This window comes from Tateyamaria sp. (assembly GCF_039945315.1).
Classification (GTDB): Bacteria; Pseudomonadota; Alphaproteobacteria; order Rhodobacterales; family Rhodobacteraceae; genus Tateyamaria.
The window spans coordinates 1-56,445 of record NZ_JBDUXB010000045.1 but is presented as its reverse complement, the minus strand read 5'-3'; the positions used below and the strand labels follow the sequence as shown (position 1 = coordinate 56,445).

At 58.4% G+C, this 56,445-nt stretch carries 59 protein-coding genes and 1 pseudogene (1 of these 60 only partly in view); 32 read left to right on the top strand and 28 right to left on the bottom strand.

Translation table 11 applies throughout. The features are described from left to right. On the top strand, positions 1–394 hold the 3' portion of the coding sequence (locus tag ABJD00_RS14050) for an amidohydrolase family protein (protein ID WP_413828858.1). 1,523 nt of this gene lie to the left of the window's left edge; 394 of the gene's 1,917 nt are visible here — the last part of the coding sequence; its start codon lies off the left edge, out of view; it ends in the stop codon at positions 392–394. Between the two features lie 280 nt (positions 395–674). On the opposite strand, the gene ABJD00_RS14045 is transcribed toward ABJD00_RS14050, so the two are convergent. Next, positions 675–1,361, bottom strand: a complete 687-nt coding sequence (locus ABJD00_RS14045; RefSeq protein WP_413828857.1) for a response regulator transcription factor — start codon at positions 1,359–1,361, stop codon at positions 675–677. A gap of 161 nt (positions 1,362–1,522) precedes the next feature. Between ABJD00_RS14045 and ribA the strand changes: the two genes are divergently transcribed. The 3 genes from ribA to ABJD00_RS14030 are packed head-to-tail and all read left to right on the top strand — an operon-like array spanning position 1,523 to position 3,530. After that, on the top strand, positions 1,523–2,611 hold the full coding sequence (ribA, locus tag ABJD00_RS14040; protein WP_413828866.1) for a GTP cyclohydrolase II: 1,089 nt from the start codon (positions 1,523–1,525) through the stop codon (positions 2,609–2,611). A gap of 14 nt (positions 2,612–2,625) precedes the next feature. Further along, positions 2,626–3,036 (top strand): GFA family protein, encoded by a 411-nt coding sequence (locus tag ABJD00_RS14035; protein WP_413828855.1) that lies wholly within the window; start codon positions 2,626–2,628, stop codon positions 3,034–3,036. Beyond that, positions 3,033–3,530, top strand: a complete 498-nt coding sequence (locus tag ABJD00_RS14030; protein ID WP_413828853.1) for a L,D-transpeptidase family protein — start codon at positions 3,033–3,035, stop codon at positions 3,528–3,530. The genes ABJD00_RS14035 and ABJD00_RS14030 overlap by 4 nt, the downstream gene beginning before the upstream one ends. A gap of 10 nt (positions 3,531–3,540) precedes the next feature. Here the strand turns inward: ABJD00_RS14030 and ABJD00_RS14025 are convergent, their stop codons facing one another. Then, positions 3,541–4,194 (bottom strand): YggS family pyridoxal phosphate-dependent enzyme, encoded by a 654-nt coding sequence (locus ABJD00_RS14025; protein ID WP_413828851.1) that lies wholly within the window; start codon positions 4,192–4,194, stop codon positions 3,541–3,543. A 108-nt stretch (positions 4,195–4,302) separates the two neighbouring features. Next, the gene (locus tag ABJD00_RS14020) at positions 4,303–5,340 is read right to left on the bottom strand and encodes a porin (RefSeq protein ID WP_413828849.1); all 1,038 of its coding nucleotides are present in this window, start codon (positions 5,338–5,340) and stop codon (positions 4,303–4,305) included. A 251-nt stretch (positions 5,341–5,591) separates the two neighbouring features. Between ABJD00_RS14020 and ABJD00_RS14015 the strand changes: the two genes are divergently transcribed. The 4 genes from ABJD00_RS14015 to holA all read left to right on the top strand — a co-directional run bounded on the left by ABJD00_RS14015 (position 5,592) and on the right by holA (position 10,198). Further along, positions 5,592–6,092 carry a DUF3576 domain-containing protein gene (locus ABJD00_RS14015; RefSeq protein ID WP_413828847.1) on the top strand — a complete coding sequence of 167 codons (501 nt, stop codon included), beginning with the start codon at positions 5,592–5,594 and terminating at the stop codon, positions 6,090–6,092. Between the two features lie 106 nt (positions 6,093–6,198). Next, positions 6,199–8,736, top strand: a complete 2,538-nt coding sequence (gene leuS / locus ABJD00_RS14010; protein ID WP_413828845.1) for a leucine--tRNA ligase — start codon at positions 6,199–6,201, stop codon at positions 8,734–8,736. Then, the gene (gene lptE / locus ABJD00_RS14005; protein ID WP_413828843.1) at positions 8,736–9,200 is read left to right on the top strand and encodes an LPS assembly lipoprotein LptE; all 465 of its coding nucleotides are present in this window, start codon (positions 8,736–8,738) and stop codon (positions 9,198–9,200) included. Before leuS ends, lptE begins: the two co-directional genes overlap by 1 nt. Further along, entirely contained in the window at positions 9,197–10,198 is a 1,002-nt protein-coding gene (gene holA / locus ABJD00_RS14000; protein ID WP_413828841.1) for a DNA polymerase III subunit delta, read from the top strand. Before lptE ends, holA begins: the two co-directional genes overlap by 4 nt. Before the next feature lie 93 nt (positions 10,199–10,291). On the opposite strand, the gene ABJD00_RS13995 is transcribed toward holA, so the two are convergent. Further along, positions 10,292–10,723 (bottom strand): GFA family protein, encoded by a 432-nt coding sequence (locus ABJD00_RS13995; protein ID WP_413828839.1) that lies wholly within the window; start codon positions 10,721–10,723, stop codon positions 10,292–10,294. A 136-nt stretch (positions 10,724–10,859) separates the two neighbouring features. On the opposite strand from ABJD00_RS13995, the gene ABJD00_RS13990 reads away from it, so the two are divergent. Next, complete coding sequence (locus ABJD00_RS13990; RefSeq protein ID WP_413828837.1) at positions 10,860–11,453, top strand: glutathione S-transferase family protein; 594 nt, start codon at positions 10,860–10,862, stop codon at positions 11,451–11,453. A 16-nt stretch (positions 11,454–11,469) separates the two neighbouring features. On the opposite strand, the gene ABJD00_RS13985 is transcribed toward ABJD00_RS13990, so the two are convergent. Continuing rightward, on the bottom strand, positions 11,470–12,648 hold the full coding sequence (locus ABJD00_RS13985; RefSeq protein WP_413828835.1) for a TIGR03862 family flavoprotein: 1,179 nt from the start codon (positions 12,646–12,648) through the stop codon (positions 11,470–11,472). Then, complete coding sequence (locus tag ABJD00_RS13980; protein ID WP_413828833.1) at positions 12,645–13,976, bottom strand: mechanosensitive ion channel family protein; 1,332 nt, start codon at positions 13,974–13,976, stop codon at positions 12,645–12,647. The genes ABJD00_RS13985 and ABJD00_RS13980 overlap by 4 nt, the downstream gene beginning before the upstream one ends. Positions 13,977–14,050: 74 nt before the next feature. Here ABJD00_RS13980 and ABJD00_RS13975 point away from each other — a divergent pair, with 74 nt between their 5' ends. After that, positions 14,051–14,344, top strand: coding sequence for an HNH endonuclease (locus ABJD00_RS13975; protein ID WP_108838191.1), 294 nt, complete (start codon positions 14,051–14,053; stop codon positions 14,342–14,344). A gap of 215 nt (positions 14,345–14,559) precedes the next feature. Here ABJD00_RS13975 and ABJD00_RS13970 read toward each other — a convergent pair whose 3' ends face one another. Together ABJD00_RS13970 and ABJD00_RS13965 are read right to left on the bottom strand one after the other, a co-directional pair. Continuing rightward, complete coding sequence (locus ABJD00_RS13970) at positions 14,560–15,183, bottom strand: enoyl-CoA hydratase/isomerase family protein (RefSeq protein ID WP_413828832.1); 624 nt, start codon at positions 15,181–15,183, stop codon at positions 14,560–14,562. Next, entirely contained in the window at positions 15,180–15,932 is a 753-nt protein-coding gene (locus ABJD00_RS13965) for an SDR family oxidoreductase (protein WP_413828830.1), read from the bottom strand. The genes ABJD00_RS13970 and ABJD00_RS13965 overlap by 4 nt, the downstream gene beginning before the upstream one ends. A gap of 133 nt (positions 15,933–16,065) precedes the next feature. Here ABJD00_RS13965 and ABJD00_RS13960 point away from each other — a divergent pair, with 133 nt between their 5' ends. The 6 genes from ABJD00_RS13960 (at position 16,066) to lpxK (ending at position 22,330) form a co-directional block, all read left to right on the top strand. After that, a complete protein-coding gene (locus ABJD00_RS13960; RefSeq protein WP_413828828.1) occupies positions 16,066–17,598 on the top strand; it encodes a DUF2125 domain-containing protein in 1,533 nt (510 codons plus the stop codon). 80 nt (positions 17,599–17,678) lie between these two features. Beyond that, a complete protein-coding gene (locus tag ABJD00_RS13955; RefSeq protein ID WP_413828826.1) occupies positions 17,679–19,028 on the top strand; it encodes a TldD/PmbA family protein in 1,350 nt (449 codons plus the stop codon). Next, positions 19,015–19,800, top strand: a complete 786-nt coding sequence (locus tag ABJD00_RS13950) for a 3'(2'),5'-bisphosphate nucleotidase CysQ (RefSeq protein WP_413828824.1) — start codon at positions 19,015–19,017, stop codon at positions 19,798–19,800. Before ABJD00_RS13955 ends, ABJD00_RS13950 begins: the two co-directional genes overlap by 14 nt. Positions 19,801–19,866: 66 nt before the next feature. Further along, positions 19,867–20,109: a DUF4170 domain-containing protein gene (locus tag ABJD00_RS13945; protein WP_108838652.1), complete on the top strand. Its 243-nt coding sequence runs from the start codon at positions 19,867–19,869 to the stop codon at positions 20,107–20,109. Between the two features lie 8 nt (positions 20,110–20,117). Beyond that, on the top strand, positions 20,118–21,338 hold the full coding sequence (locus ABJD00_RS13940; RefSeq protein WP_413828822.1) for a 3-deoxy-D-manno-octulosonic acid transferase: 1,221 nt from the start codon (positions 20,118–20,120) through the stop codon (positions 21,336–21,338). Continuing rightward, positions 21,338–22,330: a tetraacyldisaccharide 4'-kinase gene (gene lpxK / locus ABJD00_RS13935; RefSeq protein ID WP_413828820.1), complete on the top strand. Its 993-nt coding sequence runs from the start codon at positions 21,338–21,340 to the stop codon at positions 22,328–22,330. Before ABJD00_RS13940 ends, lpxK begins: the two co-directional genes overlap by 1 nt. A 41-nt stretch (positions 22,331–22,371) precedes the next feature. Here the strand turns inward: lpxK and ABJD00_RS13930 are convergent, their stop codons facing one another. The 3 genes from ABJD00_RS13930 to ABJD00_RS13920 are packed head-to-tail and all read right to left on the bottom strand — an operon-like array spanning position 22,372 to position 24,712. Then, positions 22,372–23,496: a CaiB/BaiF CoA transferase family protein gene (locus ABJD00_RS13930; protein WP_413828818.1), complete on the bottom strand. Its 1,125-nt coding sequence runs from the start codon at positions 23,494–23,496 to the stop codon at positions 22,372–22,374. After that, a complete protein-coding gene (locus ABJD00_RS13925; protein WP_413828816.1) occupies positions 23,496–24,194 on the bottom strand; it encodes a DsbA family protein in 699 nt (232 codons plus the stop codon). Before ABJD00_RS13925 ends, ABJD00_RS13930 begins: the two co-directional genes overlap by 1 nt. Continuing rightward, positions 24,191–24,712, bottom strand: a complete 522-nt coding sequence (locus tag ABJD00_RS13920; protein WP_413828814.1) for a DUF721 domain-containing protein — start codon at positions 24,710–24,712, stop codon at positions 24,191–24,193. The genes ABJD00_RS13925 and ABJD00_RS13920 overlap by 4 nt, the downstream gene beginning before the upstream one ends. 84 nt (positions 24,713–24,796) lie before the next feature. Between ABJD00_RS13920 and mutY the strand changes: the two genes are divergently transcribed. Next, on the top strand, positions 24,797–25,834 hold the full coding sequence (gene mutY, locus ABJD00_RS13915) for an A/G-specific adenine glycosylase (RefSeq protein WP_413828812.1): 1,038 nt from the start codon (positions 24,797–24,799) through the stop codon (positions 25,832–25,834). A 77-nt stretch (positions 25,835–25,911) separates the two neighbouring features. Continuing rightward, positions 25,912–27,048 (top strand): alkane 1-monooxygenase, encoded by a 1,137-nt coding sequence (locus ABJD00_RS13910; protein WP_413828810.1) that lies wholly within the window; start codon positions 25,912–25,914, stop codon positions 27,046–27,048. Between the two features lie 3 nt (positions 27,049–27,051). Here ABJD00_RS13910 and ABJD00_RS13905 read toward each other — a convergent pair whose 3' ends face one another. The 8 genes from ABJD00_RS13905 to ABJD00_RS13870 form a co-directional block, all read right to left on the bottom strand. After that, positions 27,052–27,450 carry a c-type cytochrome gene (locus ABJD00_RS13905; RefSeq protein WP_413828808.1) on the bottom strand — a complete coding sequence of 133 codons (399 nt, stop codon included), beginning with the start codon at positions 27,448–27,450 and terminating at the stop codon, positions 27,052–27,054. Positions 27,451–27,550: 100 nt separating this feature from the next. Next, the gene (locus ABJD00_RS13900) at positions 27,551–29,191 is read right to left on the bottom strand and encodes a GMC family oxidoreductase (RefSeq protein WP_413828806.1); all 1,641 of its coding nucleotides are present in this window, start codon (positions 29,189–29,191) and stop codon (positions 27,551–27,553) included. Beyond that, a complete protein-coding gene (locus ABJD00_RS13895) occupies positions 29,182–29,661 on the bottom strand; it encodes a gluconate 2-dehydrogenase subunit 3 family protein (protein ID WP_413828804.1) in 480 nt (159 codons plus the stop codon). Before ABJD00_RS13895 ends, ABJD00_RS13900 begins: the two co-directional genes overlap by 10 nt. 57 nt (positions 29,662–29,718) lie before the next feature. Then, positions 29,719–30,243, bottom strand: coding sequence for a hypothetical protein (locus ABJD00_RS13890; protein WP_413828802.1), 525 nt, complete (start codon positions 30,241–30,243; stop codon positions 29,719–29,721). A gap of 218 nt (positions 30,244–30,461) precedes the next feature. Beyond that, positions 30,462–31,814, bottom strand: a complete 1,353-nt coding sequence (locus ABJD00_RS13885) for an adenylate/guanylate cyclase domain-containing protein (protein WP_413828800.1) — start codon at positions 31,812–31,814, stop codon at positions 30,462–30,464. 148 nt (positions 31,815–31,962) lie between these two features. Then, positions 31,963–33,063 (bottom strand): site-specific DNA-methyltransferase, encoded by a 1,101-nt coding sequence (locus ABJD00_RS13880; RefSeq protein WP_413828798.1) that lies wholly within the window; start codon positions 33,061–33,063, stop codon positions 31,963–31,965. Between the two features lie 114 nt (positions 33,064–33,177). Then, positions 33,178–33,771: a ribonuclease HII gene (locus tag ABJD00_RS13875; protein WP_413828796.1), complete on the bottom strand. Its 594-nt coding sequence runs from the start codon at positions 33,769–33,771 to the stop codon at positions 33,178–33,180. A gap of 208 nt (positions 33,772–33,979) precedes the next feature. Further along, the gene (locus tag ABJD00_RS13870; protein ID WP_413828794.1) at positions 33,980–34,477 is read right to left on the bottom strand and encodes a hypothetical protein; all 498 of its coding nucleotides are present in this window, start codon (positions 34,475–34,477) and stop codon (positions 33,980–33,982) included. A 162-nt stretch (positions 34,478–34,639) separates the two neighbouring features. Between ABJD00_RS13870 and ABJD00_RS13865 the strand changes: the two genes are divergently transcribed. The 3 genes from ABJD00_RS13865 (at position 34,640) to ABJD00_RS13855 (ending at position 36,513) form a co-directional block, all read left to right on the top strand. Continuing rightward, complete coding sequence (locus ABJD00_RS13865) at positions 34,640–34,921, top strand: hypothetical protein (RefSeq protein WP_413828792.1); 282 nt, start codon at positions 34,640–34,642, stop codon at positions 34,919–34,921. A 1-nt stretch (position 34,922) separates the two neighbouring features. Next, positions 34,923–35,597, top strand: coding sequence for a winged helix-turn-helix domain-containing protein (locus tag ABJD00_RS13860; RefSeq protein ID WP_413828864.1), 675 nt, complete (start codon positions 34,923–34,925; stop codon positions 35,595–35,597). Between the two features lie 130 nt (positions 35,598–35,727). Next, on the top strand, positions 35,728–36,513 hold the full coding sequence (locus ABJD00_RS13855; RefSeq protein WP_413828790.1) for an HpcH/HpaI aldolase family protein: 786 nt from the start codon (positions 35,728–35,730) through the stop codon (positions 36,511–36,513). A 23-nt stretch (positions 36,514–36,536) separates the two neighbouring features. On the opposite strand, the pseudogene ABJD00_RS13850 reads toward ABJD00_RS13855, so the two are convergent. Then, positions 36,537–37,624, bottom strand: a pseudogene (locus tag ABJD00_RS13850) (DUF3095 domain-containing protein). 151 nt (positions 37,625–37,775) lie between these two features. Between ABJD00_RS13850 and ABJD00_RS13845 the strand changes: the two are divergent. From ABJD00_RS13845 to ABJD00_RS13835, 3 genes are all read left to right on the top strand, one after another. Beyond that, positions 37,776–38,948, top strand: coding sequence for an MFS transporter (locus ABJD00_RS13845; RefSeq protein ID WP_413828788.1), 1,173 nt, complete (start codon positions 37,776–37,778; stop codon positions 38,946–38,948). Between the two features lie 67 nt (positions 38,949–39,015). After that, complete coding sequence (locus ABJD00_RS13840) at positions 39,016–40,038, top strand: aspartate-semialdehyde dehydrogenase (protein ID WP_413828786.1); 1,023 nt, start codon at positions 39,016–39,018, stop codon at positions 40,036–40,038. Between the two features lie 115 nt (positions 40,039–40,153). Continuing rightward, complete coding sequence (locus ABJD00_RS13835) at positions 40,154–41,773, top strand: DUF4139 domain-containing protein (RefSeq protein WP_413828785.1); 1,620 nt, start codon at positions 40,154–40,156, stop codon at positions 41,771–41,773. Positions 41,774–42,486: 713 nt separating this feature from the next. On the opposite strand, the gene ABJD00_RS13830 is transcribed toward ABJD00_RS13835, so the two are convergent. From ABJD00_RS13830 to ABJD00_RS13820, 3 genes are read right to left on the bottom strand one after another with little or no spacing between them, the layout of a single operon-like run. After that, entirely contained in the window at positions 42,487–42,798 is a 312-nt protein-coding gene (locus ABJD00_RS13830; RefSeq protein ID WP_413828783.1) for a P-II family nitrogen regulator, read from the bottom strand. After that, a complete protein-coding gene (locus ABJD00_RS13825) occupies positions 42,798–43,781 on the bottom strand; it encodes a sodium-dependent bicarbonate transport family permease (RefSeq protein ID WP_413828781.1) in 984 nt (327 codons plus the stop codon). The genes ABJD00_RS13830 and ABJD00_RS13825 overlap by 1 nt, the downstream gene beginning before the upstream one ends. Positions 43,782–43,805: 24 nt before the next feature. Further along, positions 43,806–44,456 (bottom strand): carbonic anhydrase, encoded by a 651-nt coding sequence (locus tag ABJD00_RS13820; protein ID WP_413828779.1) that lies wholly within the window; start codon positions 44,454–44,456, stop codon positions 43,806–43,808. 171 nt (positions 44,457–44,627) lie between these two features. On the opposite strand from ABJD00_RS13820, the gene ABJD00_RS13815 reads away from it, so the two are divergent. The 3 genes from ABJD00_RS13815 to ABJD00_RS13805 all read left to right on the top strand — a co-directional run bounded on the left by ABJD00_RS13815 (position 44,628) and on the right by ABJD00_RS13805 (position 47,249). Then, positions 44,628–45,008, top strand: coding sequence for a hypothetical protein (locus ABJD00_RS13815; RefSeq protein WP_413828777.1), 381 nt, complete (start codon positions 44,628–44,630; stop codon positions 45,006–45,008). Between the two features lie 76 nt (positions 45,009–45,084). Beyond that, positions 45,085–46,464, top strand: coding sequence for a leucyl aminopeptidase family protein (locus ABJD00_RS13810; protein WP_413828775.1), 1,380 nt, complete (start codon positions 45,085–45,087; stop codon positions 46,462–46,464). Continuing rightward, a complete protein-coding gene (locus ABJD00_RS13805) occupies positions 46,461–47,249 on the top strand; it encodes an NlpC/P60 family protein (RefSeq protein ID WP_413828773.1) in 789 nt (262 codons plus the stop codon). The genes ABJD00_RS13810 and ABJD00_RS13805 overlap by 4 nt, the downstream gene beginning before the upstream one ends. Before the next feature lie 33 nt (positions 47,250–47,282). Here ABJD00_RS13805 and ABJD00_RS13800 read toward each other — a convergent pair whose 3' ends face one another. After that, positions 47,283–47,630 carry a DUF2794 domain-containing protein gene (locus ABJD00_RS13800; RefSeq protein WP_108838678.1) on the bottom strand — a complete coding sequence of 116 codons (348 nt, stop codon included), beginning with the start codon at positions 47,628–47,630 and terminating at the stop codon, positions 47,283–47,285. A gap of 115 nt (positions 47,631–47,745) precedes the next feature. On the opposite strand from ABJD00_RS13800, the gene paaI reads away from it, so the two are divergent. The 3 genes from paaI (at position 47,746) to ABJD00_RS13785 (ending at position 50,089) form a co-directional block, all read left to right on the top strand. Beyond that, positions 47,746–48,180, top strand: a complete 435-nt coding sequence (paaI, locus tag ABJD00_RS13795) for a hydroxyphenylacetyl-CoA thioesterase PaaI (protein ID WP_413828771.1) — start codon at positions 47,746–47,748, stop codon at positions 48,178–48,180. Then, entirely contained in the window at positions 48,177–49,454 is a 1,278-nt protein-coding gene (gene paaK, locus ABJD00_RS13790) for a phenylacetate--CoA ligase PaaK (protein WP_413828769.1), read from the top strand. Before paaI ends, paaK begins: the two co-directional genes overlap by 4 nt. Positions 49,455–49,663: 209 nt before the next feature. Further along, on the top strand, positions 49,664–50,089 hold the full coding sequence (locus ABJD00_RS13785; protein ID WP_413828767.1) for a nuclear transport factor 2 family protein: 426 nt from the start codon (positions 49,664–49,666) through the stop codon (positions 50,087–50,089). A 232-nt stretch (positions 50,090–50,321) separates the two neighbouring features. On the opposite strand, the gene ABJD00_RS13780 is transcribed toward ABJD00_RS13785, so the two are convergent. The 3 genes from ABJD00_RS13780 to ABJD00_RS13770 all read right to left on the bottom strand — a co-directional run bounded on the left by ABJD00_RS13780 (position 50,322) and on the right by ABJD00_RS13770 (position 55,178). Continuing rightward, positions 50,322–52,949, bottom strand: coding sequence for a response regulator (locus tag ABJD00_RS13780; protein ID WP_413828765.1), 2,628 nt, complete (start codon positions 52,947–52,949; stop codon positions 50,322–50,324). 349 nt (positions 52,950–53,298) lie between these two features. Next, on the bottom strand, positions 53,299–53,541 hold the full coding sequence (locus ABJD00_RS13775; protein WP_413828764.1) for a hypothetical protein: 243 nt from the start codon (positions 53,539–53,541) through the stop codon (positions 53,299–53,301). 683 nt (positions 53,542–54,224) lie between these two features. After that, positions 54,225–55,178: a LysR family transcriptional regulator gene (locus ABJD00_RS13770; RefSeq protein ID WP_413828762.1), complete on the bottom strand. Its 954-nt coding sequence runs from the start codon at positions 55,176–55,178 to the stop codon at positions 54,225–54,227. Between the two features lie 111 nt (positions 55,179–55,289). Here ABJD00_RS13770 and ABJD00_RS13765 point away from each other — a divergent pair, with 111 nt between their 5' ends. Continuing rightward, a complete protein-coding gene (locus ABJD00_RS13765) occupies positions 55,290–55,754 on the top strand; it encodes a cupin domain-containing protein (protein WP_413828760.1) in 465 nt (154 codons plus the stop codon). Between the two features lie 71 nt (positions 55,755–55,825). After that, the gene (locus ABJD00_RS13760) at positions 55,826–56,140 is read left to right on the top strand and encodes a hypothetical protein (RefSeq protein WP_413828758.1); all 315 of its coding nucleotides are present in this window, start codon (positions 55,826–55,828) and stop codon (positions 56,138–56,140) included. Positions 56,141–56,190: 50 nt separating this feature from the next. Here ABJD00_RS13760 and ABJD00_RS13755 read toward each other — a convergent pair. Further along, the coding region (locus ABJD00_RS13755) for a hypothetical protein (RefSeq protein ID WP_413849870.1) at positions 56,191–56,445 on the bottom strand (255 nt) is incomplete at its 5' end.

Sequence of the window (56,445 nt, the reverse complement as noted above, 5' to 3'; positions counted from 1 at the left end):
CAGTAACAGCGAACTGGTGGACGGAGTGTTTCCCGGTCAACCAATTCGATATCCTGTAGAGGACAAAGGACGCTGGGTTCCGCTCGAAAAGACCAGCTATCTCGACAATCTTCTTGGCGGCGAAATTCCAGGTGCGGTGCAAGACTATGGTACGGACCCAGAAGAACAGCGTGGCCAAAGCAGTGGAGAAGATGATGCGCGGTTGAATGTACCTCAGGAAACGAAGCCGACTCGGACAGCGTCGGCTGATTGGTTCAAAACCTATCCAAGTGAAAATGAGCTCGGTGTTGTGATGTGCCCAATTCACGGCGTGTTGGAGGATCGTCGATTGGTTCAGAGGGAATGGTCAGGCCGTCTGATGGCAGCCGCCAATTATGACCCGCTGGCAAACTAATGACATGAAATCGTTGAACCGCCTGTCGCGATAAAGTAGCGGTTTTGAAAGCCCACATTGGGCTCAGAACGGACCTTCGCAGCGTTGCTACAATGGAGCAAAGTGATTGAAGCGCCGTTTGGTCCGCGCGGAACGCGTTTGGCCCAAAAAAACCCGGGCACGCGGCCCGGGCAAGTCCAACAGGGAGGTGCATGTTTTGCCTCGGGAAGGCCCCGACATGTGCGGGTGCTCTGGTTTGGGTAGATCGGGGCAAACTGTGTTGCCTTGATCTGTGTCAATCTCAGGCGACCAATCGGTAGCCTCCGGATTCCGTCACCAGCAACCGCGCATTCGAGGGATCGGGTTCAATTTTCTGGCGCAGGCGGTAGATGTGAGTTTCCAGCGTGTGCGTCGTCACTCCGGCATTGTACCCCCAGACCTCGTGCAGCAGCACGTCACGCGCCACGACGCCGTCGGTTGAGCGGTAGAGGAATTTGAGGATATTCGTCTCTTTCTCTGTCAGCCGGATTTTCTTCTCATCTTCGGTGATCAGCATTTTGACCGAAGGTTTGAACGTGTATGGCCCGAGGGTGAACACGGCGTCTTCGCTCTGTTCGTGTTGGCGCAATTGCGCCCGAATGCGGGCCAGCAGGACGGGGAATTTGAAAGGTTTGCTGACGTAGTCATTGGCCCCGGCATCAAGGCCAAGGATGGTATCGGCGTCTGTGTCGTGACCAGTCAACATCAGGATGGGCGATTTCACACCCTGTTTGCGCATCACACGGCACAACTCGCGCCCATCCGTGTCGGGTAGACCGACGTCGAGGATGACGAGGTCATAAATCGCTTCCTTCGCCTTGATCAGCGCGTCGCTGCCATTGCCGGCTTCGAACACGTCAAAGTCCTCGGTCATGATCAACTGTTCGCTGAGCGCTTCACGCAGGTCTTCGTCGTCGTCGACAAGCAGGATTTTCTTGAGCTGTGCCATCTGTGATCTCCCGTTTCGTTGAGGCATAGATGTGGGCAAGTGGCGATTTCGGCAAGTTTTGTAGGTTTTGTCTCACGCCCATGTGTGGGTTGTGCGGCAATTGTTTCAATTCCGAGCCGTTTTGCTTATGTCAGGCGGACACTTGCTTGGGATTTTGTAACATGGGCCTTGGGCCGGACATCGTTGAAACGCTGGCACGGGCCCGAGCGGATTTGCGCATGGGCGTGCCGGTTGTACTGACGGGCGCGACGTCCGTGATCGCGGTGGCTGTAGAGACTGTGTCAGAGGAACGGTTGGCCGCGATCCGTACGCTGGGCGCCGAACCGGTGCTGGCGTTGACTGGCTGGCGCGCGCAGACTCTGAAGGCGCGCGCATATGACGGGGATATTGCGCGGATCGTCGTGCCCGATGCGGTTGCCTTGGGCTGGTTACAGGCGCTGGCCGACCCGGCGGACGATTTGTCGAGCCCGATGAAGGGGCCATTGGCCTCGGTCCGTGACGGTGACGCGAGCGCACATCGTGCCGCTGTGCAGTTGTGCAAGTCTGCCCGCCTCTTGCCAGCAGCACTGTGCGCGGATGTCGAGGACGGGTTAGGGTTTGCGGCCAAACAGGGTTTGACGGCAGTACCAATGGCCCTTGCCGCGCCGTTTCTAACCGCCAACAGCCAGTTGCACCCCGTCGTAGCCGCGCGCCTTCCGATGGTCGCGTCTGAAGCCGGGCGTGTGCATGTTTATCGCCCCGAGGATGGGGGCGAGGAGCACTACGCCATCGAAATCGGACGCCCGGATCGCAGCGCCCCAGTGCTGGCCCGTCTGCACTCGGCCTGTTTCACAGGTGACGTTCTGGGCAGTTTGAAATGTGATTGCGGACCGCAACTGCGCGCCGCCCTCGCTCAGATGGGTCAGGAAGGGGCTGGTGTGCTTCTTTATCTGAACCAGGAGGGACGGGGCATTGGACTCGCCAACAAAATGCGTGCCTACAGCTTACAAGATCAGGGCTTTGACACTGTCGAGGCAAATCACCGCCTTGGGTTCGAGGATGACGAACGGGATTTTCGTCTCGGCTCGGACATACTGAAGTCGTTGGGTTTTGGGGCAGTCCGCCTGATGACCAACAATCCGGCCAAGGTCGCGATGATGGAAGCCAGCGGTATTTCGGTGCCGGAACGTGTGCCACTGGTAGTGGGCGAGACTCAGTTCAATCGCGATTATCTGGCAACTAAGGCCGCGAAGTCTGGTCACCTGTTATAGCAAAAGGAAATCATATGAAGGGCAGATGCTACTGCGGAGAAATAACCTATGAGGTGACCGAAGACCCGGTTGTCAAACTGCAATGCCACTGCCGTGAGTGCCAATACATCAGCGGCGGTGGACCTAACTATGCAATGCTGGTGCCGGATGCCGGATTCACGATCACGCAAGGCACACCAAACACTTTCACCCGAAGCGATATTGAAAACCCACGCACGCGCCAGTTTTGCGGCAATTGTGGAACCCATCTGACCACGATCCTTCCCGGTCGCGGATTGACGGTGGTCAAAGTGGGCACGCTGGAAGATCCGGCGGGGGACTACGGTGGGCCAGATATGGCAATCTTTATGAAGGACAGCCAACCCTTCCATTTAGCGCCCGAAGACAAGCCGCAGTTTCAGGAATCGGTTCCGCAGCGAAAATGAAGACAACTGACCTCGTACTTTCCCGGCGCGGGTTGCGATTTGAGGGCAGGGTGTTTCCCTGCACGATCGGGCGTGGCGGGATCCGCGCCCGCAAACGCGAAGGGGATGGGGCCACGCCGGTGGGCGTGCACCGGATCGTCGGGATGCTCTACCGTCCAGACCGCATGACCCCTCCAACGGATTGGGCAATCCCAATCCGGCCGGGCGATCTTTGGTCGGACGATTCGCGAGATGAAGATTACAACACCATGGTCCGCGCCCCCTACCGGTTCAGCCACGAGGTGTTGCGGCGCGCCGATCCACTATACGATCTGGTCATCCTGACTGACTGGAACTGGCCCTATGCAGTGCCCGGGCGCGGGTCCGCTATCTTTATCCACCGCTGGCGCAGGCCCGGATACCCAACGGAAGGGTGCATCGGGCTGCGGCCTACGGACTTGCGTTGGATCGCACCACGCATCCGTTTTTCAACCCGGTTGATCGTCAATCAGTAGGCCTTGGGATTCATCCGGCAACTCGCGCACCGAAGATCGCAGATCCCACCCGCACATGGGTCGCCCCAAGTGCGATAGCAGATGCAAAATCACTGCTCATCCCCATCGAGAGGCCCGTCAGACCATTGCGCGCGGCCAGCTTTTGCAGAAGCGCAAAGTGCAAGCTGGGTTCTTCGTCAATCGGCGGGATGCACATGAGACCCAGCACCGGCAGATCAAGCCCGCGGCAAGTCTCAACGAAGTCGTCTGTTTCCGTGGGCATGACCCCAGCCTTTTGCGCCTCTTCACCGGTGTTGACCTGAATGAACAGGCCGGGGCAGTTTCCAGTTTCCTGCGCAAGCCGCGCAATGGTGTTAGCGAGTTTTGGGCGGTCGAGCGTGTGGATGGTGCCGAACAATGCCATGGCCTGCCGTGCCTTGTTGGTCTGGAGCGGGCCAATCAGGTGGACGTCTATGTCGCCATAGACTTCGCGAAAGGCGGGCCACTTGTCGCTGGCCTCTTGTACCCGATTTTCTCCAAAAAGCCGGTGGCCCTGATCCAGAACGGCAGCGACCCGTTCGTTGGGTTGCACTTTGCTAACTGCGATCAGCTTGACCGACCCTGCTGGACGCCCCGCCTTGGCCTCGGCCTTGCTGATCTGTTGGGTGATATCGGTGAGGGACATTAACGCAAACCTTTGTTCCTGTGGCGAGCAGAAGACAACAGGTCGTTCCAAATGAAAAGGGGCGCGCCATCAGGCGCGCCCCAATTCTGTCAGGTGTTTTTCAACAACTTAGAAGTTGAAGACCACACCCAAGTCAGCAACGGAGTTGCCGGCTATGTTTTGGCCGATACCACCGCGCAGGGAGACACCGCCACCCAGGCTGTGACGGAAGCCGATACCGTATGCTTCATCCGCGACGTCAAAGCCGTTGTCGGAGAATGCGAAACGGATGTCTGTGGCCGCGCTGATGTCATACTTGACCGAGAAACCATACGACGTGTCGTCTTGCAGGTCAGAGTCGCCAACCAGGATCGAGAATGCGAACGCACCGATGTCACCACCGAAGGTTGCCGCCCAGAAGTCGTTGTCGACAGATGTCGTAGCACGATCTTCGTCGGTCAGATCCACTGAACGGTTACCAAACGCGATACCTGCGGAGTAGTTACCGAAGTTGTAACCGACGCCCAACTGCCACTCTTCAGCTTCAGAGATGAAGGTTGGAGTTGTGTCACCGATGACAGTTTCAGCACCGTCTGTGTACGAACCAGAAACTGTCAGGTCGCCCATTGCGTAACGCAGTTTGATGGTTGGGTCGATGCGTGCATCGTCGCCAGATGTGCCGAAGCCGGATGCTGGCAGTGCCCAACCGGAGGACTGTTCAACAAACGATGTCAGACCAACGCCGTAACCGTAGTAGTTGATGACGTCGCCGGAGTCGATCACGTCAGATACGTGGCCTACGTCCAAACGGAAACCGCCAGACGTCACAGCAAAACCAGCTGCCGAACGTTGTGCGACGTTGGACGAACCATAGCCACCGCCGGTATAGATGTTACCAGCGCCTGCGCCACCAACTTGTACTGGGTTAGCACCGCTTTCGTCTGTCTGGAACCGGATACGACCTTCGAACTTCAGACCGTTGTCAGAAGTCGCGACGCCTGTGGCTGTCAGACGGAAACGCTGCTCGATGCGTGTCGAGCTGCCGATTTCGTTGTCGTTTTCTTGGTAGTACAAGCCGAAACGGCCAAATCCACCAAATGATACTTCCGCTGCGGCCATGCCAGCTGTGGCGACCAGTGCGGTTGTAGCAAAGAGAACTTTTTTCATGAGTTTTCCCTCGGGTTTCTATTCAAATACCCTAGCTGGCTTATCCAGCGAGGGGATGGATGCTGTTTCGTTCATTTGCCCTGCCTACTCAAGCCGAGCCTTCCAAACGGCCGCAATTCCGATATGGTTGGTGCAGCTTTGCCACAGTTCGATTTTTGCCTAGCTGTGACTCGCCCCAGAGACCAGCGCCTTGCGGGGTGGATTCAACTTGTCTATCAGGAGTGTGAAGTTGGTCTTGGTGGAACGGTAAAATGAGCATTTCTTTGTCTTCAGGGTGGTTTACGGCGCGTATTCTTATGCTGTGCTGTGTGATTGCCTTGGCGAGTTGCGGCCAACGCGTTGGCGTAAGTGCGCCCAATGAGACCGGTGTTGACAGTGACATTGCGCAAAGCCGTGATGGCGTTGGCGGAACCACACTCAGCGAGTCGCTGCGCGCAGGGCGTAATCAAGAATCGATTGTGCAGGTCAACCGGTATATCTGGATTGCCACGCTGCAAGTACTTGATTTTCTACCTATCCAATCGGTTGATCCATTCACTGGCGTGATTGTCACTGGCTTTGGCACGCCGCCCGGCGGAGGGCGATCCTATCGCGCCACCGTTCTGATCAGCGACCCGGCTCTTGACGCCCGTTCCCTGAATGTTGCTTTGCAAACCAACGGTGGGTCCGCAAGCGCGGCCACCGTGCGTGCTGTCGAAGACGCCATTCTGACCCGTGCGCGCCAGTTGCGCATTGCCGACAACCGTCGCTAAAGCCCTTTCGGGCGCTCTCATTCCCTACTAAACAAGCGTCGGGCCCTCACTTGCTGAGTTCTGGGCCCGCTGTTTTCATGTTCAAGACCAGGATCGCCCTCGCCTCATGCCCACTTACTCCCCTTCCGACATCGAAGCCCGCTGGCAGGCCGCCTGGGACGAGGCTAATCTGTTTCGTGCCACACACACGGCCGACAAGCCCAAATACTATGTGCTTGAGATGTTCCCCTACCCGAGTGGGCGAATCCACATGGGCCACGTGCGGAACTACACGATGGGTGACGTAATCGCGCGCTACAAGATGGCCACAGGTCACAACGTGCTGCATCCTATGGGCTGGGATGCCTTTGGAATGCCTGCGGAAAATGCGGCCATGGCCATTGGTGGCCACCCCAAGACGTGGACCTATGACAACATCGCGGACATGCGGTCACAGATGAAACCACTAGGCCTGTCCATCGACTGGTCGCGCGAATTTGCCACCTGCGACCCTGAATACTACGGACAGCAACAGGCCCTGTTCCTTGACTTCCTTGAGGCCGGTCTTGTCTACCGCAAAGAGGCGCAGGTGAACTGGGACCCAGTCGACATGACCGTGCTCGCCAACGAGCAGGTAATCGACGGCAAGGGCTGGCGCTCTGGCGCTGAGGTCGAACGGCGCGAGCTGACGCAGTGGTTCTTCAATATCTCGGATATGGCTGGTGAGCTGAAATCAGCCCTCGATGACCTTGAAAACTGGCCTGCCAAAGTCCGCCTGATGCAGGACAACTGGATTGGGGAATCGCGCGGCATCGACATTCCCTTTGTCCGCACCGATGGGGCTGGGACTATTCTGTGTTACTCTACGCGCCCCGACACGATGCGAGGCGCCTCCTTTATTGCCGTGTCCCCTGATCACCCTGTGGCCAAGGCGCTTGAGGCAGACAATCCTGATCTTGCCGCATTCATCGACGAATGCCGCAAGATGGACACGACCGAGGCGGCCATGGAGAAGGCCGAGAAGAAAGGCATTGATACTGGCGTACGGGTCAAGCACCCGGTTTACGCGGACGTCGAGCTGCCTGTCTGGATCGGCAACTTCGTGTTGATGGATTACGGCACCGGTGCCGTCTTTGGGTGCCCCGCACACGATCAGCGTGACCTTGATTTTGCTCGCAAATATGACCTGCCTGTGCGCAATGCGTTTTATATGCCCGGCGACGAATCTGAGGTAGGAACCGAGGCTCTTGTCCCCGCCAAGACCGAAAAGGTCGCCTTCATCGACCATTTCGCCGGGGTTGGAACCGTGTCCAGCCAAGAGGCCATCGATGCCACTATCGACTGGTTCGAGGCCAACGATCTCGGCAAGGGCCAAACGCAGTACCGCTTGCGCGACTGGGGTCTCAGCCGTCAACGCTATTGGGGTTGTCCGATCCCAGTGGTGCATTGTGACACTTGCGGCGTGGTTCCCGAGAAGAAAGAGAACCTGCCTGTCGAATTGCCCGATGATGTCAGTTTCGACATTCCGGGCAACCCACTGGATCGTCACCCAACTTGGCGTGATGTGCCCTGCCCATCGTGTGGCGCACCTGCGAAACGCGAAACAGACACGATGGACACTTTCGTCGATTCGTCATGGTATTTTGCCCGCTTCACCGCGCCTCGCGCCGACACTCCGACTGTGGCCGAAGATGCCGCATACTGGATGAACGTCGATCAGTATATCGGCGGGATTGAACACGCGATTCTGCACCTGCTCTACTCCCGCTTCTTTGCTCGGGCGATGCATATCACCGGGCACCTTCCCGAGAGCGCGATTGAACCGTTTGATGCCCTCTTTACCCAAGGCATGGTGACGCATGAGATTTACCAGACGCGAGACGCAAAGGGGCGGCCGGTTTATCACCTGCCGGAAGACGTATCGGACGGAAAACTAGCCGATGGAACCGCGGTCGAAATCATACCTTCTGCCAAGATGTCAAAGTCCAAGAAAAACGTGGTCGACCCACTGGGCATCATCGCAAGTTACGGCGCCGACACGGCACGTTGGTTTGTCCTGTCTGATTCCCCACCCGAGCGCGACGTCGAATGGACCGCTTCTGGGGCAGAGGCCGCATACAAGCACCTTGGACGCGTCTGGACGATCTGTGATCGCATTGCTGCGATGGACAAAGATGCGAGCGGATCGGGTGACTACGACCTGCTGCGCGCCATGCACAAGACCATCCATGATGTGACGATGGGCGTTGAGTCATTTGGCTTTAACGCCGCTATTGCCAAGCTCTATGGCTTCACCGCCACTCTGCAAAAGTCCAAGGCCGGATACGCAGCACAGCGCGAGGCAGTCATGACACTCGCGCAGTTGATGGCCCCGATGACTCCGCACCTGTCCGAAGACATCTGGGCCCATCAGGGCGGCGAAGGGTTGATCGCGACGGCGCCTTGGCCGGTTGCGGATGAGGCAATGCTGGTCTCTGACACTGTCACCCTTCCCATCCAGATCAACGGCAAGCGCCGGGGCGAGATCACTGTGCCCGCAGACATGGACAAGGCAGAGGTCGAAGCCCTGAGCCTTGCCAGCGAACCCGTACAAAAGGCGCTGGCCGGCGGTACACCCAAAAAGGTGATCGTGGTGCCGGGCCGCATTGTAAACGTGGTGGTGTGATGCGTGTTGCCGCCTTCATCGTGATCCTTGCCCTGGGTGCCTGCGGGTTTACTCCGGTCTACGGGCCGAACGGGGCGGGCACGGTGTTGCAAAACCGGGTGCTGGTCGACAAACCAGACGACCGCACCGGGTTCCTTCTGGTCCAAAGGCTCGAAGAACGGCTGGGCCGTTCCAGCGACCCAGCCTTCCGTCTGGCCGTCGATCTGGCCATGCGGGCAGAAAATCGTGCCATTGACCCGGACGGCGACATTCGGCGGTTCCATCTGATCGGAACAGCGGAATACACGTTGCTTGAGGCTGGGACAGATGTCGTGGTGCAAACCGACACTATCGAAAACTTTGTTGGCTATTCCGCCACTGGCACCACAGTCGCAACTTTGGCAGCCCGCCGTGATGCTCAGGAAAGGCTGATGACCATCCTCGCCGATCAGATTGTGTTGCAACTGCAAGGCAGCGACCTGTGAAACTTACGTCTGCGCAAACGGGCACCTATTTCACGAACCCCGACAAAGACGCCGCTGGCGTGCTGATCTACGGTGCTGACGCCATGCGCATTGCCCACAAACGTCAGCAGATTGTCGCTGCTTTGATAGGCCCTGCGGGTGAAGAAGAAATGCGCCTAACCCGGATTGCAGCGGCCGACCTGCGCCGCGAACCTGCGCTGGCGCTGGATGCGGTTAAAGCCATGGGCTTTTTTCCAGGAGCCCGCGTGGCTTTGATCGAGGACGCCAATGAAAACGTTGGACCAACCGTGATCGAGGCACTTGGCGCCTGGAATCCCGGCGACGCACAGATCATCGTGACCGCCGGTGCGCTCAAACCCACCTCAAAACTGCGCAAGGCGTTTGAAGCGCATGGGCAAGCCTATGCCGCCGGGATCTACGACACGCCCCCAACACGGGACGAGATCGAACGCGACCTCAAGGCCGCCGGTATCGACCAACCTCCGCAAGAGGCGATGCAGATGCTGCTGACCCTCGCGCGCGATCTGGAGCCGGGTGACTTTCGCCAGACCCTGACGAAAATCGGGCTATACAAACGGGGCGACTCCGAACCGCTGAGTGCAGACGACATAAGCGCATGCGCCCCCGCGTCGATCGAAGCCGCGGTGGATGACGTTTTGCTGGTGGTGGGTGACGGACAGGCAGCTGAAATCGGTCCGGTAATGCAACGCCTTTCGGCCCAAGGTGTGAACGCGGTCACACTATGCATCGGGGCCATGCGCCATTTTCGAACGCTGCACCGCGCCGCCGTTGACACCACGGGGCGCCCGCAGATCTGGGGGCCGAACCGGGACAAAATGGTGGCGCAAGCACGCAAGTGGGGCCCAGTCAAACTGGAACAGGCGCTTACCGAGCTCACTGACACAGACCTGCAATTGCGCTCCGCAGGCCAACACGCCCCCGCGCTGGCGCTGGTCGAACGGACGTTCATCCGACTGGCCATGCTCGCGCAACGCTAAGAACTGCCGGTCTTCTCTGACCCTGGTATGGTGGAGGTGTCCGAGGGACGAGTTACGCCAGAAACATGGCGACGCCACAAGGCGCCCACATTGTCACGCCTCGCCCGCAAACATCGCAGTCACTTCGGCGTCTGTCATCTGGTGGCGCCCTTCCCCGGCAAAGCTGTAGGCCTCGGGCTTGAGGTCGATGTATAGCTCGCCCGTGAACGGGATGTTGGACACGTCACTCAACGTGCCGAATCCCACATGCATCTCACCCTGCATGGGCCCCTCAGCGGTCACTCGATAAAACAGACTGCTGCCGCAGGTCTTGCAAAACGCCCGCTCTGCCCACGGCGACGAGGTATAGATGCCAATCTGGTCTTCGCCGGTGATCTTCATGCCATCCTTTGGCACGGCCACGGCTAGGTACACACCCCCTGACCACTTGCGGCACATGGCGCAATGACAGGCCCCAGTTTCTTTCACTTCGGATGTGATCTCATATGAAACTGCGCCGCAAAGGCAGGCTCCGCTGTGTGACATGTGATGGCTCTCCGGTTGCTACGTCCTGTTCATAATACCAAGTCTCCACTGCCACTTTCTGGCAGGATGTGCATTTGCCATTGCGCCCCCTGAGGTCCACTGCAATTCTTGCCGCTCAACAAAAGCAGGAGAGGCCATGTACCGCGTCATTGGAACCGTCAAAAGCCGCGCGTTTCGCGTCATGTGGATGCTCGAAGAACTGGGCCAACCTTATGAGGTTGTCGCGGCTGGCCCCCGCTCGGATGAGGCGCGCCAATACAATCCTCTGGGTAAGATCCCCGCTTTGGTCGATGGCGATGAGGTCATGACCGACAGCGTCGCGATCATGACCTATCTGGCGGACAAACATAATGGCCTGACCGCTACAGCGGGCACGCCCGCACGCGCACGGCAGGATGCCATGACCCTGTGGCTGATTGACGAATTGGACGCCGCACTTTGGGTCAACACCAAGCACACATTTGCCTTGCCAGAAAAACTGCGCGTGCCCGGCCTGACGCCGACGCTGCACAAGGAGTTCTCGCGCAATGCCGACACCTTTGCGGCGATGTTGGAAGCGGCAGGGGGAAAGTTCATCATGGGCGATCAGATCACACTGCCCGACCTTTTGGCGGTGCACTGTTTTCAATGGGCGTTTGGGGCAGAATTCCCCGCAATTCCAGAACCACTCAAGGCCTATACAAAACGACTGCGTGCCCGCCCGCAGTTCCGTGCCGCGCAGGATCACTAAACGACAAGGCCGGGGTTCACCCGGCCAGCCAGTCCACAACGCCTTGCCCCGCATGACGTCCTGTCGCAAGGCAGGCCGTCAGCAAATACCCCCCGGTCGGGGCCTCCCAGTCCAGCATCTCGCCTGCACAAAACACGCCGGGTTTGGCGTTTAGCATCAGACGCGCATCTAGGGCCGTCGCGGGCACGCCTCCAGCTGTTGAAATCGCTTCGTCCATTGGGCGCACCCCGTCGTGACGCACGACCAGCTTTTTTAGGCGCCGCGCGATCGCCTTGTCATCTTCAGGCCATGGCCGCCCCCATTCCTGCGCCAGCGCGATGCGCAATGGGTCAAGCTTCAACACCTTGCGCAGGTGGTTGGCGAAACTGTTTTTGCCCCGAGGCCGTGCCAGGCGCGTTGCCACTTCATCCACGCTCAGGTCCGGCAGCAGATCAACATAAAGCGGCGCGCCCTCCCGCACCCCGCGCGAGACGGAGTAGATGCCGCCGCCTTCCAGCCCCCGGCGCGACAACACTGCCTCGCCTCGAGAACGGAAGTCTCCTGCCCGCCATGCCACGCCTTTCAAAGGCTGACCAAGCAGGCGGAACATGTGTTCGGACCAGTCCACCGATAGCCCTGCATTGGCCGGCGCAAACGGTGCTAGATCGACGCCCTGTGCTCCCAGCACATCCGCCCATCCGCCGTCCGATCCCAGCCGTGCCCAACTGGACCCGCCCAGCCCCAAAACGACCGCGTCGCACTGCACAACCTGAGGTCCGTCCGGGGTGTCAAACGACAAAGCCTCGCCTTCCCATCCTGTCCAACGCCAACGTGTACGACGTGCTACTCCCAACCCATCCAGCCGGGCCAGCCACGCGCGCAAGAGTGAAGACGCTTTCATGGCACGCGGAAAGACGCGGTTGGTTGTACCGACGAACATGTCCTGACCCAGATCATTAGCCCATGCCGCGATAGCCTCATTGTCAAAGCTCTCAAGGGCCGGTGACAGCCACGGGGCCGCTTCGTGATACTGCGCGATCACCTGATCCATCGGGGCCGCGTTGGTCAGGTTCAGACCCGACTTTCCCGCCATCAGAAATTTGCGGCCCAGCGACGGTTTGGCCTCGTAAACAGTGACGCCCAATCCTGCCGCGGCCATCACCTCGGCGGCTGCCAGCCCAGCCGGGCCTGCACCAATCACTGCGACCTGTTTCATTCAGAGCGCGTTCGTAATTCGCCCGACACTTCGATCGTGCGGTGTGGATATGGGATGGTGATGTCGTTGTCCTTGAGCGCGTTCCAGATCAGGAATAGCACGTCCGAAGTGTACTTGTTCGGCCCGTCATCGACCCCATTCACCCAGAACTCGACGGCAAAGTCGATGCCGCTGTCCCCAAACCCTCGCAACTCACAATCAGGGGGGTAGGGTTCACTCAGCACTTCGGGATGCTTGGCCACAGCCGCTTCGATGATGTCCGGAATCGTGTTGATGTCCGTGTCATAGCTCACCGAGAATGGAGCTTCGTAGCGATTGGCGGACCCAGAGTCGGAATAGTTCACCACACGAGTGGTTATGAAATCCTCATTTGGGACGACGATCCAGCGGCCATCATAAGTTTCAAGAATTGCCGCCCGGGCGGTCATCTTAACGATGATCCCGGCTTCTCCCCCGTCCAGCTCCACATAATCCCCAACAGTCGCCTGACCCTCGATCAGCAGGATCACACCAGAGATGAAGTTTGACGCAATCTTTTGCAGGCCGAAACCAAGCCCGACACCAATCGCGCCCCCGATCACCGCCAGTGCAGACAGGTTGACGCCCATGATGTTCATCAGCAGCAGGAAGGCGACGCCAAAGATCGAGAACTCGACCGCCTTGAGCAACAGTTGCCGGATCGACGGGCGCATCTGATCCTGTTGTTCGATCAGGGTCGCGGACTGTTTGTTTGACCACTGGCCCAGCCAGAACAGGATAGACCCTGCTATCAGCCCGCGCACGATGCTCATCAGGGAAAACTGGATGTTGCCAAGACCAACAACAGTTTCGGTCAACAACTCCGAAACAGTATCGAGCAGGCCCAGCGCATAGATGGCCGCAACGGGCACCAGAACAACGCGCCCCAGCAGCTTCAGGAACGGATCCTTGATGATGTCCCGCACAAGGGCTCGCGCGGCCAGAAACAGGAAAACGCGTTTGCCAAAGGCGATCACCGCGCCACTGTCAAAGATCGAGCGCACCACGGTTTCCCCGATGCCCGTGAACGCATAGGCCATCAGTGGAAGCAGGAGCGGCAGGAACTGCGCCACAAAGCGGCGGGATTGGGCGATGATGCTGTCGCTTTCGCCTGGATCGAGCAGCCGGCCAAGCGCCGGGCGCATCCGCCGCGTGACCAGAACGGCGGCCACGTAAGCCACGATCAGCAACCCAAACTGAGACCACGCCGCTGGGCTCAACAACCAACTGAGCGCAAGTTCGTAACCCTGAACCGCATAGCCGGCTATTGTTTGCACAATCTCCGGCTGGCTTTCGAGATCAAATTCCACTGAGTACCCTTGCCCCACTTATACTGCGCATCAATTGTCACGGTCATGACGTGTTGTGCAAGGGAGCACGCAGAATGTCCGACCCGATTTGCCCGCTGTGTGACCGTCCGATCCCGGACGATGCACCCTCCAGCCTGCACCACCTGATCCCAAAGCTAAAAGGGGGTAAGGGCGGGCCAACAGTGTTGATGCATCATATTTGCCACCGCGAAGTGCATGCGTCACTAAGCGAAGCGGAACTGGCCCGGGAGTTCAACACGCCCGAAGCGCTGCGCGCGCACCCGCGCCTTGCGAAATTCGCCAAGTGGGTAGCCAAGCGCCCGCCCGGCTTTGCCTCGAAAATTCCGGGCAAGCGACGGGCGCGCTAGAGCTTGCGTTTGGAAGACGGCGCCACGGGGCGCGTGTCCAAAGCATCGCGCACTTCTGGCAGTATACATTGAACAAGCAATGAGACCCGTTCTTGGCGGGTCATGACCTTTGACGCAGGCTCGAGTAAACGTGCCGGACGGTCGGGTCGAATGATGAAACTTTTGCGCGCCATGGTGTGTGAAGTCGTAGCATGCATTGACGATTCTCCGAAACGCTATCGGCGTGTTTCCTCCTGACACAAAACTTTGATGGCACGTGCCGTGCTCGGATCAGCAGCAACACAGTCTGTGCAAAGTGCCCAGGCCCGATCCATCAAGTTCTCCGCAGGCACAATCTGATCCACCAGACCAAAGGCAAGCGCTTGATCCGTATCGATCTTTTGCCCGGCCATCAGCATCCATTTCGTGCGTGCAGCTCCAACGAGAGCGGTCATGCGTATCGGATCACTGGGCTGCGGCAAAAACCCGAGCTTCATGACTGGGTAAAAGAACTTGGTTCCCGGCGCGGCAATGCGCAGATCGCAAGCCAGCACCATACCGTTGGCCCCACCGGCCACAGTCCCGTTCAAAGCGGCAATACTGAGGCCCGGATACGCGGCAATGGCACCCGACAGCTTCTCCCAAAGGGGCGAGGTGGCAAGACCCGCGCGGGCAGCCTCAAGGTCTGCGCCGGCGCTGAAGACCCGGCCTGTGCCTGTCAGGATCAGGGCGGGCGCGTCCTTGGCTGCGTTCACGGCCTTCAGCAGATCGCTCAACATCGCTTCAGTCAACGCGTTGGCTTTGTCGGGGCGATCCAACGTGAGGGTTGTGATCCCACCTTCCGACTTTACGTGGATCATGTCAGGCCCACGGCGGCGCGAATTTCCGGATCACGCAATGAGATTTCCTGGCCCAGCCATGAATCCGCGGCATCTGAGCACATCCACAACAACGCGCGCGCGGGCCAGTCCGCCGGAATGTGATCAGACCAGTCAAGCTGGCTCACTGGGTTTATCCCGCTTGCCTTGATTTCGCGCTGCATCTGGGTAGCCACAGTGCCGGGGCTAAGGCCCATGGCGCGAATGCCTGAGGCCCCGTTTTCCTTGTCGACACAGCGTGTGAGCATGGCCGCAGCAGCCTTGGACGCGCAATAATGTGACCACGCTTCCACCGGGCCGTGTGCGGCGCCGGAACTGATGGTGAGGATTGTGCCTTTGCCAGCAGCGAGCATAACAGGCAAGGCCGCCCGCATACCGTAAAAGACCCCTTTGAGATTAATGTCGATCACATGTCCCCATGCGGCCGGGTCTGTGGAGGCGAGGTGTGAAATGGGTTCGATCACACCTGCGTTGCCGATTAGCACATCGAGGCCACCGAACCTGGCAACCGTCTGGCCCACGGCTGCTGCAACGGCGTCATAGTCGCTGACATCACAAGGAATTGCGATCGCCTGTGCTCCGATCTCCTCCGCCAAAGCGGTGATCGCATCGCTACCGCGCGCCACCAGTGCCACATTGGCCCCAGCGGCAGCGAAGATTCTAGCCGTATCGGCCCCAATCCCACGGCTTGCACCCGTGATCAGCACCGTTTGTCCCGACATGTCCTGCATTTTGCGTACCTTTCCCGCTGATCCGCCTTGCACTGTCGTAATTCGCAGATACGTAGAGGTCCAGCACAAGACCTTGACGCGCGTCCAGCGCTACCGGACGATACAGCCCTATTCTGACCCGAAGGATTCTATCATGACCCGCTTTTCCATCTTGACCCGCAGCACCGCGTTGGCGTTCTGCCTGCCAGGCACGGCCGCACTTGCAGATCTCACCGGCGCCGATGTGTGGTCGGATTGGAAGGATTATATGACAAGCGCCGGTTATGAAGTCACCGCGAGTACCGCGACCAGTGGCGAGACGCTGACAGTATCTGATCTCAACATGTCGATGCAGTTCGCGGAAGACGAGGCCGAAGGAGCCGCCAGCATTTCCATGGGTACCCTGCGCTTCGTCGAGCAGGGAGACGGGTCCGTATCCATCGAACTGCCTGCACAGACCTCAATCGACGTGACCATGACACCCGAGACGGGCGAAGTGGCGACCTTCAGCATCGACTTTGACCAGACGGACCCGGTGATGAGCGCGACGGGCGAACCGGGAAATCTGACATACGACTACACCGCCTCTGCCTCGACTCTGGCTATGTCGGGCTTGACGGTAAACGGCGTGCCCGTACCTGCAGACATCGCAAAGGTCAGTATTGCAATGTCCGACCTTGCCTACACGGTGAAGACCACAGTCGGGGATATGCGCACCATCGCACAGGACATGAGCGTTGCCGGCGTCAGCTATGACGTGGCCTTTACCGAACCAGAGGGCGAAGGCACCTTCAAGCTGGTAGGCGCAATGCAAGGGATTGCGATGGACGGCAACGGGGCGTTGCCGCTGGACAGCGATCCCCAAGACATGAATGCGATGCTGAGTTCCGGCCTCGATTTTGACGGCACCTTTACGTCGACGGGCGGCAACTATGAACTTTCCTTCAGTGGCCCGGATGGCAGTGGCACGGCCAACAGCACCTCTGAAGGCGGTGAAATCAGCATCGCCATGGATACGAACGGACTGAGTTACGGTATCCAGCAACGCAATGTTGATTATAACATGCTGATCACAGAATTCCCTTTGCCTTTGTCCATCTCTGCAGCCCAGATTGGCACGACCCTCATGATGCCACTGCAAAAATCCCCGGATCCTCAGGATTTCGGTCTCGAGGTTCTGCTGAGCGATTTTACCATGTCGGACATGATTTGGGGTCTGTTTGACCCCAGCGGACAATTGCCCCGCGATCCCGCTTCTTTGCTGGTGGATCTGAGCGGACAGGCCAAGGTTCTGTTCAACTTCCTTGACCCGACGCAAGCGGCAATCCTTGAGGAAACGGGTGCCACACCTGGCGAATTGAATGCGCTGACGCTGAACGCGCTGGAACTGGACGCCGCCGGAGCCAAGCTGACTGGTGAAGGCTCCTTTACCTTCGACAACAGCGATCTGGTGACCTTTGACGGGATGCCCCGCCCCTTGGGCGGCATCAACTTGAACCTTGTGGGTGGGAACGGCCTTCTCGACAAGCTGGTCGGCATGGGCCTTGTGCCCGAGGATCAGGCGATGGGGGCCCGTATGATGATGGGCCTGTTCGCGGTTCCCGGTGACGCGCCCGATACGCTGAATTCGCGTATCGAGGTAAACCCAGAAGGTCATGTTCTGGCAAACGGTCAGCGCATCCGCTGAATGGGCGCTATGGGGTCGCATGCCCTTGCACCTGAGGGCATGCACCGCTACCTGAAGGCGCATCTCACCGGAGCAGCCTCATGACCCCGTCCGACCTGTCCAGCCTGACCGCCCGCCTGCTCGAGGCCGCCAAATCGGCGGGGGCAGATGCCTCGGACGCCATCGCAATCCAAGGCACATCCGTGTCCGTAGATGTGCGCGCAGGCGCATTGGAGCAGGCTGAGCGGTCCGAAGACATAGATCTTGGTTTACGCGTGTTTGTAGGCCAGAAGCAGGCCAATGTGTCTTCTTCTGACACCTCGGATAGAACTGTGGACGAGATGGCAGCACGGGCTGTGGCCATGGCGCAGGAGGCACCGGATGACCCAAATGCAGGACTTGCCACGCCCGACCAACTGGCAACTGACTGGGACCTTGAAGCCCTAGAACTTTATGACGACACATCGGAACCCAGTGCAGCCGATCTTCAGCAGGACGCCCTTGAGGCCGAAGCCGCAGCGATGGCCGTCAAAGGCGTCGAACAGGTGCAACAGGCCACCGGAGCTTATGGCGCACGCGACATTTGGCTGGCAGGCTCAAATGGGTTTTCGGGTGGGTATCGGCGCACCGACCGGGCGCTGAGTTGTGTGGCCATTGCCGGCACCGGTGCCGGAATGGAGCGTGACTACGACGGAGACGCGCGCATCTTTCAGGCTGATCTGCGGGCAGCAGACGACATCGGACACAGTGCCGGCTCGCGCGCCATTGAACGCGTCGGCGCGCGCAAACCCCCGACGGGCGCCTATCCGGTGCTGTTTGATGAACGCATCTCCTCCTCTCTGATCGGGCACCTTCTGGTAGCCGCCAACGGGAGCAGCGTCGCGCGCGGGGCCTCCTGGCTGCGCGATCTGTTAGGCCAACCGGTGCTACCCGGGGGTCTGAACCTGATCGAAGACCCGCATCGACCACGTACGACCGGTACGCGCCCCTTTGATGCCGAGGGTCTTCCGACCGAACGGCGGGCCATTGTTGAGGATGGCGTGCTAACGGGGTGGACCCTTGACCTTGCCACCGGACGCAAGCTCGGCATGCCCTCGACCGGGAACGCGGCGCGCGGGACTGCCTCGCCCCCTTCTCCGTCCACATGGAACGTGACGCTGGATTCAGGCACCGTCAGCCGCGCTGACCTGATCCGGGACATGGGCACCGGTTTGCTCGTGACGTCGATGATTGGATCCACCATCAACCCCAACACCGGAGACTATTCGCGCGGCGCCGCTGGGATTTGGGTGGAAAACGGTGAACTCACCTATCCGGTGAACGAATGCACCATTGCAGGCAGTCTGCCAGATATGCTGCGCGCCATGGTGCCCGCCAACGACGCGCGAGCGCATCTGAGCCGCGTTGTGCCTTCACTGCTCGTGTCCGGAATGACCCTTGCCGGCAGCTGATCTTCCTTTGCTGATCGATGTCGCCCGCATGGCAGGGCGTGTTGCGACGTCCTTTACCGGGCCAGCCACGAGACGCTGGGACAAACCCGGCGATGCAGGACCCGTGACCGAGGCGGATCTGGCCGTAAACGATATGCTTATGTCGACCCTGCGCACTGCGCGGCCTGACTACGGCTGGCTATCGGAGGAGACCGAGGATTCCGATACGCGCCTTGGTCAGGAGACCGTTTTCATCATTGACCCCATCGACGGCACGCGGAATTTTGTCGAGGGCGGCCGGACGTGGGCCATCTCCATCGCGGTCGCGCATGCGGGTGAAGTGACTGCGGCGGCGATCTTTCTGCCAATGCATGACAAACTCTACGCCGCCGGGCTTGGGGCGGGTGCGACGCTGAACGGCGCGCCGATCCGCGCAAGTGGCGCACCAATGTCCCCGGACAGCACCGTTCTGGCCGCGCGCCCCAGTTTTGATGACAAAAACTGGATTGGTGAAACACCGGATATGGAACGCCATTACCGCCCGTCGCTCGCCTATCGTCTGGCGCTGGTCGGTGAAGGACGATTTGACGGAATGCTGACACTGCGCCCCACATGGGAGTGGGACATCGCGGCCGGCGCGCTGATCGTCTCGCAGGCCGGTGGCAAGATCAGCGACCGGGCCGGAGCGCCGCTGCAGTTCAACAATGCGCACCCCACACTGAACGGTGTGGTGGCCGCAGGCGACGCGCTCCATGGCCCCCTTGTTGACAGGCTTGCGCCGCACTCCGCTTGACCCCTCGCACCAGATGCGCAAACTGTCGCTCATTGCCCCAGACCCCAGTGATCAAAGGAAAACCCCATGACCCAGCGCCTGCATCTCGTCTTTGGTGGCGAATTGGTGGACCCCTCGAAAAACGTATTCAAGGATGTGGATGCGCTGCATGTCGTCGGAATTTTCCCGGACTACGCTTCAGCCTTTGACGCCTGGAAATCCGAGGCACACCGTACGGTCGATAATGCTCACATGCGCTACTACATCGCGCACCTGCACCGCCTGCGGGACGAGGAAAACGCAGCCACCGCCACCGAAGAGCTGGGCTGAGGTCCGCAATGCGCGACTCCCTTGGGTTGGCAGCGTATCGGACATTGTCCGGGCGGCGCGCCGTCCCGGACTACGCTCCGGCACGTGACCGGCCCAGCGGAGAGGTCGTGTGGATCCACTCTTCCGAAGCGGGCAACACACGCGCCATCGCGGACCTTGCGCTCCAGTTGATCCGGGTGCGGCACGGCACCCATGTGGTGCTGACATTGGCAGACGGCGATTTTGATCTACCAGAGGTCGAAGGTGTGTATCTGGCGGACCTCCCTGACGATCATCCCACCACCGCACAGGCCTTCATCGCGCACTGGCGGCCCGATGTTGTTATATGGGCTTGGGGTGACCTGCAGCCCAACCTGGTCCTAGAGGCGGCCGAAAGCGGAGCGCACATGATGCTGATCGACGCAGCCAGCGATGGGTTCGACGGACGGCGCGATCGCTGGCTGCCCGAGGTGCCCAAGCGCCTTTTGGCCACGTTTGACCATGTGATTGCCCGAAATGCGGACGCCCGCGACCGATTGGAGCAATTGGGTCGCGCGCAGCAACTCATCGAACTGGGCAGCCCCTTGTATCCATCAGGCGAGATGCTGCCTGCCAACGACACCGATATAGCGGACGTAACCGACGCACTTGCGGGTCGCCCCACTTGGCTTTCTGCGCATACAGCACGGGCAGAGGGGCGTATCCTTGTAGGCGCGCATAAGCTGGCTGTACGCACCTCTCATCGCCTTTTGTTGATCCTGCACGCCAAATCTACTGCCGACAGCGCCCATTTCATGGACCTGACCCGCACGGCGGACATGCGGGCTGTCTATTGGGGTGATGGGCAGTTGCCTGACGACAATTGTCAGGTGTTGGTGGTCGATGCGGACGACGAATTGGGGCTTTGGCTGCGCATTGCTCCGGTCACATTTCTGGGCGGCTCGCTGCGTCCCGGGCACAGCGTCTTTGACCCCTATATCGCCGCCGCCCATGGCTCCGCTCTGATGTACGGACCCAATATGGGGGCGCATGCGGACGCAATCGCCCGTCTGGTGCGGGCACGTGCGGCGCGCATGGTCAGTGACAAGGCCGCCCTTAGGCGCGCAATCAGCCAGATTACCGCACCGGATCAGGCCGCCCTGATGGCAATGGCGGGCTGGGACGTGGTCACCAAGGCCGCGATCAGCCTTGATCGTGTGATTGACCTGACCCAATCCCATCTGGATGCCATCGACGGCGGGATTGCCTGATGCGGGCACCGGACTTCTGGACTTCTGACAAAGGGGCGCAGGACTGGCGCGCACGCCTGCTGTCACCGCTTGGCGCGCTCTATGGCCAGGCAACCGCCCGGCGCCTGGCCAAGGGCACCCCTTACGATCCCGGCATTCCAGTGATCTGCGTCGGCAACATTAATGCAGGTGGCACCGGCAAAACCCCGACAGTGATGGCCCTGATCGAGAAGTTGCAAGGCGCGTTTCACACCCCACACATCGTCAGCCGTGGCTATGGCGGGACACTGGAAGGGCCGGTCGAAGTTGACCCGGCCAAGCACAATGCGACCCAGGTCGGAGACGAACCGCTTTTGTTGTCCGCTTTCGCGCGTACCTGGGTGGCGCGCGACCGGGCAGCGGGGGCCGAGGCGGCAAAGGCAGCAGGCGCCAGCGTGATCGTACTGGATGACGGGTTTCAGAACCCCGCACTGTTACACGCACTATCGATCGTCGTGGTCGATGCCGAAACCGGCTTTGGCAATGGCCTATGCCTGCCTGCGGGTCCACTGCGCGAACCCGCAGATGAGGGCCTGAAGCGGGCTGATCTGTTGATCTCAATAGGCCCGGACAAGGCGCAGACTCAGTTCGACGCCACGCCCCTGCCCGAAAGTCTGCCTCGCTTGCGCGCGCATCTCGCCCCACTGCAAACCGGCATGGAATGGACAGGTGCACCGATCATCGCCTTCGCCGGCATTGGGCGACCGCAAAAATTCTTTGATACTTTGCTAGATCTTGGGGCCAACCTGATCCGGTCTGAGGCATTGGGCGATCACCAACCCCTCTCCCCAGCTTTTCTCATACGGCTGGAAGGGGAGGCGAAACTGCGCGGCGCGCAACTGGTCACAACCGAAAAAGACGCTGTGCGCCTGCCGCCCTCATTCCGTGCCAAGGTGATCACGTTACCTGTTCGGCTGCAGTTCGACGATGCCACGGCGCTCGATACAGCGCTCGATGCCCTGAAAACTAGGTAATCTTACCTGCCTAAAAAAATCCCGCCGGATGCAAAATATCTTCAGGCGTCGTTTTCGCCCAGTTTTGGTGCAGGCCGATCAAAGGACAGTTCTGTATCCGAAAACCGGATCGGCGTGCGGATGCCCGGCACTCCATCTGTCTCGATCTGCAAGCCGCGGGCCTGCACCTGAGGGTCGGCCATCACCTCGGCCATGTTGTTGATCGGCCCGGCGGGCACTCCGCGCGCCTCGCAAGCAGCCAGAAGATCAGCACGGGTGTGCAACAGCGTGGCCGCAGTCAATCGCCGGGTCATCTCGTCCCGGTTCGCCACGCGGTCGGAATTGCGCAAAAATTCCGGTGCGCTAATCATCTCATCCAACCCCAGCAGTTCACACAGGCGCGCATACTGTCCGTCGTTCCCTGTCGCGATGATGATATGCCCGTCTGCACAATCAAAAACCTGATAGGGGGTTAGATTCACATGTGCATTGCCCATTCGCCCGGGGACGATGCCGCTGGTCAGGTAGTTCATCCCCTGATTTGAGGTCATGGCCACCGCCACATCCAGCAAAGCCATGTCCACTTGCTGGCCCTTGCCCGTTTGGGCGCGCTCATGAAGGGCGGCCAGAATTCCGGTGGTGGCGTAGACACCGGTGAACAGGTCCGTAATTGCGACTCCAGATTTCTGCGGCTGCCCTTCGGGATCACCCGTCACAGACATCAGACCCGACATGCCCTGCACGATAAAATCGTAGCCTGCGCGTGGTGCGTATGGGCCAGTTTGACCAAAACCCGTGATCGAACAATAGATCAGGCCCGGAAACTGATCCTTGAGGCTTGGATAATCCAACCCGTATTTGGCCAGCCCGCCAACCTTGAAATTTTCGATCAGAATGTCGGCGCCGTCCAGCAACTCAAGCAAGCGCGCTTTGCCCGCAGGGTCCTTGAAATCGATGGTAACCGAGGCTTTGCCCCGATTGGTCGAATGAAAGTAGGCCGCCGACACATCGTCACCACGCGTCACAAATGGTGGGCCCCACTGCCGCGTATCATCGCCACGCGGGGCCTCAACCTTGGTGACTTCGGCGCCCAGATCAGCCAGCGTCTGACCGGCCCAAGGACCCGCCAGCACACGCGCCAATTCAATCACGCGCAGCCCGGCGAGAGGGCCAGCCGAGGCCGACATCAGCTGCCAGCCGCTTCGTCGATCAGGCTCATCATTTCTGGATACGCCATGTTGTTGTAGGTCGTCCCGTCAATGACAAAGCTGGGTGTTGACTGGATGCCATCCTCTGCCGCGTTCCCCTGATACCACGCGACAAGCGTGCGCAGGTTGTCAGCGTCTGTCAGGCACGCTTCAAGAGTTTCACCATCAAGTCCGGCCAAACGCCCGATTTTACGCAATTCATCCGCGATCATCGCAGGATCACCGCCACCGGCACGTGCCCACTCACTTTGTGTCGCATAGAGCATATCGGTGATGCCAAAGAACGCCTCTGGCGTGCCAGCGCAGCGCGCGATGGACGAGGCCCACAGACCAAAGCGGTCAAAGTAGACTTCGCGGTAGATGAAGTTGATCTTTCCGGTGTCGATGTAATCGGCCTTGAGCTGTTTGTAGTTGCCCGTATGGAACGTTGCGCAATGCGGGCAGGTATAGCTGGCGTATTCGATCACGGTGACGGGCGCGTCAGGGTTGCCCAGCTGCATTTCCACGACTGTCGAGGTATCGACATCGGCCTCAGCGGTCTGGGCGTTGGCCGCGCCCAACAGGCGCTCTGCCTGTGCTTGTTGCTGTGGCGTCTGACCACCACTGTTCATGGAGTCATACCAGAAATATCCGGCCAAACCGATGGCTATGGCCAGCCCGGCGATAATGCGATTCATGTGCGTGTTCCTTGTTTTTCTTTTGTGAGTATGTTGGCACCCAGCCGTTCAAGCGCGGCGCGCAGCCCATCATCTGTCACCGGGGCGACCACATGGCTGGCGGCCTTGTGCATTTCAGGCGCGGGATCGGGTGGTGTTGTGTCCTTGGGTTTGTGACCAAAGGCAACGCGCCCTTCGGCAAAACCGGTGGAAGCCGTTTGCGTGATCCGGATGCGGGCGATGGCGTTATAGCCATAAACCGCATTCACCTTTTCACGCAGTTGTTCTTTTTGCATCTCAAGCATCGGGGCCTGCGCACCAGTGGTCAGTAGCGTCAGCGTCGCCCCCATGCCACCGCGTCCATAGCTGACCTCGACCGGTCGAGACACCTCGGCCACATCTGCGCCCGCCACTTCGGCCCAATCGGTCAACAGCCGGCTTTGCGCGAACCCTCGGCTTTCGCTCGCAGCACGGATTCGTCCCGTCAACAACGTTGACGTGCGTTTGAACCCTTTTGTACTGGCGCGGCGCGGGGCCATGGCTATGTTCCTTTTCACTTGGATGTGAACATAGGCGATCAGGACCTGTGCAACCAGACAAGAGCGCACATGGGGGCATAAATCTTGCGTGACCTGAGCGATGAACTTCTGGGCTGGTATGATGTCCACGCGCGCGTCATGCCGTGGCGCGTGCCTCCCGCTGACAAAAAGGCAGGTGTACGACCCAACCCTTACGCGGTGTGGATGTCGGAGATTATGCTGCAACAGACGACAGTTGCTGCGGTCTCTGCCTATTTTCAAAGATTCATGGCGCGCTGGCCCGCGGTTGCCGATCTGGCGGCCGCGCAGGACGCCGATGTCATGGGCGAATGGGCCGGCCTTGGATATTACGCCCGCGCGCGCAACCTTCTGAAATGCGCACGTGCCGTGGTGGCCGAACATGATGGTCAGTTCCCGGCCGATCACGCAGCCTTGCTCAAGCTGCCCGGCATTGGGCCCTACACTGCGGCGGCGATCTCCTCCATTGCCTTTGATCTGCGCCACACTGTCGTGGACGGCAACGTAGAACGGGTGATGGCACGGATGTTTGACGAACATACACCGCTGCCCGCGGCCAAACCCATCCTGACAACCCATGCCGAAAACCTGACGCCCGACAAGCGCCCCGGCGATTACGCACAAGCGGTCATGGACCTTGGGGCCACGATCTGTTCACCCAAGTCGCCAGCCTGTGGGATCTGCCCGTGGCGCGACCCATGCGCAGCACGAGCAGCAGGAACGGCTGCCGATCTGCCAAAGAAGACACCCAAAAAGGCCAAACCAGTGCGCCATGGCACCGTCTACCTTGCCCGGCGCAGCGATGGCGCGTGGTTGCTAGAAACACGGCCCGAAAGCGGACTGCTTGGGGGGATGCTTGGTTGGCCGGGATCAGATTGGATTGATGCGAGCCTGCCGCGCCTTGAGAATGCGCCGCTGAGCGCTGATTGGGCCAAGGTGGACGGAGAGGTACGGCATACCTTCACACACTTCCACCTGATCCTCGATGTCATGGTGGCCACCGTAGAGGACGACACCCAAGGAGCATTCCTGCCCCGCGACAAATTTCGCCCCTCTGACCTGCCCACGGTGATGCGCAAAGCCTACGATCTGGCGCAGAAATAAGGCGTGGCGCTGGGCCACGCTTGGCAGAGGCATGCGGCCGGTCGTATAAATCCGAGGCGCGCGGAGAAGGAACATCCATGACCCTGCCCACCCAGACCGTGGCCAAACTGGCGAATGCTTTGCCATTTGCCATGTCATTTCTTCTGATTCCGCTGGCTTACCTAGGGGCTGCTTACGGCGGCTGGCTGATCCTGCTTTTGCCGATCGCGACGTGGTACCTGTTTTCCGTCCTTGATTTGGCCGTCGGGCTAAACACTGACAATGCTGACCTGGACACGTCCGAAGAGGACATGTTCTGGTACCGCGCCATCACCCTTGTCTGGGCACCAGCGCAATTTGTGATGCTGTTTTCGTTAATCGCCTATGTGGCCCCGGCGACGCACCTTTCAGGGCTAGAAAAATTCGGCGTTTTCTTTGGCATTGGCGTGATCAGTGGCACGGTGGGGATCAACTACAGCCACGAGCTAATGCACCAGAAGAACAGGGTCGAACGCTGGTTGGCTGACTTCCTGCTCGCAATGGTGCTCTATTCTCATTTCCGGTCCGAACACCTTCTGGTGCATCACCGCTATGTTGGCACGCCGCGTGATCCGGTAACGGCGCGCATGAACGAGAGCTTTTACCACTTTTACCCGCGCGTACTGCACCAGTGTTTCTGGTCGGCCTGGGGCGCGGAAAAGGCGATGTTGGCGCGCAAGGACCTGCCCGTTACAGACTTTTCCAACCCGTTTTGGAAGTACGGCGCGCTGCAACTGGCCTTTGTGCTGTTGGCCTTTGTGCTTGGGGGCTGGGTCGGTGTTGTCCTTTTCGCCGTGCAAGCAGGCGTTGCCATCTGGCAATTGGAACTGGTCAACTACATCGAACATTACGGGCTGACGCGCAAACATCTGGGCAACGGGAAATACGAACACACTCAGCCCCGCCATTCATGGAATTCAGCGCAAAAGGCATCGAACTGGCTGCTGATCAACCTGCAACGCCACTCCGATCATCACTACAAGCCAGATCGCCGCTTTCCAGTTTTGCAAAACTATACCGAGGCCGACGCTCCGCAACTGCCGTATGGCTATCCAGTGATGACCATCGCGGCGATGATGCCACGCATCTGGCGCCGTGTGATGAACCCACGCGTGCGCAAATGGCGGGGCATGTACTACCCCGAAATCACCGACTGGAAAGCCTATAACAAGGCAACCAACCCGCTGCCGCGCTAGACGCTATTCCTGCAGCGTCCTTAAGTAGGCGAGCAGATCCACGACCGGTGAACTTGTCATGATCGGTTGGCCCGTTTCGGCCTTGAGCGGTACGCTGTCGATATCAAAGAACGCCCCATAAACCGGCATCATTGATCCGTGACTGACCAGCGGGTCCCGCCCATCGATGCGCATCACAATGCGAGCAACCGGAAACACCCCCCCATTCTGAGCGGTCAGCTGGCTCAGGTCAGTGGGCTGGACCAGTAGCGCAGGCGCCATGGGACCGTCGCCATAGGCATCCAGACCATGACAAACCGCGCAGTGGGTCTCAAAAACCTGTTTTCCGTTTTTGGCATCTTCGGACCATGCCGCACCGCACAACGCGGATATTGCAGCAACGCACGTGATCAAGAGTTTCATCAACGGTCTCCTCATCTGATTGATGCCCTCATAATATCCCGGTTGAATCAGGGCTGACCTGATCCGGATCAATTCCGCACAGAAAAACTGTACGATGGTTTCAGGCGATCAGTCGATCCGCGAGGCGGACGGCAAGCGCCTGAATGGTCATTGCCGGGGCCTCTCCTCCGCCGCTGCTGGGAAAGACACTGGCGTCAGCGATATAGAGATTTTCGATGTCATGCGCGCGTCCGAACGCATCCACCACGGAAGTGGTCGGATCATCGCCCATACGACAGGTGCCAAAGGCGTGGGTGGCGGTAAAGCTGTCCCATGACCCGTATTCTTCGCGAACCTCCTCAACACCCGCCGCAGCCAATAGGGAACGGCACTGACCGGCCATGAAGCGTAACAGAGCAAGTGAATGGTCGGTCAAAACAGAATTAATCTGGGCGACGGGCACGCCCGCATCGTCCACCTGCTCAGGATCAAGTGCGACAAAGCTGCGGGCATCCGGGATCGTCTCACCCGTTCCAGAGACCGAGATGGCAGAGCCGAAATCGCGCCATATCTGCGCCTTGAACGCCGCCCCATAGCCGTCCACAACGCGGCTGGCATAGGCGACGGGACCCATAAGACCCACCTCTTGGGTCGAGGCCGTAAAGCGGCACCCACCTGCAACGCCCGGCACTGAACCAGGACTGTTGTAGGTCCATGATACGGCATCCGCAGGCAACCCTTTGTGCGAATTCCTTAGCCCGGCGCGCAGCCCCGCACTGGTCCATCCCAGCGTCTCCATGAAATTGCACCCGACCTGCCCCGAACTGTTCGCCACGTCACTTGCCAGCAGCAGGCGTGGGGTTTGTACGGCTCCGGCGGCTAGGATCAGGATTGGTGTGTCCAGTTCGAAAGGCGCCCCGCCCCGGACCCCGGTCACAGAGCGTATGCGCCCGCACGGTCCTGCTATCAGCCGGGTCACCTGTGCATCAGTCCAGATGGTCAGCAGGCCCGTTGCTTCGGCCTTTCGGATGAACGTGACATCCGCCGATCCTTTGTCCCCTAGCGGGCAGCCGCGCGAACAGTTGCCGCAATAGTTGCAGTTGGGTCGCCCATCCTTGGGCTCGGACAAGGCCGCGCGGGTGTTGGGTTCCCAGATCACGCCCAACTGCTCGCCCCCCTCTCCCAATGCGCGCGCAGAGGTGCTGAGCGGGTGGGCAGGTTGCAAATGCGCATGCGACGGCCAGCGCGGGCTTGGGGATGGGGCACCTGCCACGCCGATTTCAGTCTCGCATGTCACATAGAACGGTTCGAGATCATCAAAGCTAAGCGGCCAGTCCGCCCCAACCCCTTGATCCGATGCAAGGTGGAAAGAGGATGGATTCAGTCTGTGCGCTTCGCCAACATAATGCAGCGTGCTGCCACCAACGCCCTGAACATGCGAATAGCCTGCGGCACTTGGCACCCGCACCGGGTTTTTAAAAAGTCGGCCCGATACCGTGTTCCATGTGGCCAGGTCCACTTCTTCCGGATCCAGCGTGCCCAGATCTCCGTAGGATACGGCACCCTGTGAATTGGGCTTTGTCGGAAACCCGCGTCGTTCCCAATCTGCGTTTGTCAGGGGATAGTCGACAGACGGATCAAATCGCGGTCCTGCCTCAAGGATGAGAACGCGCAGCCCGTGGCCGCACAACCGCCATGCCGCTGCAGCGCCCCCCGCGCCTGCACCGATAATCACTGCATCATATTTTCCATCTACTGCCATGGCGGGGGATATCCGGCAGGTTGGGGGGCGGTGTTCAGGCCAAACGCACGCGCTACTTCAGGTTTGGAGTAATAGAATTCGACCCCCGTCAGACGCACCAGTAGGAAAAAGCGGCCCGGCAGCGTATCGCGATCCGCCTTGCTCATCCATTTCACGACGCGCTCCTGGTCGGACAGGGACAGCGTGTGGAAAGGCCCGCGACCAGTCTTGTTCAACCACTGTGTTCCGACGGCGAGAAACTGACCGAACTGTGGGGACTCGCTGGCAAAATCGATAAGATCGCCCGCCACATTTAGCGCGCTGGCCGCAGGTGTCAGATCATCTGCGGGCAAGAGTACGTCGAGGTAGGCGCTTAGGGTTTGTTCATCTATCTGGTAAGATGCCCCGGACACCTGCTGTGCCAGCGCATGACCGGAAAGGCTGGCCGCAAGCGCACTCAACAAAACGCGCCTGCGAGAGATCGATAGCATTACATACCCTTTGGCGCCGGCGACCAGTAGGGCCGTGGGCCACCGACGCTGACTTTGTTAGAATGGAGAGTCGATGAATGGGTCATCACTCGCAGCCGGTCCGGTTTCTTCATCGAGTGACAGCTTACCGATCGAGTGAAGGGTCAGATATCCCTCATATGTCTGATCAAAGAATATATCTGCTCCTACCGCAACGAATTCTCCGTTTACGCCAGCGACCGCAAAGGGCTGATCAATTTTGAAACTGTAGCCAAAGCCAAGTTCTGCTTGCGCGTCATCGTCGCCAATAAGACCGGTTAGCTTGATCTTGTCGAATGAGAACCCGTCAGTGAATCCAAAATGCGCCGACAGTTTGGCTCCTGTGACGTCTTCATCCACGTCAATTTCGCCATAGGCCACGCCCAGAATACCTTCGACACCCTGTCCCCGCGACCCAAACGTCCAGGACAAACCGGCAAACAGCGTTGTGTCGCTTTTTCCGACAAGGGTCGTTGTGGGTGGGGGCCCGAGATCACCGGCCAAAGTTGCTGTAGGAACAGCCAACATCAAAGCGATGGCGGCCAAAATACGACTAAAAAGCATAACTCTTTCCCTTTTATAAAAAAATATGAGGCGTAATACGCGCTAAAGTATCATTCTCTATCCCTGTGAAGTAGCTGATAAATATGTAGAAGTCACGTGGTTCCGCAAAAAGTTAACTCAAGTTGCACTATACTTGTCACAGATATGTACGATCAAAGAGCACCAGAGGGCGGCGCTTTGGGAATCCGACGCTGTTCGCTCGGGCAAAGTCCTCGGCGTCATGGCTGCACCCAAATTGGCACCGGCTGCGCCACGCCACGCACGCTCTGATCCGGACCACGCTGCCAGTCCGCTTCGCCGCCCGCAGCAGTCACGATCGCATCACTGGCGACCACCTGCACATCCAGCGCGCGCGTCAACGCCTCTAACCGGCTGGCAAGGTTCACCGTGTCACCAAGCACTGCAAACTCAAGTCGGTTTGCGCCTATATCCCCCAAAACCACCTGCCCATAGTGGAGGCCAAAGCGGGCATCGATACCGGGCAGGCCTGCCTCCTGACGGTCCGCATTCAGGACCTGCATCCGCCGCACCATGGCCCGCACGCAGGCCAGCGCCCTTTCAGCATCATCGGATTTGGGCAAGGGAGTGCCAAAACTGGCCATAAGCCCATCTCCCAGATACTTGTCCAGCGTTCCACCATGCGCAAACACTTCGCTTTCCATTTCGCGGTGAAAGATACGCAAAGTGTCAATGACCTCCTGAGGCGAACGGCCATCGGCATAGGTGGTAAACCCGACAATGTCGACAAACAGGATGGCCGCATCATGTGTGCGCACCTTGTCCAACGGTTCATCCTTTTGGGACAGCTCATCCACGACCGTCGGTGAAAAATAGCGCGACAGGTTCGCGCGTTCCCGGGCCATCTCGGCACTGTCTAAGACGAGATTCTGATACCGACGCACTGTCACCGCAAGGATGCAGGCAACGATAAAGAAAACGACAACTTCCTGAATGCGAAGATCCCAATGAACAAGGTTGGGATCCAATTGCACGGCAAGATCAGGATATTGGGGGAACATCATTGCGGCGCCCTCGCTCGCTTGCGGATCATGCCACCCAAACCACCAGATACAGGTTGCCCCGAGTAACCACAGTGCCAGCGACCAGTTTCCAATCGCAATAATTGTGCGCCATGAATAGGTCAGCACGCCGGCAGCGAGGATGATGTAGAAGTACTGGAAAACATCAAACTGGTAGATCAGCGCTGTTGGAACCTCGCGGTCCAGCAGAGGGTTTGGAACAAGCAACGCCAAAGTCATAACCAACAGGTCCAAAAATAGCAGTACAAGTTCCGCGCCAGACTGACCCACTTGCCCGACGTGGCGTTGGGCCAATCCGATCAACGCCAAGCAAAACAAAAGCCCATGATACCAGATCACATCCCAATCGGGGTTCAGGAAAACCAGCAACACAGCCGTCGCGCCTAGCGCAACCAAGCGCGCCTTGACGGCCAGTTCCATGCCTTCGCGTTTGTTGCGTTCCAGTGCCTCCTGCGCGTGACGGTGTATGGGCCGCGATTGCACGTCCGATCCACGCGCATCCACCAAGTTTGCAGTCTTGCCTTGATCCATCTTCGAGCGCCTCGCGAATGTGATCCCACCAATGTAATACGCATTAACAAAAAAGCCCCGCCAAAAGAGGCGGGGCAAGGTGAAGTGCCTATTGTCAGCCCTTTGACAAGGCCGCAGGCACCCGGCGGTGTTCTAAAAATTTAGAGCGCTAGTCGTGCATTTCGGCCCGGATTTGCTGGCGCAGCACGTCGATGGGCACAACTTTGCCCTCGCGTTTGAAGCACCAGTAGGTCCAGCCATTGCAGCTGGGTGCGCCTTCCAGATGGGCCCCCACCTGATGGATCGACCCTTTGATATCGTCGCCAATCAACGTGCCGTCGGCACGGACCTTGGCCTTATGGCGCTTGTTCATGGAATACAGCTCTTCGCCCGGGCGCAGCATGCCACGTTCGACCAATTGGCCAAACGGCACGCGGGGCTCGGCCCGTTTGGAGGCAGAGACGCTCAGCGCCTCACGATCAAACTTGCGGACTTTTGCGATGCGTTTCTCGGCCACCTTGCGGTAGGCCTCTTCCCGCTCGATCCCGATAAATTCGCGGCCCAGCATTTTGGCCACAGCGCCCGTGGTGCCGGTGCCAAAGAACGGGTCCAGTACAACGTCACCCGGATTGGTTGATCCAATCAGTACACGGTGCAGCAGGCTTTCGGGTTTTTGTGTTGGATGGGCCTTGTCGCCCTGATCATCCTTGAGACGCTCATGCCCTGTGCAGATGGGAAGCACCCAGTCAGAGCGCATCTGAATGCCCTCATTCAGGGCTTTCAGCGCTTCGTAGTTGAATGTGTACTTGCTGGCTTCGGACTTGCCGGCCCAAACCATCGTCTCGTGAGCATTGGTAAACCGCTTGCCGCGGAAGTTCGGCATCGGGTTGGATTTGCGCCACACCACGTCGTTGAGAATCCAGAACCCTTCGTTCTGCAAAGACGCGCCAACGCGGAAAATGTTGTGATAGCTGCCAATGACCCAAATCGCGCCATTGGGTTTCAGCAAACGGCGCGCCGCCTTGAGCCACGCAGTGGTGAATTCATCATAGGCGCGGAAGGAATTGAACTGGTCCCAGTGGTCATCCACTGCATCAACTTTGGAGTTGTCAGGACGATGCAAATCCCCTTTTAGCTGCAAATTGTAAGGAGGATCCGCAAAGATCAGATCAACAGAGCCCTCGGGCAGGCTGTTCATCACATCAATGCAGTCACCCGCAATAATTTGGTTAAGGGGAAGCGCCTCGGCGCCCTTCATATGTTTCGTCATCACTCTGCCTTCTCGTCCCCGGTGCTTTTGCACTCGTTGGTTGATGGCAGGATGAGTCATTGGCGATTCGCGGTCAAATTCTTTTTTGAATCAACACGTTAAGAAATCCCCTTGTCACAACATATTGTGGACAGGTTTGAAAGTACGTCTATGGTATGCGGTCACCCCAAGATTTTGCAGCGCCAACCTGTGGCTTTTTGATGGGTAACCCATGTTCGTCTCCCAGCCATAGCCCGGATGCTGTTGCGCCAAATCCACCATGATCCGGTCGCGACATATTTTGGCCACAATTGAGGCCGCCGCGATGGACAGCGACCGGGCGTCGCCGCGCACGATGGGCGTCGCAGGCAAACTCAGATCGCGTGGCAACATGGTACCATCGACCAGAACGTGGTCGGGCCGAACCCTCAATCCGGACACCGCCCGTACCATCGCCAGATGTGCGGCGCGCAAAATGTTCAGTTCTTCAATCTCGCGCACCGACGCATGCGCCACCGAAACATCCGCCGAGGCGACAATCTCGGCCCACAGCGCCTCGCGCTTTTTCAGCGACAGCTTCTTTGAATCGTCCAAACCGTCCGGAATGCGGGCCACATCCAATACAACCGCCGCAGCCGTCACCGGCCCGGCCAGCGGCCCGCGGCCAACTTCATCAACGCCGGCCACCCGACCCCCAATCCGCGTCTCAAATGCAAAGTCGGGCACCACACCACCTTCTCTGTTTCAGAACATCCCCGCTCGGTGCGCAAAAACGCACTTTCTGGAAGAAAGTGCAAACATCACGTACCGCCGTTAGGGGCGCTTCTATTTTTTATCCGCCGCTTGGCGAAACGAAAAAAGGCCGGTGCCCGAACACCGACCTTTCAGTTTGGCTGCCCCTCGGTAACTGGGGAAAAGGGGCCGCCCGGGCCCGCTCTTAGCGACGGGCCAATTGGTACCCCTGTTTGTTCAGGCAACGCGCGCTGTAGGCATAGCCTGCCCCATTGCGCGTCCGAACCCGACGGCCACACTGATTGGGCAGAGAATTCGTGAACTGATAATTGCGGTTCAGACAGCGCTGGCCAAAGGCCTGAATGCTGCGCCCATTTTGCGTCTCAACATTGAACAGACAGCGCTGAGGCAGCAGCTTGCGATTCACCTGACGCGGCAAGGGGCGGGGTTGGATATGCCCGCGATGCGGCTGAACGTGACGTGGCTGGACTTTGGGCTTTGGAGCGTACGCCTTCTGCCGTGCCTTTTTGTCGTCTTTGCGCTTGTTGATTGCTGTTCCGACAACGGCCAACCCAAGGATTACAGCCAGCGCTGCTGCCAAATCATCATTTCCTGCACGGGCCGGAACCGCAGAAAACCCGGTGATGGCAATGGCGATTGCAGCGATTGTCCCAATAAATTGGCGATGGATACGAAGTGTCATGGTGGCCGTCCTTTTTGTTGTGCGAACCAGGATTTTGGTGATGCACCGAACTTGGGGGCCAGCCCTTCAGACAGGCAATAACGGTGCCAAGTTATCCAATATCAACGGCTCCAGCCCCCTGATGTTATTGAATATCCGGTGCAATAAGCGCAGTTTGGCACCATGAAACAGATCATGCTCTCTTTCGCCCTGATCCTTGGACTGGCGGGCGCGGCGCAGGCGCAGTGCTATGCTGATTACAAGGCCAAGCAGGACAACCCGCTCCGGCTGCACTACGGCGTTGCGCAAGTCTCAGGCGCATGCAGCGCCGGAAACGCCACTCAGCAAATCAGGCCCCGCCTTGCAGCACAAGGATGGACCCTGCTGCAAATCCAATCCGTTTTCGGCCCCGAAGGACTTGACCAAAGGAAAGCCAGTGCAGGACAATTCTACCTCCGCTTCTGATATGCGGCGCACCGGTGGTCGGCTGGTCACTTTCGGCATCGCCGGGATCGTCGCACTCCTGATAGTCGCCGCCTTGCTTTTGTTTCTGGCCCTGCCGGATGCGGGCGCATTTGATGCACGCGTCGAACAGATCTTCATCGAAAACGAAGACCTGACCAGCCCAGCGGAAATCAAACTGCTGGAAATCCTCGCACAATCGGGAACTGCGTTCTCAGACACCCTCGCCAGCTACCGCGTGGTGATCTTCGTTCTCCTCGTCTTCGCCACCGCTATGATGATCGCCGCGCTGATCTTTCTTGTCCTTCTGGTTGGTTTCAACAGGCGTATGGCGCAGATTGAACGAGTCGGAATTCAGGTCAACTCGCTCCTGATCAGCCGCGAAGAAAACACGGTGTACCTCAACAACCTCGGGTTCAAACTGACAGACGCCGCCATGGAAACCATGTCCGTGTTGGCCGAGGCCCGGATGGACGACGACGTTATGTCCGGCTCGGAAATCGAAGGGGTGATCTCTGGGCGCAGCGCCGCAGACTGTGACGAGGCCGCCGGGGCCACCCGGATCAAACGGCTGCGCGACACATTGGGCAACCAGATCGTGAGCGAACTGCTGGTCAAGAACATAGCGCGGCGCGGCTACATGCTGGCTGTCGAAAAAGATGTGATCAAAGTCCTCTAGTTTTCTTCTCAGCATAGATACCGTGGCGCAGGGCCCAAAACATCTCGCGGCGCTCATGCGCGTCATTTCGACGGTAGCCATCCGGACGTAACCAAGTCTAGGGTGCGCCAAAGCAAAAAGGAGTCGCCACATGCCCGCCCCCCACAACCCGTTCAAAGCCGCCCTCAAGGCAGGCGAAACCACCATCGGCTGTTGGATCTCTTTGGGCGATCCGCTTTCTACTGAAATCGCTGGTACCGCCGGTTTCGAATGGCTGCTGATCGACAGCGAACACACACCTTACGACATCACCCGCATCCGCCTACAACTGATGGCCCTACAGGCATCAGACAGCCACGCCGCCGTGCGCGTTCCCACGGGCGAGACGTGGATCCTCAAACAGGTTCTTGATGCAGGCGCACAGACCGTTCTGGTGCCCATGGTGGAAACCGCAGAACAGGCGGCGCAACTTGTGCATGATGTGCGCTACCCGCCCACCGGAGGACGTGGGGTGGGTTACTCCGGGGCGCGCTGCTCACGCTTTGGGGCGATCACAGATTACGGACCAACGGCAGATGACCAGATCTGCCTGCTCATTCAGGTCGAAAACCGGGCCGGAATCGCGAACCTCGACGAAATCCTCGCGGTTGACGGGATCGACGGCGTGTTCATCGGTCCCGCGGACCTATCGGCCGACATGGGCCACATGGGCCAGCTGACCCACCCCGAAGTGCAAGCCACAATCAAAGATGCGTTTGAGCGGATTGAGGCCGCAGGCAAAGCCCCAGGTGTGCTGACCACCACACCCGAATTTACGCAGGACTGCCTAGATTGGGGCGCGCGCTTCGTCGCCACCGGACTTGATCTGCTGATCCTTGCAAAGTCCCTGCGCACTCTGGCAGCGACATGGGTGCCCAAAGGGTCCAAAGGCGGATAATCGAGGGCCGAAGGTCAAGTGCCTTACGCTACGGCCTTGATGCCCAGCGCCGCCTGCGTGTAACCGCCGGATGCCCCGTCAATAAAGTGCACGTGCGTGTCGTCCATGATGGACGGCACAATGCAGGTCATCATCGCTTCACTTTGGATATGCATCCCGTAGCTTACGATGCCAGAAGCTTGTGCGGCCTCAAGCAACGCTTTCAACCGCACGACCGTCTCAGCGTCACAATCCAGCGTCATCTTCAGCCCATCGTCGAACTTGCGGTAGTCGGCGTTGGCCCCAACGGTGCGTTGATAATGTGCCGGATCAAAACCACCCAACTTGATCCTGTCTTCAGCACCACCCACGCAATCGCAGTTTCGATCAAGATTTGCCGTTTGCGTTTGGCCAGCGGCATCGACCCGCGACTGGCATGGGCCTCCAGCGTTGCACCGGGCGGAGGCCAACCAGTCCCCGGCCCCTGTGGGGGCGACGGGTGCCCGTCGCGCTCCAGGTGGCTGACAGCCTCCAGCACCGACCGTGTCACTTCGGCAAAGTCTTCATCCGTCACTCCCGGACGGGGTTGAACAAGCAGGGACAGGATCGCACCGTTTCGCGCCTCCATATGGCTCCAGCGGCAACTCAAGCCCGTCAGATCGGGCTGAGTGCCGGGAGACGCAGCGGGGACCGTCTCAACCCCTGCTTTCATCTGGCTCTCGGCCCACACCACACCGCCGCCTGAAAACATCGCGTAATCCACACCATCCGACACCTGATACCGTGCAACCGCCACTTCATGCCCGGCTGCGCGGATGTCTTTGACGTTAAACAGACCAACCCGCAGGCCCATATCGAATTCCTCGCGCGCCCAGACCTGCACCGCCGCCAGCGCCGCGCGCGCTTCATCCGCGAACTCCGCAGGATGGGCAAAGGCGGCCCCGTCCCCGCCAAACACAAAGGGAAAGGCGCGGCCTCCCGCGCCATTCATCTGGGCCGAGATCACAGCCGCCCCGATCATGTTCACGACCTTGTACTTTCCTTGCGCAATGGCGGCGGTGGAGCCGGTGATGTCGGAGGTCCCCACAACCCAGTCCTCCGGAAGAGGCGAATAGTGAGCAGGCAGCGCCATGTCCGAAAAGGCAGTCCTACGTTCCAAATCGTCATAAAACATCAAGCACCCCCAAAATACTCAGCAGAACCTAACACAGCTAGCCCGCGCAACAATCACACTTGCGCGTGCATGTAGGCCATGTCACGCAGCCAACAGGGATGGAGGACCCATGCAGACCGGATTGTTTATGCTGGCTTTAGCCTATGTGCTAAGCCAGTTCTTTCGTGCGTTTCTGGCAGTGTTGACTGCGCCGCTTCAGGCCGATCTGGGCATTGGACCGGACGTATTGGCCACGGCGTCAGGGCTGTGGTTTCTCTCCTTTGCATGCATGCAAATCCCAGTTGGCTGGGCGCTTGACACAGTGGGCCCACGCCGCACTGCGGGATGGCTTTTGCTGATCGGTGGCGGCGGAGGGGCGGCACTTTTCGCTGTGGCCCAGGGGCCGCTTTATATCCACGGGGCGATGCTGTTGATCGGTGTTGGGTGCTCGCCGGTGCTCATGGCCAGCTTCTATATCTTTGCCCGCAGCTTTCCCCCGGCCCGCTTTGCCACACTGGCGGCGCTGATGATCGGGGTTGGCACCGTCGGCAATCTGATCTCGTCCCACCCCATGGCGCTGGCCGCAGACACGATAGGCTGGCGAGCTTCGTTGTGGGTATTGGCGTCGGCCTGCGCAGGTGTTGCCCTTGGCATCCTCGCCAGCGTGCAGGACCCGGAGCAACCTGAGGGTGAAGCGCGCGGATCGCTACTGGACCTGCTCAAAATGCCTGCGCTGTGGCTGATGTTGCCCATCATGTTTGTGAACTATGCGCCAATCGGGGCGATACGCGGCCTCTGGATCGGGCCTTACCTTACTGACGTCTTCGCTCTTAGTGTTGCGCAAGTCGGCATCGGGACCCTTGTGATGAGCCTTGCGATGATCGCCGGCACACTAGTCTACGGCCCGCTTGACCGCATCCTAGGCACCCGCAAATGGGTCGCGTTTGGCGGCAATGCGATCACCGCGTTGCTGCTGGTTGTCCTGATTATGGTCAGCGCACGCGACCCTTGGCTGTCCGTCTCCCTGATGGCTGCCATCGGCTTTTTCGGCGCCAGCTTTCCGGTCATCATCGCCCACGCCCGCGCCCTCTTTCCCCCGCATCTGACCGGGCGCGGGGTGACGCTGATGAACCTCTTTGGCATTGGCGGCGTGGGACTTGTGCAGTTCGCCTCCGGGCGCATCCACACAGCATGGTCAGGCGGTGCACCCGAAACGCCTTACGTCGCGATATTTGCGTTCATTGCGATGGCGTTAGCGGCGGGCCTGCTCTTCTATGTCTGGAGCCGCGACACGCGCGATTGAGACGCCCCTTTCCCCCAGCATCCTTTGGGTATAAAGGCCACGCACCTACCCGAAAAAGGAGACTATTATGGGGTATCGTGTCGTCGTCGCGGGCGCCACCGGTAACGTGGGCCGCGAAATGTTGAACATCCTTGAGGAACGCGGGTTCCCTGTGGACGAGCTTGCCGTGCTGGCCAGCCGCCGCAGCCTGGGCACGGAAGTGTCGTTCGGGGATAAGACGCTGAAGACGAAGGACCTTGATACGTTTGACTTCACGGGCTGGGACATGGCGCTTTTCGCCGTCGGTTCGGAAGCGACCAAGAAATACGCCCCCATCGCGGCCAAAGCCGGATGCGTTGTGATCGATAACTCTTCGCTTTACCGCTATGACCCCGACATCCCGCTGATCGTGCCCGAGGTGAACCCGGACGCCATCGAAGGCTATGCAAACAAAAACATCATCGCCAACCCAAACTGCTCCACCGCACAGATGGTTGTGGCCCTGAAACCCTTGCACGACCGCGCCACGATCAAACGGGTCGTGGTCAGCACCTACCAATCCGTATCTGGTGCCGGCAAGGAAGGCGCGGACGAGTTGTGGGATCAGACCAAGTCGATCTACAACCCCGTCACCGACGTGCCGCCCAAAAAATTTCAAAAGCAGATCGCCTTCAACGTGATCCCGCAGATCGACGTCTTCATGGAAGACGGCACGACCAAGGAAGAGTGGAAGATGGTTGTGGAGACGAAAAAGATCGTCGATCCATCCATCAAGGTCACGGCCACCTGCGTTCGGGTGCCGGTGTTTGTCGGCCACTCCGAGGCGGTCAATGTCGAGTTCGAAGAGTTTCTGGACGAAGACGAAGCCCGCGATATCCTGCGTGAAGCGCCGGGAATCATGGTGATCGATAAGCGCGAGGACGGTGGCTATGTCTCTCCGGTCGAGTGCGTCGGTGATTACGCAACATTCATCAGCCGTATCCGGCAGGATTCGACGATTGATAACGGCCTGAACTTCTGGTGCGTGTCTGACAACCTGCGCAAAGGCGCGGCTCTGAACGCAGTGCAGATCGCGGAATTGCTGGGCAACCGTGTGCTGAAAAAGGGCTGAGGCCCGCGCAGAGGATACCTCCGCCTCACAAGAAACGGGGAACGAGGGGCCAATTGGCCCCTTTTCTTTTGGGCTGTCGGGTGCACACTGGACCCATATCAAAAAAGGTCTCCCCATGCGCGCTCTCGCCCTTGTTGCCCTGTTCCTGCCTCTGCCCAGCCTTGCCGACACAATCACGCTGACGGCGCCACCCGTCGCTGTGACCACCTATTCTCAAGGGGCAATTGTGACCCGCACCGTGACGTTCGATATGCCCGCAGGCCAACACGATCTGCGCATTGCGGACATGGACAGCAACCTCGACCCCAGCGTGATCGACATCACGCTCACCGGCGCGACACTGACGTCGCGCAGTTGGGACGAGGATGGCAGCGGCCCCTACCGCGCACCGCGCACGCCCGAATGGCTGGCCGCAAGCGACGCCTTCGAGTCTGCGACCGAGGCGCTTGCCCAGCGCGATGACACCATTGCCGTCGCACTGGCCAAGGCGCAGGCCGCCCAGGACCAGATCAAATTCCTGAACGGGATCACCCTGCCCAACGACGCAGTCACAGACGTGGACACCCTGCGCACCATCGGGCAGTTGATCGCAAGCGATGGCACCGCCGCACGTTCAGCAATGCGCGCAGCCGAGGCCGAGGCCCGCGCCTTGCGTCAGGGTCGCGATGATCTGGCCTTTGCAGTACAAACGGCGGCCGCAGCACTTGAAGCCGTAACTCCGCCCAATACAGACCCCGCGAGCCTCACCCTCAGCGTCACAGCGGCACAGGCGGGTCCAGCCACGCTCACGATGCGCTATCCCACGTTTGAGGCCGAGTGGGCGCCGGTCTACACCCTCCATCTTGATGATGACGACACATTGCGCGTCGCGCGCGCAGTTGTTGTCGCGCAATATTCGGCTGAGGATTGGATAGACGTCGATCTGACCCTGTCTACTGTTTCGCCGTTTGCGGGCTCCGACCCCGGGACCCTTTGGCCTCTCCTCCGCCGGATCGAGAAAGAGCAGCAGCCCGAGGTCGCAAAAACACTGATGCGGTCTTCTGCTGCTGCGGATTTCGCATCACCGGCCATGGAATCGCCCGTCGTCCTCGAAGAATCATTTGCAACGGCTGATCTGTCCGGGATTGGGGTCTCCTACGCGCTGCCCGGTAAGGTCACCGTGCGCACCGGCGAAGATGTGGTGCGCATCGCGCTGGACACGATCACCTTTGACGCCACTTTGTCTGCGCGCGCGGTACCGGTGCGCAATGACACGGCATTCCGTCTTGTGGAATTCGACAACACCTCACCCGAAATCCTGCTGCCCGGACAAGCTGTCCTTTTCGTCGATGACCAGTTGATCGGTGAGACAGCGCTGCAAACCCTCCCCCCAAATGCCGAGGCTGACATCTTCTTTGGCCCCATCGAAGGGCTGCGCCTGACCCGTGTTGTATTGGATCGCAACGAAGGCGATCGCGGGATTATCAACCGCTCCAACGAAGAAACGGAGGCCGTTCGGATCGAAATCGAGAACCTCACAGACCGCGCATGGGATGTTACCGTGCAAGACGCCGTGCCGTACTCCGAGCAAGAAGACCTAGTGATCGACTGGGAGGCGGCGCCCGCCCCGGATGTCACCGCGGTGGATGACCGACGTGGCATTCTGGAATGGCAGACAGCCTTACCCGCTGGCGAAACCGAGACAATTTCTGTGGAAACCAACCTGCGTTGGCCCGAGGGCATGGTGCTGCGGTAAGTTTTTCCGACCGGATTGGGTTTCCAGCGTCCATGCGAGAGTGGCCAAATCCGTTCAAGCGACGCTGTTGTGGCAGCTACAGACAGTTTTATCCAAGTCGTATGGCCAGCTAGCGGCATAATTTAAATACACAAATCTAAGTCTCGACCCACGCAGGAAAACGATCCGACACTGTGGCAACGAACTGGTAACTTCTGACCTTCATACCAGACCACATCAACCGATCGGGGGATCGGGCGATGACCGCCAGCCGGGGGGCTGGCCGGATTTTATGAGGTGAATGGGATGTTGAGTTGGATAAGGACGCGGGTCTGTGGACCGGCGCAGAGCCAGCATATAGACAACGCTTTGGAGAAGCCAAAGCTGTCACGGCAAGAACTGACCGATCTATTTGCAAAAGAACTGGGGCGGCCAATGCCGTCAATGCAAACCCGACATGTACGCAACACACAGCGGCACACTGAGGCAGGTCGATCCTTTCAGTTCGTCAGGTTGCGGCCATTTGGGCTGCAAACGCAACAGCGTGGTGGCTAGGCTTTTGCCAGGGCGCCACGCGGATTGACGCCTTTAATCAGCGCCAGAGCAGTGTGTAGGGTCGAAGACAGCAGAGGGTGTGAGTGGAAATGGGTGACGGGGTGGCAGGCCAAAAATGGGCGCCACCCCTTTCCCGTTTCGCATAGCTAACTTGACGCCCTTGAGAACTGTAGCAGCCCCTAAAACCGCTCCGCCCGAAGAACTTCGCAGTCTCCAATCGTAACGATACCAATATGCCGCTCGACCACAGCAAAGGCCGCTTCCAGCAGCGCATCAATCCGATCCGGACGCACCACACAGATCACCTGCACCATGCCTGCACCACGCGTGACCTGACCTTCGCGACTCCATTCGCCTGAACTGCCCGACCCGCCCAGAACCGGCAAAATCGACCACCCGGTAACGCCAGCCTCTGACATCGCATCCGTCAGGCGTGATTGCATGACCTGTTCAATGATGATGGCCACGCGTTTGGCTTTGTGAGTCTCCATCAGGGCGATCCTCCGGTTAGGGCGCTGGCGATGGCCACATAAATGGGGATGCCCAGCGTCAGGTTGAACGGAAAGGTAACCCCAAGGGACAGGGTCAGGTAGATCGACGGATTAGCCTCGGGCAAAGCAACACGCATGGCCGCAGGTACCGCGATGTAACTCGCACTCGCTGACAGAACCATGAACAGCGCCACACCACCCGTACTGACCCCCAACAACAAACCGGTAGCCAATCCGCAGGTCGCACCCACGACCGGCATCACGACGCCGAAGGCCAGCACGCCGGGGGTCAGAACACCTGAACTGCTGCGTAATCCGCGCCCCGCAACAAGGCCCATATCCAACAGGAAAAGGCACAAAACACCTTGAAACGGAGAGACAATAAACGCCTCGATCTTGGCCATCCCGTCCGCGCCCGTGACCCAGCCGATGAGAAAGCTACCCACCAGCAACACGATGGAGCCATTGAGCATGATCTCGCGTAGCAGCTCATCGTCCATCCGGCGCGAATCCCCACCTCGTGAAATCAGCCAAAGGGCCGACAGAATAGCAGGGGCCTCCATCGCTGCAGCGACGGCGACCATGTATCCTTCGGACGTAAGTCCACTTGCCTCAAGCACCGACGTGGCCGCAACAAACGTGACGATAGAGATAGAGCCATAGTGTGCCGCAACCGCCGCCGCATCCAACCGGGACAAGTTGCCCATCACCTGCAGCAGCGCAAACGCAATTATTGGCAAGGCGGCGGACAAAACGATCCCCGCCAAGAGCGACAATGCCAGCGTACCGTCGATCCCGTGATCGGCGACACTCACCCCGCCTTTGAATCCGATGGCAAACAACAGGTAGATCGACATTCCCTTGGCCACAGCCTCCGGGATGTTCAGATCAGACCGGGCAAGAGCAGCGGCCACGCCCAAGGCAAAGCTGAGAATGATAGGCGAGAGCAGATTCGTCGCCGCAAGACTCAGGATTTGATCCATCATGTTTTCCTAAAACAGCGGCGCTCACACGGGCTGAAAATCAAGGGTTTTTCCGACGAACTGGCTCATGCTTCCTTCGGCAATATCTGTCCAAAGCCCATGCAGACTGAGGGATCCGTCATTCACACGGGATTCGACAAAGGGAAAGGTCATCAGGTTTTCTATCGAGGTGACGACGGCGAGCTGCTCCAGTCGCTGTGCCTTGTCTTCCTCTTCTCCAATCCCGGCGACTTGATCGTATTTGGGGCGCAGGATGTCCATCCAACGGCCGACAAAGCTGGTCTTTTCTTCCAGCTCAGGCGCACGGCCTTCGCACATATCGATGCACCCTTGCACACCGCCGCAGCGGGAGTGGCCGAGCACAACAATATGGGCGACCTTCAGCACAGTGACGGCATATTCCACCGCGGCCGAGGTGCCATGGTGATCCCCGTCCGGCTCGAACGGAGGAACAAGGTTAGCGATGTTACGATGGATGAAGAATTCACCCTGATCCGCCCCAAAGATCGAGGTCACATGCACCCGGCTGTCACAGCAGGAAATGACCATCGCACGTGGGCGCTGCCCTTCATTCGCAAGACGGCGATACCATGCACTGTTTTCGGCATAGGTGGTCGCCTTCCAGCCCTGATAGCGTTGCAATAGAAAGGTCGGAAGAGGTTTGATCCTGTGCATGGCGCTGTTCTGCCTGTCCGCTGTTTGGTCCTAAGGGCCGTGGTTACCCGGAATTGTCAGCAAATTCGAGGGAAAAGACAGCATGCGCATAACGATTTGGGAACGTCTGTTGTGCGATCAGTTCAAAGACCGTGGGGGTCCACCACATTGGGTGAGTAAAGGGTGAGTAACGTGACGAATATTACCCAGCTTCGGCTGTCCGAACATGTGAAGGTCGATCACGACCGTCTCGACGCGCTCTATTCCGAAATGGAACATACCACTGCCGAAGACATGGTGTGCCGCGCAATGGAAGAACTGGCGCTACGCATGGCACAATGCGATCGGCTCTACCGTGCCTCCGATTTCGACGGATTGTGCAAGGCCAGCCGATCTTTGATCGCGATTGCCGACCAGATCGGCGTGACCGTCATGGCGCGAGTGGCCCGCGACGTGGCCGATTGCGCGAAATCTCAAAACCCGGTGCCGCTTGCGGCCACGCTCGCCCGCCTTATGCGCACGGGCGAGGAATCGCTGACAGCCATCTGGAATCTGCAAGACGTCACCATCTGATCACCCCACCGCGCCCTTGCGGCGACGGGCAAAGCAGGTAGGATCGCAACGCGTGTCCATAAACAGGGGACTGACGATGACGCTTGCCTTTGCCGCACATGATCCCAATGCCATCCCGGTCCACCTGTTGGCCGAAGATGATGTGGCGCCCTGGCTCGCTGACCAAGACGACACCACACAAGCCTGGGCCAAAGCCCACGCATTCACCGGGGCGATCGGTCAGGCGCTGACCATTCCCGACGACGCAGGGATCGCGATGGCAGTCGTGGGGTATGGCAATGCCGACCGACGACGCAGAGCGCGTTTCCATCTGGCCGCCGGAGCCGCCCGCCTGCCCGCAGGAACCTATGCGCTGCACTGCACACTCGACATCCCCGACCTTGAGGTCGAAGCGCTTGGATGGCTTCTCGCCGGGTACCGCTATGACCGGTACAAGGCGCAGTCAGCCATGGGCGCACAGTTGGTCGCACCTCCGGGCATCGACACTGCCCGCGTCGAGGCGATGGCGCAGGGCGAGGCGCTGACGCGCACCCTCATTAACACTCCGGCCTCAGATATGGGGCCACCCGATCTTGAAACTGCGGCGCGCACACTGGCGGACCAATTCGGCGCCGAAATCGATGTGACGATTGGCGATGATCTGCTGGCGGCCAACTTTCCGATGATCCACACGGTGGGTCGCGCCGCCGACCGCGCACCCCGCTTGATCGATATGCGCTGGGGCACACGCGGCCCGCAACTGACCCTTGTGGGTAAAGGCGTGTGCTTTGACACCGGCGGGCTCAACCTCAAACCCGGCGCTTCGATGGGTTTGATGAAAAAGGATATGGGCGGGTCAGCTGCTGTTTTGGGCCTCGCGCATATGATTATGGCGACCGGGTTACCGATCCGGCTGCGGGTACTGATCCCGGCCGTCGAAAACAGCGTCTCTGGCAACGCTTTCCGCCCACAGGATATCCTGACATCGCGCAAAGGGCTGACCGTCGAAATCAACAACACTGACGCCGAAGGGCGGCTGGTGCTAGCCGACGCCCTTGCCCTCGCGGACGAAGACAAACCAGACCTGATCATCTCTATGGCCACGCTCACCGGCGCGGCAAGAGTTGCGGTTGGGCCTGATATGGCGCCTTATTTTGCCGATGACGCACACCTTGTGACGGCGCTCGAAGAGGCGGCACAAACTCAGGCAGACCCGGTTTGGCGCCTGCCCTTTCATGCCCCATACGAGACGATGATCGAACCGGGCATTGCGGATCTCGACAACGCGCCCAAGGGCGGATTTGCGGGCACAATCACCGCCGCGCTATTCCTGCGCCGCTTTGTGGAACAATCGCCATACATGCATTTTGATATCTACGGCTGGCAACCGGGGGACGCGCCAGCAAGGGCCAAAGGCGGGGTGGGGCAAGCCACCCGCGCTCTGCTTGCCGCTCTACCTCGCGCGCTTGGGCTGTGAGCGATCCACGCCTGACACCCAATCCCGAATACCTCGGCGTCGATCGCCCGGGGCGGATCGTCTGGCCCCATGTAGATCTATGCCGCACCCCGTCAGGCGCGCGCGACCGCCAATTGCTGGCCGGAGCGCACGTCACAGTAATGGGTGAAGACGACACACACGCTTATGTCCGGGCTGCCTTTGATGGCTACATTGGCTTTGTCCCTGCCCGCAGCGTCGGCGGCCCCCAAACAGCAACACATATTGTGGCGCAGCCAGCCGCACATGCTTACAGACAAGCATCGATCAAAGCCCCCGAAACCGCCAGCCTCAGCTTCGGGGCACGGCTCACTGCGCGGCGAGAGAGCGAAAACTTTGTTGAGACCGAACTGGGTCACGTACCCAAAGCGGCGCTGACGCCCCTACCTGCCCCAAATGGCGACGCAATCGACATAGCCCGGTTGTTCCTCGGCACGCCTTACCTTTGGGGCGGGAACACACGCGCCGGGATCGACTGCTCCGGCCTGATCCAGATCGCGCTGTCCAGCGCTGGCCACCCCTGCCCCGGCGACAGCGATATGCAGGAAACAGACGTCGGACAAACTTTGCCCGATGGCAGCGACTACGCCCCCGGCGACCTTCTGTTCTGGAATGGACACGTCGCGCTGGTAACCAGCCCAACCACGATGATCCACGCAAACGCGCACCACATGTCCGTCGTCGAAGAAGACATCGCCGCCGCCGTTGCCCGCATCGCAGCAACGAGCACCGGCGCTGTCACCAGCCACAAACGGCTCGAAATTTGAAAACGCAGGCCTGTGCGCCTGCAGACGTTCAGATCACTCGACAGCGCGGATCAGCTTGCGCTCCAGCACCCGCAACACGGTCTTGAGATCATGGCCTCGACGCAGGATCTGGCCATCTATGCCGATCACCGCATACATGCCCTGCCGGCCCCGAAGCTTGGGGCGCTTCTCGATCCGGTAGAGCGGATTTTCAGCCGTGTGGCGAAACACGGAGAACACCGCGACTTCGCGCAAACAGGAAATCCCGTAATCGCGCCACTCACCCGCCGCAACCATGCGCCCGTAGAGCGACAGGATCACAGACAATTCCGTGCGGTGAAAGGCAACCTGAGGGTTGGGCAACAGGGGCGAATTGGATGGTGGAGGCGTATGCAACGTCATTGTCCCAACAGTTGCGCGATGCCCGCCCAATTTCAAGGCCCGCGTGCGGGCAATGGTTGATGCGGCCTCAATTCCGCGCAACAGTGCGCGAAATGAACACAAAAATGAGCCACTCATGACGCCCGAACAAAGGGCCCGCACCTGCGCCGACCTGATGTGGTCCACTGATCGTGCCAGTCAGGCGCTCGGAATGGCGATCACCGCGATTGGCCCGGGCACTGCGACACTGACCATGGCTGTGCGCGATGACATGCTCAACGGGCACGGAATCTGTCACGGCGGCATGATCTTTACTCTTGCCGACAGTGCATTCGCATTTGCCTGTAACACCCACAATCAGCGAACCGTCGCACAATCCAACCAAATCACCTACCTCGCCCCGGGCAAGGCTGGCGACACACTCACCGCGCAGGCCACCGAAGTTTCACGGATCGGGCGCTCCGGCACCTATGACGTGGTCGTACAAGACAACGACGGTCAGGATATCGCCCTGTTCCGCGGACTTTCCCGCACCATTCAAGGCCAGCATTTCGACGAGGATGCATTATGAAAGACCTCACACCACCACGCGACACACTCGACCCTATCGAGATCGCCAGCCGGGATGAAATCGTAGCTCTGCAGCTGGAACGCATGCGCTGGTCGCTAAGCCACGCCTATGCAAACGTGCCGCACTACAAGCGAGCCTTCGATGCCGCAGGCGTGCATCCGGACGACCTCGCATCGATCAGCGATCTGGCCAAATTCCCTTTCACCGTCAAACAGGACCTGCGCGACAGCTACCCCTTTGGCATGTTCGCCGTGCCGCGCGATCAGGTCGCGCGCATCCACGCCTCGTCCGGCACAACGGGCCAGCCGACGGTGGTGGGCTACACAGAAAATGACCTCAAAAACTGGGGCAGCGTCGTCGGGCGATCCTTGCGCGCAGCTGGCCTCGCTCCGGGCGATCTACTGCACAACGCCTATGGCTATGGGCTGTTCACAGGGGGCTTGGGCATCCACCTTGGGGCCGACGCGCTGGGGCTGACAACAGTGCCCATCTCAGGCGGCATGACCCCGCGCCAGGTCCGGCTGATACAAGATTTCGAACCTAAAGGGATCACGGTCACCCCGTCTTATGCCCTTTCGGTCCTTGATGAATTCAACGCCCAAGGGATCGACCCGCGCGCCACCTCCCTTCAGGTCGGCATCTTCGGCGCCGAACCCTGGACCAACGCGATGCGGCGCGAGATCGAAGACGCCTTCGATATGCACGCCGTCGATATCTATGGGCTGAGCGAGGTCATGGGCCCGGGCGTCTCGGTGGAATGCGTCGAAACCAAGGACGGGCTGCACATCTGGGAAGACCACTTTTACCCCGAAATCATCGACCCCGAAACTGGCATCCCGGTCGCAGACGGCGAGCTCGGCGAGTTGGTCTTTACCTCTCTCACCAAAGAGGCATTTCCCATCATCCGCTACCGCACGCGCGACCTGACACGCCTTCTGCCCGGCACAGCGCGGAGCATGCGACGGATGGAGAAAGTGACAGGGCGCAGCGACGACATGATCATTCTGCGGGGCGTCAACGTCTTTCCGACGCAAATCGAAGAGGCGATCATGGCCACCCCCGGCCTTGCCCCGCACTTTCAGATCGAACTCAGCAAACCCGAGCGTATGGACGTGATGGCGGTCATCTGCGAAGGGCCAGACGCACAGGCCGGTGCGGCGCTTGCGACAAAGATCAAGGAAACGGTCGGAGTCAGCGTCAACGTCAAGGTCGGCGCACCCGGGTCTGTTGCGCGTTCACAGGGCAAAGCAGTCCGGATCGTGGACAGGCGGTGAACCGCTCTTTTTGCTGGCAGTCGCCGCGATGCAATGCGCTTAGGCGGGAGGCGTTTCTTTGATATGCGTTACTGTCTTTGCAGGCGCAGCGAACAACCGCTTTGAGCCCAGAGCGGTCATCTTCATTGCCTATTTAGACCTGCTGTGCGCATCCTGTTTCACCCTCCGCATGATTGGCGGTTAGAACGGACCGCCGGAGGAGACATACTGTGCCCCAACAAGACGAAGTGCTCGCAACACTTGAAGAATACGCAGCGGCCTACTGCGCCAAAGACCTGGATCGGCTGATGGCAATTTTCGTCGACGGTGACGATATTTCGCTGATCGGGACCGGTGCCGATGAACTATGTTCTGGGCGAGAAGCTGTTGCTGCAGTGTTCAAAAGAAATTTTCGCGACGCAACGGCCACGCAATTCGAGTGGGACTGGAAGGCTGTTGCCATACATAGTGGGGCCGCAGTAGTTGCGGTCTCCTTGAACATTCACTTGGTGATTGATGGTGAACCACTTGTAGTTCCTGTCCGCTGGACAGTCTCTCTTGTTGAAGTAGAGGGCAAGTGGAAATGGGTCCACCGCCACGCCTCCTCAGCGGCAAATTCGCAGGATGAGGGCTCAGCATATCCAACAGGAAAATGAGCTTACTCGTTGAACGACCGCTCTGTCCGCGGAGCAGTCACTGAGCCAAGCTGCAGCGACGGCAGCTATGAGTGCGAGGCCGTCGGTTAAACTTGCTCAGTGCGGGTTTTGATGGCTCAGTGCACCTCCTGCTAGAACATGATCATCGCATATGGGTGCTCTTGCGAACCTTTGATTTCCCAATAAAACTTAAATGATAAGGGCACACCCACAATTGGACTATAGGATTTCGTTACGCGTATTCCAATTGAGATAATAAATTCGAGGCAGCTATGCGCGTTTTGACTATCGCGCGCTCAGCAGCCTCAAGCAAATCTCTTGATGAACTCATTGAGCCACGCTTGAGACAATCTTCAATTTTAGAAAAATTACTGTGCAGCAGGTCGGCGCCCAGAGTGGCGCATGCACCAGATGTGTTGTGGACCCGCGAGATTACGGTGCCGTCGTTCAAATCTGACGGCGCGCACGATTTCAATCTGCCAACGATTAACGATGCCTCGTCAAACAGTTCGTTCAAGCTCCTGTTGGTAGCTCTTAGGCCTGTTGCTGAAACCAAAATTTGAAGCGGCGCCAGTTCCAGCACCGATTGTGTAGCTTCGTCATCGAAACATACCAAGCCGTCGCCGTTTTCAACGCCATTCAAGGTCTTCCGAAGCTCATCAATCGATACGGGTTTTGTAAAGATACCCTGCATTTTGGCGGCAAAGATCCTGTCTCGATCCTCTGGACTGGTGTGTGCGGTTTGGGCGATGATCTTTGTGCCCCGGTTTGGGCCATCATGGTCACGCAGTGATCGAGCGACTTCTGTGCCGTCCATACCTGGCATGCTGATATCCATAAGGATCAGGTCAAAGCGCTCTGCCATTGCCACTTCCAGAGCATCTGGCCCGTCTTCGGCCGTAGAAACGCGGTGCCCCAGCCTTTGAAGCATCTCGATTAGTACAAGACGATTTATTTCGTTGTCGTCGACAACAAGAACATGCTTACGCTCGCCTATGTCGACTTGCTTGAGATAGTCATGCGGCAACAGTGAATTAACACTATCGCCATCGACGAGTTGCATGCAGTTTTCAACGATCGCAACTGGAATTTGCACACGGAATTCGCATCCCGCACCGACTTCACTGTTTAATGCTATCTGACCATCCAACGCGTCGACGGCCATCGCTACTATGCTCAGTCCCAGACCGGTACCTTCAGAATTGCGTCCATATGATGCGTCGAGCACCGTGAATGGTTCAAAGGCGCTTTCGATATCAGCCGTGCTGATCCCTGGACCGTTGTCCTTAACGACAATCTCCAGAATGCCGTTTGGATCAAAGCCCAACAGAACATCGATGTGGGTGCCTGGTGCAAATTTGACCGCATTCCCGACCAGATTTGCAGCGATTTTCCGCAGCAACCCTGCGTCAGTCTCGACATTACGCGGCATACCAGACGCAAAGCTGACGGAAATTCCACTGCTGGATTGCTCGGCTTGTGCAGAGTTTTCTTGAACAATATCGCGCATCAATTCTGAAAGGTCGACACGTTCCTTTTCAAGTTTGACTTTGCTGCTGTCGAGCCTGCTGACCTCGAGTACGTTGTTGACGTGTTTGAGGAGTGTGTTGGACGAAGTGTTTACGAACCCGAGATACTTTTTTTGTAAGTCGGTCAAATCAGTCTGTTCAAGAAGGTCCACCGCTCCGACGACACCATTCAGTGGCGTACGCATTTCATGGCTAAGCACTGAAATGGCCTCGGACTTGCGCATGTTGGCTTCTTTTGCCGCTTCCAGAGAGCTTTCCAGCAGAGCCCTATTGTCTGACCAGTTGTCCAACAAACCATTGAACACACTTCGTAAAGATATCAATTCCCTTGGAGTTAGAGGGTTAAATTTGGGAACCCGTGCCGACAGGTTGCCACCCCGAACTTCAACAACAACTTGCGAAAGGCTGTGAATGGGACGCGCAATCAAACCCGAAAGGATCCAGCTGGCCAATGCGGCCAACAAGAATAACAAAAGCAAGATGTGAATAACGCTGGTTGCTTCGACACTTGCCGCATCCTCGAGTTCGGAAATCGGCTGAGGTACCATTGCTCCCCACCCTGTGGATGTAACTGAGGTGTATCCTGCAATCACGTCGGCCTTGAACGGCGGCGCGTAGAACTGCATTACTCCGGTTTGCCCGGATGTCATGCGTTGCACAACTTCAAGTCCGGATGCGTCTTTGGACGTTTCAACCCACTCTTTTTTCGGGTGCGCCATAACACGCCCTTCATGATCAACAATCATCGCGTGCCCGCGCTCGCCAAAGGTGATGTCAGCTTGCTGCGCAATCAGGAAACTTGTGTCGATAGCTCCGACCAGGAACGCGCCTGTTGGAGACAAACGAGTGATGTAGATGACGGGCCCATCTGGCGACTGTTGGACCCCTGAAAAGGTCGCACTATCGCCAACTGCGGTTTGGCGAAGGTTGTCTAGAACTGGCTTTGAAGGAAGCGTAAACTCCCTAGCGTACAGTAGTTCGCCCGTTTCATCGCCGGAACTGAACGCAGCCACCATTCGAAAACTGTAAGCTTCAAGGAGCTGATCCATAGATCCGCGCGCATACGCAAGGCCATGGTTTGCAACGACGAAGTCGAATGTTGCTTCGAGGTCGGTCGCATAGCGTTGCAAGGTCGAAGCAAGGTTGTCGGCGATAACAAGGTGTGATTGCTCGACCTTGTTCAGCTCTCGCTGGTAAGCACGGTCGTAACTATTTTGCATCAAAAGGATCAATGGTGTTGAAATGACAACCATCATGCCCAAAAAAATGTAAATACGAACTCTGTTTATCGTGCTCCAGAGTAGCCCAAGAAATCGCAGTCGATCAGACACATTAGCCTCCCCATATGACGCCGAACATATAACGTCTAGGAACCGGTGTTTGGGGGGGGGAATCGTATAAACCACCTATCCATTAGGATATCCCATCTATTCCATCGGAGCTGTGAGACCACTTCGAACCAGTCACTGACCTTACAGTGAGGAAACAGTACATCGCTTGAGATATCCTTCGATCGATGCCATAGAAAAGACTTACGAAGCACTCGCTAAAAATTCAGACTATCAGTCTTTTGCTAGCGAGATTGAGATCATCAACCGAACGACTGTTAAGTTTGCAGACTAACTGATGATTGGATCGCGCGGGTGATCGATCAAGCGAGTGTAGCCTGGGTTTTCAGGGTCATGCTTGCTCAAGAAATTGATCTGCTCTTGCAGTCAGTGCCGTGACTATATCTTCGGCAGCTATCTGGAGAGCTGCCGCTTGCAGGTAGGCTGGAAAGAGCGGGTGCGCTCTAGCGGAGGCGTTTTGGTTAGGGCTGTCGGACAGATCGCCTTCAAAGGTGTATTTGATGGCTGTCACGGCAATGTTGTCGGCTGCCATCAATGTGTCTACCCGGCGGAGGTGTTTCAGTTGTTCACTCATTTGGTTTTCTTTTAGGCCGCCAAATTCCAGGCCAGAGCGCCCTTTTGCATTTTTTATGCTCTAAAAAGGGACATTATTGGCTTAAGTGAAATGTCCAAAAAGGATAGAGGCCGGAAAAAATGGGTATTTGACCTATTCTTCCGTATACATTCATCGCGCAAAATCTGAATGCTAGATAAGTGCAAGCAAGACTGAATGTTGGCGTTGAATGTTATGTCTACATTTCTGACAGCCGACAGTATGTCGCAAGAAATATTCATACGTCTGGAAATCTCGCACTGCTCGGATGTCATATGGGGCAAAGCAGCCCTTTGCGATTAAGGTTTGAACAGCCGGTTCGTCCGCATAGCGGTCATTCAAGTAGAGTGTGGCGAACGACTGCCTCGAGCCCGAAGTGCAAGATGCTGCGCCCGGTGTGAATGGCCGCTTTAACAGCGGCGACCAGTCTAGCTGCATGATAAGAAACAATGCTCAGAATTCGGCGGCGTTGGAATCGACATTGATTGGCGTGGGGATAACTGCGCCGGAGATGGGAACGTCGGAGACTAGACCCAGGATCTTGTTTTTGGGCAGCCGCCAAATCTCATGTCTCCTTGTGACGGTCTGGTTTATGCGTCAACACACCCATCAACAGAAACTCTGCGGATCGATGTCCACTGCTTTCCGCAGGTCTCGTTTCAGCCTCAAGGCCTATACGAACTTTCGTCTCCGAGCGGCTCGACAATACCAAAGGCCTGATCTCTCAACCAATTTGCCAATGGTGTCCTATCGGATCGCTGGTGCCAGGTTGCAAAGACAGGAATACCGTCGAGATGGAACGGCAGCGAAAACATTCGTAGACCATATTGTTCTGCGACTCTGCTTGCCAGTGAGACTGGCACGATCGCAAGGTATGGACTCTCGCTAATTGCACGAAGTACAGCGTGGAAAGTGGGGACGGTCAGTGCAATGTGACGTTTCTTGCCTAACCTCTTGATGACACCGTCCTCGAAGGACTCAATTTCTCCGGAAACGGAAAACATGACATGAGAAGCGGCAAAATATCTGTCGATCGACAGTTCTCCGTAATCTGGAATATCAGAAACCAGCGGGTTTTGCTTCGCCGCAATGCCGACGAAGCTTGAGTCAAACAAATGTTGGCACATAATCCAGGGAGGCAACTCATCCACATTCGTAAGCAAAGGGCCCAAGCCCAAATCAGCTTCCTCATTTTCGAGCATCCGCAGATGGTCAACAGGTTCCCAAGCAACCTGTTGAAGCAGCACCTTTGGCGCCGTTTCAGCGAGTAGCGCACTCAACCGCGGAATCAGCATCTCTGAGAAGTAGTCGCCTCCGGAAATCCTGAACACGCCTCTGGCCGTTGAAGGCTCAAAGTCGGATCGCGCCAACAGGACCTCAAGCTCTGAAAGATACCCGCGCAGGTCATCCTTGACCGACGCTGCATAGTCGGTCGGGATCAACGTGTTCCCCTGCCGAAAGAACAATTCATCCTCCAGCGAATGGCGCAAGCGGTTGAGCGCATTGGATACCGCCGATTGGGACAGGCCCAGTCTATTCCCAGCCTTTACTGTTGATCCCTCGTGCAGGATCGCGTCGAGCACACGCAGCAAATTCAGATCGAGTGTCGCGAAATTCACGCTAGTGATATCCTCAATTTATAACTTTCGTTGGAGTGATACCGTGCTTTCCCGCTACACGTAACCCGACGAAAGCGCTTTCGTTTCTTCTCATTGATAGGGAGTGAAACGATGAAAGATTTGGAAAACGATGACGCAACAATCGAATGGTTGGGTGTTCGCTACAAGACAATTCTAACTCCAGAGGAGTCCGGTGGAGCGATGTCGATTGTCGACAGCCTTTCACCTGCGGGAAGCGGTCCGCCGCGCCATGTTCACCATAACGAAGATGAAGTGTTCGTGATGATCACCGGAACCTGCAAGGTATGGATCGAAGGGATCGAGACGATCGCAGGTCCGGGGGAAAGTGTCTTCATCCCGCGTGGCAAGGAGCACACGTTCAAGGTCGTCGGGGATGTTCCGTCGCGCCATCTGGTGATCCTGACCCCCGGTGGTTTCGAAGGGTTTTTTCAAGACATGGCGGAGGGGCAGTGCCGCATTCCAGAAGATATGCCGGCGATCGAAGAGTCTGCCAAACGCCACAACATGACCTTTACCGGTCCCCCATTGGATGACGCTGGAGGGTCTTCAACATGAAGAACATCGCAAAGACTTGTTTTGTCACCGCAGTACTTTTTGCTTTGGTTGGAATGGGGTGGGGGATTCAAATGTCCGCAACCCACGACCACACTCTATCGCCCGCCCACGGACATCTGAACCTGTTAGGTTTTGTCGCAATGGCCGTCTACGGTGCCTACTTTGCCGTTTCACCAGAGGCCGGTCAGTCGCGGCTAGCACGTTTTCACTATGCTCTGGCGGTTCTGTCAGTGCTGGTCTTGGTGCCGGGAATCGTTTCAGCGATCACTGGCAGCGGAGAAACGCTCGCCAAGGTGGGGTCGGTTTTGAGCTTTCTGTCGATGGCGCTGTTCGGCCTTGTTGTTCTGAAGTTCAGGGTGGGCGGCCAAGAGAGCGCAGCGGCTTGAAGCAAGTGGTGCGAGGTCAATTGCTATGATTTCTACAACTTCTGAGCGCATCACGAAGTAGCGGTTAATGCAGTAACGCGGGTGAGAGTCAGTCGTGTTACCGCACAGCAGACTTTGGTGCAGCCGCGGCGAAAGCTCACTTTGTCCGCAACTCGGTCATTCAAGCAGAGTGCAGCGAACGACCGCTCTAAGCCCAAAGTGACCGCGCTTGAACGGTTCTGCTTTGCAGATGCAGAATGGTCTAATACATTGAGAGCGGCACGAAACGAACCATCATTATCCGGGCACAACCTCAAACCATAGCC

Coding starts and splice junctions, on each gene's coding strand:
- ABJD00_RS13800 (WP_108838678.1), bottom strand. CDS start 47,630: ATGACGTTGCATACGCCTCCACCATCCAATTCGCCCCTGTTGCCCAAC.
- ABJD00_RS13945 (WP_108838652.1), top strand. CDS start 19,867: ATGACCCAGCGCCTGCATCTCGTCTTTGGTGGCGAATTGGTGGACCCC.
- ABJD00_RS13995 (WP_413828839.1), bottom strand. CDS start 10,723: ATGTCACACAGCGGAGCCTGCCTTTGCGGCGCAGTTTCATATGAGATC.
- ABJD00_RS13820 (WP_413828779.1), bottom strand. CDS start 44,456: ATGCACAGGATCAAACCTCTTCCGACCTTTCTATTGCAACGCTATCAG.
- ABJD00_RS13900 (WP_413828806.1), bottom strand. CDS start 29,191: ATGGCAGTAGATGGAAAATATGATGCAGTGATTATCGGTGCAGGCGCG.
- ABJD00_RS13930 (WP_413828818.1), bottom strand. CDS start 23,496: ATGTCGGCCTCGGCTGGCCCTCTCGCCGGGCTGCGCGTGATTGAATTG.
- ABJD00_RS13890 (WP_413828802.1), bottom strand. CDS start 30,243: ATGCTTTTTAGTCGTATTTTGGCCGCCATCGCTTTGATGTTGGCTGTT.
- ABJD00_RS14020 (WP_413828849.1), bottom strand. CDS start 5,340: ATGAAAAAAGTTCTCTTTGCTACAACCGCACTGGTCGCCACAGCTGGC.
- ABJD00_RS13970 (WP_413828832.1), bottom strand. CDS start 15,183: ATGATCCACGTAAAGTCGGAAGGTGGGATCACAACCCTCACGTTGGAT.
- paaK (WP_413828769.1), top strand. CDS start 48,177: ATGAAAGACCTCACACCACCACGCGACACACTCGACCCTATCGAGATC.
- ABJD00_RS13895 (WP_413828804.1), bottom strand. CDS start 29,661: ATGCTATCGATCTCTCGCAGGCGCGTTTTGTTGAGTGCGCTTGCGGCC.
- ABJD00_RS13865 (WP_413828792.1), top strand. CDS start 34,640: ATGAAACAGATCATGCTCTCTTTCGCCCTGATCCTTGGACTGGCGGGC.
- ABJD00_RS13990 (WP_413828837.1), top strand. CDS start 10,860: ATGTACCGCGTCATTGGAACCGTCAAAAGCCGCGCGTTTCGCGTCATG.
- ABJD00_RS13925 (WP_413828816.1), bottom strand. CDS start 24,194: ATGAATCGCATTATCGCCGGGCTGGCCATAGCCATCGGTTTGGCCGGA.
- ABJD00_RS13835 (WP_413828785.1), top strand. CDS start 40,154: ATGCGCGCTCTCGCCCTTGTTGCCCTGTTCCTGCCTCTGCCCAGCCTT.
- ABJD00_RS13830 (WP_413828783.1), bottom strand. CDS start 42,798: ATGGAGACTCACAAAGCCAAACGCGTGGCCATCATCATTGAACAGGTC.
- ABJD00_RS13765 (WP_413828760.1), top strand. CDS start 55,290: ATGAAAGATTTGGAAAACGATGACGCAACAATCGAATGGTTGGGTGTT.
- ABJD00_RS14025 (WP_413828851.1), bottom strand. CDS start 4,194: ATGTCCCTCACCGATATCACCCAACAGATCAGCAAGGCCGAGGCCAAG.
- ABJD00_RS13940 (WP_413828822.1), top strand. CDS start 20,118: ATGCGCGACTCCCTTGGGTTGGCAGCGTATCGGACATTGTCCGGGCGG.
- ABJD00_RS14015 (WP_413828847.1), top strand. CDS start 5,592: ATGAGCATTTCTTTGTCTTCAGGGTGGTTTACGGCGCGTATTCTTATG.
- ABJD00_RS13955 (WP_413828826.1), top strand. CDS start 17,679: ATGACCCCGTCCGACCTGTCCAGCCTGACCGCCCGCCTGCTCGAGGCC.
- ABJD00_RS13760 (WP_413828758.1), top strand. CDS start 55,826: ATGTCCGCAACCCACGACCACACTCTATCGCCCGCCCACGGACATCTG.
- ribA (WP_413828866.1), top strand. CDS start 1,523: ATGGGCCTTGGGCCGGACATCGTTGAAACGCTGGCACGGGCCCGAGCG.
- ABJD00_RS13845 (WP_413828788.1), top strand. CDS start 37,776: ATGCAGACCGGATTGTTTATGCTGGCTTTAGCCTATGTGCTAAGCCAG.
- leuS (WP_413828845.1), top strand. CDS start 6,199: ATGCCCACTTACTCCCCTTCCGACATCGAAGCCCGCTGGCAGGCCGCC.
- lptE (WP_413828843.1), top strand. CDS start 8,736: ATGCGTGTTGCCGCCTTCATCGTGATCCTTGCCCTGGGTGCCTGCGGG.
- ABJD00_RS13920 (WP_413828814.1), bottom strand. CDS start 24,712: ATGGCCCCGCGCCGCGCCAGTACAAAAGGGTTCAAACGCACGTCAACG.
- ABJD00_RS13825 (WP_413828781.1), bottom strand. CDS start 43,781: ATGGATCAAATCCTGAGTCTTGCGGCGACGAATCTGCTCTCGCCTATC.
- ABJD00_RS13975 (WP_108838191.1), top strand. CDS start 14,051: ATGTCCGACCCGATTTGCCCGCTGTGTGACCGTCCGATCCCGGACGAT.
- ABJD00_RS13870 (WP_413828794.1), bottom strand. CDS start 34,477: ATGACACTTCGTATCCATCGCCAATTTATTGGGACAATCGCTGCAATC.
- ABJD00_RS14035 (WP_413828855.1), top strand. CDS start 2,626: ATGAAGGGCAGATGCTACTGCGGAGAAATAACCTATGAGGTGACCGAA.
- ABJD00_RS13910 (WP_413828810.1), top strand. CDS start 25,912: ATGACCCTGCCCACCCAGACCGTGGCCAAACTGGCGAATGCTTTGCCA.
- ABJD00_RS13840 (WP_413828786.1), top strand. CDS start 39,016: ATGGGGTATCGTGTCGTCGTCGCGGGCGCCACCGGTAACGTGGGCCGC.
- ABJD00_RS13905 (WP_413828808.1), bottom strand. CDS start 27,450: ATGAAACTCTTGATCACGTGCGTTGCTGCAATATCCGCGTTGTGCGGT.
- ABJD00_RS13810 (WP_413828775.1), top strand. CDS start 45,085: ATGACGCTTGCCTTTGCCGCACATGATCCCAATGCCATCCCGGTCCAC.
- paaI (WP_413828771.1), top strand. CDS start 47,746: ATGACGCCCGAACAAAGGGCCCGCACCTGCGCCGACCTGATGTGGTCC.
- ABJD00_RS13775 (WP_413828764.1), bottom strand. CDS start 53,541: ATGAGTGAACAACTGAAACACCTCCGCCGGGTAGACACATTGATGGCA.
- ABJD00_RS13855 (WP_413828790.1), top strand. CDS start 35,728: ATGCCCGCCCCCCACAACCCGTTCAAAGCCGCCCTCAAGGCAGGCGAA.
- ABJD00_RS13880 (WP_413828798.1), bottom strand. CDS start 33,063: ATGACGAAACATATGAAGGGCGCCGAGGCGCTTCCCCTTAACCAAATT.
- ABJD00_RS14030 (WP_413828853.1), top strand. CDS start 3,033: ATGAAGACAACTGACCTCGTACTTTCCCGGCGCGGGTTGCGATTTGAG.
- ABJD00_RS13885 (WP_413828800.1), bottom strand. CDS start 31,814: ATGGATCAAGGCAAGACTGCAAACTTGGTGGATGCGCGTGGATCGGAC.
- ABJD00_RS13985 (WP_413828835.1), bottom strand. CDS start 12,648: ATGAAACAGGTCGCAGTGATTGGTGCAGGCCCGGCTGGGCTGGCAGCC.
- ABJD00_RS14045 (WP_413828857.1), bottom strand. CDS start 1,361: ATGGCACAGCTCAAGAAAATCCTGCTTGTCGACGACGACGAAGACCTG.
- ABJD00_RS13860 (WP_413828864.1), top strand. CDS start 34,923: ATGCGGCGCACCGGTGGTCGGCTGGTCACTTTCGGCATCGCCGGGATC.
- ABJD00_RS13960 (WP_413828828.1), top strand. CDS start 16,066: ATGACCCGCTTTTCCATCTTGACCCGCAGCACCGCGTTGGCGTTCTGC.
- ABJD00_RS13965 (WP_413828830.1), bottom strand. CDS start 15,932: ATGCAGGACATGTCGGGACAAACGGTGCTGATCACGGGTGCAAGCCGT.
- lpxK (WP_413828820.1), top strand. CDS start 21,338: ATGCGGGCACCGGACTTCTGGACTTCTGACAAAGGGGCGCAGGACTGG.